Source organism: Ideonella aquatica, assembly GCF_018069755.1.
Lineage (GTDB): Bacteria > Pseudomonadota > Gammaproteobacteria > Burkholderiales > Burkholderiaceae_C > Ideonella > Ideonella aquatica.
The window spans coordinates 1-56,153 of the sequence record NZ_JAGQDE010000026.1 but is presented as its reverse complement, the minus strand read 5'-3'; the positions used below and the strand labels follow the sequence as shown (position 1 = coordinate 56,153).

Below are 56,153 nucleotides of genomic sequence, written 5' to 3'. Positions count from 1 at the left end.
CGCCTGCGGCTCGCTGCGGTCAAACAGTGTCGACCAAGTCAGTTCACGAAGCGCGCCTGCGGCGCGCGCCCCGGGGCGTCTGCGCTCCTCGGCGCCCCCGACAGCGCCGCCATCCCCAGGCCGCTCAGTCCTTGGCTGAATCCACCGTTGGCATACTGCAGCGGTCGAGGCCCACAGCGGCCTACGGCCGCTGTGGGCAGGAAACCGCCGGTCGTCGACTCAGTGCTGCAGGATCTTCGACAGGAAGTCCTTGGCGCGCGGCGAGCGGGCGTCGGGGTTGCCGAAGAACTCGTCGCGCTTGCAGTCCTCGATGATCTTGCCGGCGTCCATGAAGATCACGCGGTGGCTGACTTTCTTGGCAAAGCCCATTTCGTGCGTCACGCACATCATGGTCATGCCTTCGTTGGCCAGTTGCACCATGACGTCCAGCACCTCGCCCACCATCTCGGGGTCCAGGGCCGAGGTGGGCTCGTCGAAGAGCATGACGATCGGGTCCATGCTCAGCGCGCGGGCGATGGCCACGCGCTGCTGCTGACCGCCGGAGAGCTGGCCCGGGAACTTGTCCTTGTGGGCCGACAGACCGACGCGGTCGAGCATCTTCAGGCCGCGGGTCTTGGCCTCGTCGGCCGAGCGGCCCAGCACCTTGATCTGCGCCAGCGTCAGGTTCTCGGTCACCGACAGGTGGGGGAACAGCTCGAAGTGCTGGAACACCATGCCCACCCGGCTGCGCAGCTTGGGCAGGTCGGTCTTCGGGTCGGTGATGCTGGTGCCGTCGACGATGATGTCGCCCTGCTGGATCGGCTCCAGCGCGTTGACGGTCTTGATCAGTGTGGACTTGCCCGAGCCCGACGGGCCGCAGACCACCACCACCTCACCCTTCTGGATGCTGGTGGTGCAGTCGGTCAGCACCTGGAAGCTGCCGTACCACTTGCTCACGTTCTTGATGTCGATCACGGCCGAGCCCTCTCAACGGATGATGGCGATTTTCTTCTGCAGGCGACGCACCAGCATCGACAGCGAGAAGCAGATGATGAAGTACACCACGGCAGCGACCAGGTAGGTCTCGACCGGGCGATTGAAGTTCTTGCCGGCGACCTCGAAGCCCTTGAGCAGGTCGTAGGCGCCGATGGCATACACCAGCGACGTATCCTGGAACAGGATGATGGTCTGCGTCATCAGCACCGGCAGCATGTTGCGGAAGGCCTGCGGCAGCACCACCAGCTGCATCGTCTGGCGGTAGGTCATGCCCACCGCGTAGCCGGCGTAGACCTGGCCCTTGGGCACGCTCTGGATGCCGGCGCGCATGATCTCGGAGTAGTAGGCCGCCTCGAACACCGTGAAGGTGATGATGGCCGACAGCTCGGCGCCCATGGGCTGGCCGATCAGCAGCGGGATCAGCAGGAAGAACCACAGGATCACCATCACCAGCGGCACCGAGCGCAGCAGGTTGACGTAGGCCGAGGCGGGGATCTCCAGCCACTTCTTGCCCGACAGGCGCATCAGCGCCAGCAGCGTGCCCAGCACGATGCCGCCGATCATGGCCACCAGCGTCAGCTGGATCGAGAAGATCAGGCCCTTGGAGACGAAGTTGACCAGGGTGTCCCAGGTCAGGAAGGTGAAGTCCAGATTCATCTCATCGGGCTCCCAACATGCCGGGCACCTGCGACTTGCGCTCGATGACCAGGGCGATGCGGTTGATGGCAAAAGCCGAGATGAAGTACAGGCCGGTGACCGCCAGGTAGATCTCGATGCCGCGCGAGGTTTCCTCCTGCGCCTGCATCGCGAACTGTGTCAGCTCGGCGATGCTCACCGCGAAGGCCACCGACGAGTTCTTGATGATGTTCATGCTCTCGCTGGTCAGCGGCGGGATGACGATGCGAAACGCCCGCGGCAGCAGCACATAGCGGTAGGTCTGCGCCAGCGTCAGCCCCATCGCCAGGCCAGCGTAGCGCTGGCCGCGCGGGATGCTCTCGATGCCGGCCTTGACCTGCTCTGAGACCCGCGCCGAGGTGAAGAAGCCCAGACCCAGCACCACCAGCACGAAGGGCGGCACGTCCTTCAGCGGCGCGATGATCGAGGGCACCACGTGGTACCACAGGAAGATCTGCACCAGCAGCGGAATGTTGCGGAACAGCTCGGTCCAGGCATTGCCGAAGCCCGACAGCCAGCGGCTGGGCGCGGTGCGCAGGATGCCGATCAGCGAGCCCACGACCAGCGCCACCACCAGCGCCAGCAGCGCCACGGACAGCGTCCAGCCCCAGGCCGACAGCAGCCAGTCCAGGTAGGTGATGTCGCCGTTGCTGCCAAAGCAGCGTTCGACCACCTCACCATCGATGGTGTTCTTGCAGAACACCTGCCAATCCCAGGTCGCCACGTCGGGCCTCCTCCTCGGGTCGTTCACAGGGGGCGGGCGGGGTCAGCGCCCCGTGCCCGCCCATCAGGCCGCGATCACTTCTTCGCGTAGGCTTCCATCGGCTTGTCGTTCGGGTTGGCCCAGGCGTCCTTGGTGGCCTGCGACAGCGCCAGGCCGACCGGCACGTTGGCCGGCGGGATCGGCTGCATGAACCACTTGTCGTACATCTTGGCCAGGTCGCCGTTCTTCATCATCGCGATGATGGCGTCGTCCACTGCCTTCTTGAAGGCGGCATCGTCCTTGCGCAGCATGCAGGCGATCGGCTCGACCGACAGCACCTCGCCGACGATCTTGTAGTCCTTCGGGGCCTTGGACTTGCTGATGTTGCCGGCCAGGATCTGGCCATCCATCACGAAGGCGTCGGCACGGCCGCTTTCCAGCAGCAGGAAGCTGTCGGCGTGGTCCTTGCCGAAGACTTCCTTGAACTCGACACCGGTGGCGCGCTCATGCTTGCGCAGCGTCTGCACGCTGGTGGTGCCGGTGGTGGTGGCCACATTCTTGCCGGCCAGCTGGGCGATCGAGGTGATGCCCGAATTGGCCTTGACGGCGATGCGCACTTCCTCGACGTAGGTGGTCACGGCGAAGGACACATCCTTCTGGCGCGCGGTGTTGTTGGTGGTGGAGCCGCACTCCAGATCCACCGTGCCGTTCTGCACCAGCGGGATGCGGTTCTGCGAGGTCACCGGCTGGTACTTGACCGAGATCTCGCTCATGCCCAGCTGGCGACGCAGCGCGGCGACGACGCGCTCGGCCATCTCGGTGTGGAAGCCGACGTACTTGCCGTTGCCCAGCGTGTAGGCCAGCGCGCCGGACGATTCACGCACGCCCAGCGTGATCGAACCGCTGTCCTTGATCTTCTTCAGGGTGTCACTGCTCTGGGCCTGGGCGCCAACCGCGAACACGGTCAGCGCGGCGGCGGCCAGCAGACCACGGCGCAGGGGGGAGGATTGGTAGGACATCACGACTCCATCATCGGGGAGGGTTGAAGAGACCGCTCGCCAGCCCTACAGGGGCTGGTCGCTCGGCCGGCGGAAAAGCTGTTGCAGGGCCTCGGAAGGCGGGAAATCGAGATTCAGGTTGCGCGGCGGAATGGGCCGCTGGAACCAGCGTGTGTAGATCGTCATCGCCTCGCCCGACTGCAGCAGGCGGGTCAGTGCGCGGTCGACCACCGCCTTGAAGGCCGGGTCGCCCAGCCGCATCATGCAGCCATAGGCCTCGTGGGACATCGGCGTGCCGGTGATCACCCAGTCGTCGGGGCGGGCAGCCTTGGCGCGTTCGCCGAAGAGCAGCGCGTCGTCCAGCATCAGCGCATCGACCTGGCCCGATTCGAGCACGCGAAACGCATCGTCGTGGTCGCGCGCGGCCAGCAGTTGCACCTTGCGCCCGGGCTGCTCGCTCCACTGGCGCAGCAGGCGCTCGGAGGTGGTGCCGGCGGTGACCACCACCTTGCGACCCACCAGGTCGGGGAAGTCCTTGATGGATGAGCCACGGCGCACCAGCAGCCGCGTGCCGATGACGAAGAACGAGGTGGAGAAGGCCACCTGACGGCCGCGCTCCGCGGTGTTGGAGGTGGAGCCGCACTCCAGGTCCACCGTGCCGTCCATCACCAGCGGGATGCGGTTCTGCGAGGTCACCGGCACCAGGCGCAGCGTCAGGGCCGGCAGCTTCAGCTCGGTCTTGATCTCGTCGACCACGCGCAGCATCAGCTCGTGCGCATAGCCCACCACCTGGCGCTTGCCGTCGTAGTAGGAGAAGGGCACCGAGGATTCGCGGTGGCCCAGGTTGATCGTTCCGGTCTCGGCGATGCGGCCCAGCGTGCCGCCGCGCAGCGGGGCCGAGGCAGCCCCCGGCGCCGCCCAGGCGCCCATCGGCCCGACCGCCAGGATGGCAGACAGGCCCAGGTACATGGCAACGCGGCGGATCCACATGCCCAGTCTCTTGCAGATGGCGTGCCAGGGCCAGCCACGCAGTGCAAGTGCTTGTCGCACCACAAGAAAGCCGGCCGCGCCCGCAGCTGCGGCGGGGCGGGCGTACGGAAACCCGTGCGCCGCTGCCGCGGCGCCGTACGGATTTCCGTTCGTCAGTCGCTGCCGGCCTGGGCGTTCAGGCCGTACTTGCGCAGCTTGTCGGCCAGCGTGGTCTTGGGCACCTTCAGCGCCTGGGCGCTGCGGCCCAGGTGGCCGCCATGGCGGCGCAGGGCCTCGCGGATCAGGCCGCGCTCGAAGTCTTCCACCGCCTGCGCCAAGGTGGGCCCGTCGGCCGGCGCCCCGGCATCGCCCAGCACGCCGCCGGGCACGCCCAGCACCAGGCTGTCGGCCACGTTGCGCAGCTCGCGCACATTGCCGGGCCAGTCGTGGGCCAGCAGCGCGCGGCGCTGGGCTTCGCCCAACTCGGGCATCGGCAGGCCGTAGCGGCTGGCTGCCAGCAGCAGGAAGTGCTCCAGCAGCAGCGGGATGTCCTCGCGCCGCTCGCGCAGCGGCGGCAGCTCGATCGTCACCACATTGAGCCGGTAGACCAGATCGGCGCGGAAGCTGCCGTCGCGCGAGCGCGCCAGCAGATCGTCCTTGGTGGCCGCAATCACGCGGCAGTCCACCTGCACCCGCTCGTTCGAGCCCAGGCGCTCGATCACCCGGTCCTGCAGCACGCGCAGCAGCTTGACCTGCACCGGCATCGGCATGCTCTCGACCTCATCCAGGAACAGCGTGCCCTTGTGGGCATGCTCGATCTTGCCGATGCGGCGCTTGGCGGCGCCGGTGAACGCGCCGGGCTCGTGGCCGAAGAGTTCGCTGTCGAGCAGGGTGTCGGGCAGGCCGCCGCAGTTCAGCGCTACCAGCGGCCCCTTGGCGCGGCCGGACAGTTCATGCAGCGCCTGCGCCACCAGTTCCTTGCCGGTGCCGGTCTCGCCGCGCACCAGCACGTCCACGTCCGAGCCCGCCACGCGCTCGATCAAGGCGCGCACCGCCCGCATCTGCGGCGAGCGCCCCACCAGCCGCGTGGCGCCACCGGCCTGGCGGGCCAGCGCCTGCTTCAGTGCCGCCACCTCCAGCGTCAGCGCGCGCTTGTCCAGCGCCCGGCGCACCACCTCGACCAGGGTCTCGGGCGAGAAGGGCTTGGGGATGAAGTCGTAGGCACCGCTGCGCATCGCCTCGACCGCCAGGCTGACGTCGCCATGGCCGGTGATCATGATCACCGGCAGCTCGGGCTCCATGTCGCGGCAGGCGCGCACCAGGCTCAGGCCATCGGCGCCGGGCAGGCGCATGTCGGTCACCACCACACCGGCAAAGCCCGGGGCCAGCAGCTTCAGCGCGGCCTCGACCCGGTCCACCGCCTGCACGCGCAGGCCGGCCAGCTGCAGCGCCTGCTGGCAGCCGAGTTGCATGGGCAGGTCGTCCTCGACCAGCAGGATCGTCAATTCAGTCGTCATGGGGTGGCCGGCAGGCGCAGCGTGAAGCAGGCGCCCCCGTCGGGGTGATTGTCGGCGCTGAGCTCGCCACCGGCCTCGCGTGCGATATCGCGCGAGATCGCCAGGCCCAGGCCCAGGCCGACGCCGGCCTCCTTGGTGCTGAAGAAAGGCTCGAACAGATGGGCCAGCACCTCGGCGCTGATGCCAGGCCCGCTGTCGCGCACCCGCAGCAGCACCTGGTCGGCCTCGGTGCTGGCGTCGATCCACAGCCGCCGCACCGTGCTGTCTGTCATCGCATCCAGCGCATTGCCGATCAGGTTGACCAGCACCTGCTCCAGCCGGTTCGGGTCGCACCAGGCCAGCACGGCGCCGGCGGTGGTGCGATCGATCACCTCGACCGCCTCGCGGCGCAGCCGCTGGTCGTACAGGAACAGCGCGTGGCGCACCGCCTGTGCCACGTCGCTGGCCTGCGGCCGCGCCTGCGACTTGCGTGCAAAGCCCTTGAGCGGCTCGATGATCGCGCCCATCTGGTCGGCCAGCCGGGCCATGATGCCCAGGTTGTCGGCGGCCACGCCGTGCTCGCCGCGGCGCATGAACTCCACCGCGTTGGCCGACAGCGTGCGGATCGCCCCCAGTGGCTGCGTCAGCTCGTGGGTGATGCCGGTGGCCAGTTGGCCCAGCGCGGCCATCTTGCCGGCGTGCACCAGCTCATCTTGCGCACGGCGCAGGGTCTGCTCGGCCTGCTGGCGCTCGGCCACCTCGGTGCGCAGGCGCTCGTTGGCCTCGGACAGCGCCTGGGTGCGTGCAGCCACCTGGGTCTCCAGTTCGTGGTGGGCGCGCAGCTTCTGCCGCGTGATGCGCCGACGCTGGCCGTAGACCACGCCCAGCGCCAGCAGCAAGGCGGTGCTGACACCCGCCAGCAGGCCGGCCTGCACCGCGTCCTGACGCACCGGGCGCAGGTCGGTGAACATCAGCAGGCGCCAGTCCATGCCGTCGAGCGTGCGGCCCAGCACCAGCATCTCGCGCGCCAGGCCGCGCTCGCCGTTGCCGCGCAGGCCCTCGGGCAGCACACCCTCGACGATCTGGCTGTCCTCGTCGATGCGCAGGTCCACCTGCAGCGGCAGGCGCTGGATCGGCCGGTCACCGTACAGCCGCGTGGCTTTCACATCGGCCAGGCGCTCGGGCGGCAGCTCGGCCAGCGCGGTGTAGCGCCACTGCGGCTGCGAGGACAGCACCACCACCTGGTTGGAGTCGGCCAGCAGCGCGGGCGCCTCCAGCAGCGCCCAGGCCTGGTCCACCGGACCCAGGCCGATCTTCAGCACTGCCACGCCGATCACCCGGGCACCGTCGTGCACCGGGTGTGACACGTAGTAGCCAGGCGTGGCGTCACGCAGGCCGATCGCGAAATGGCGGCCCACGCGGCCGGCCATCGCCTCCTGGAAATAGGGCCGGAACGACAGATCCTCGCCCAGCAGCGCCGGGTCGCTGGCACCGATCACCCGGCCGGTGGCGTCCAGCACATGGACCGAGGCACTGCCCAGGTGGGCATTCAGGCGGCGCAGGTAGTCGCCCGCCGCCTGCTGGCGCTGGGCATCGCTGGGCTGGCGCAGCAGCGCCAACACCTCGGGGTGCAGTTGCAGCGTGGCGGGCACGTACTCCAGGCGCCGCACCATGCCCTGCACCACGCTGGCGAACAGGTCGAGCTGGTGCTTGGCCTCGCTGCGCAGGGCATCGGTGCCACGGCGTGTGCTGGCCGCATAGCCGGCCCAGGCGGCGGCGCCCACCAGCAGCAGCGCCAGCAGCAGCCCCCCTAGGCCGCGCAGACCCGGCGGTCGGCCCCAGCTCTGGCTCAGCTCATTCCAGCGCGTCACCACGCGCCTTCAGGAAGTGCCACAGCTCCTCGGCCACCGGCTTGGCGTGGCGAGCGCCGCTGGGGCGCTCGCGGTAGATGCGCACCTCCATCGTCAGCTCGTACTCGGCCGGGCCGGCGGCCACCAGGCGGCGCGCGCGCAGCTCCTTGCGCACCGAGCTGGCCGGCAGGAAGGCCAGGCCGTGGCCCTCCAGCGCCATGGCCTTCAGGCCCTCGGCCATGTCGGTCTCGTAGATGGCGTCCAGGTGCAGCGGCGCGGGGGCGAGCTTGATGATCTGCTCGACGATGCGCGCCATGTAGGCGCCCTGCGCATAGCTGAGAAAAGGCACCGGCGCACCAGGCCGGCCGGGCAGGCGGAACAGCGGCTGACCGGCAGCGTCGGCCTTGGCGTAGGGAGCCAGCGTCTCGTGGCCCAGGCTGAGCATTTCGTAGCGGTCGGAGCTCAGCTGCAGCGGCTGGGTGGGGTGGTGGTAGGCGATCAGCAGGTCGCAGCTGCCCTCGGTCAGGCGCATCACCGCGTCGTGCACATTCATCGCCGACAGCCGGCTCTTGATCGCCCCGAAGCGCTGGCGCAGGTCCATCAGCCAGTGCGGGAAGAAGGTGAAGGCCATGGTGTGCGGCACCGCGAACTCCACCATGTCCTGGTCGGCCGCCTGGTGGCTGCGCATCATGCTGCGCGTGGCCTGCAGCGCGCCCAGGATCTCGAGCGCCTGGGCCAAGAAGGTCTCTCCGGCGGGCGTCAGGCGGGTGGGGTAGGACGAGCGGTCGACCAGGTCGATGCCGGCCCAGGCTTCCAGCGCCTGGATGCGACGCGAGAAGGCCGGCTGCGTGACGTGTCGCGCCAGCGCCGAGCGCGAGAAGCTGCGCGTCTCGGCCAGGCTGACGAAGTCCTCAAGCCACTTGGTGTCCATGGGGGTCCTGCGCAGTGTCCTCGGGGCGGCGGTGCTGCAGCGCCCACATCCGAGCATAGCGCCCGCCGGCGGCCAGCAAGGCCTCGTGGGTGCCACGCTCGACGATGTGGCCGGCGTCCATCACCAGGATCTCGTGCGCCTGCACCACGGTGGACAGGCGGTGCGCGATGACCAGCGTGGTCTTGCCCTGCGAGGCGCTCTTCAGCTCGGCCTGGATGGCCCGCTCATTGGCTGAATCCAGCGCCGAGGTGGCCTCGTCGAAGACCAGCACCGGCGGGTTCTTCAGCAGCGTGCGGGCGATGGCCACGCGCTGCTTCTCGCCGCCGCTGAGCTTCAGGCCGCGCTCGCCCACCACGGTGTCGTAGCCCTTGGGCTGGGCGACGATGAAGTCGTGGATATGGGCGGCGCGCGCCGCGGCCTCGATCTCGTCGCGGGTGGCGCCGGTGCGGCCGTAGCCGATGTTGTAGGCCACGGTGTCGTTGAACAGCACCGTGTCCTGCGGCACGATGCCGATGGCGCGGCGCAGGCTGTCCTGGGTGACCTGGCGGATGTCCTGGCCGTCGATCGTGATGCGCCCGCCACTCACGTCGTAGAAGCGGTAGAGCAGGCGCGACAGCGTGCTCTTGCCCGCCCCGCTGGCGCCCACCACCGCCACCGTGCGGCCGGCCGGGATCTCGAAACTCACGCCGTGCAGGATGGGCCGCGCGGGTTCGTAGGCGAAGTGCACGTCCTCGAAGCGCACCGTGACACCGCTGACCTGCAAGGCCACGGCGCCCGGCGCATCGGCCACCTCGCGCTCGCGCGCCAGCAAGGTGAACATCTTGTCGAGGTCGGCCAGGCTCTGCTTGACCTCGCGGTAGAGCACACCCAGGAAGTTCATCGGGATGTAGAGCTGGATCAGCAGCGCGTTGATCAGCACCAGGTCGCCCAGGGTCAGGCGGCCTTCCACCACGCCGCTGGTGGCGCGCCACAGCATGGCCAGCAGCGACACCGCGATGATCGCCTGCTGCCCGGTGTTGAGCATCGACAGCGAGTTCTGCGAGTGGATCTGGGCGCGGCGGTACTCGTCCAGGCCCTGGTCGTAGCGCTGCGCCTCGAAGGCCTCGTTGTTGAAGTACTTGACGGTCTCGTAGTTCAGCAGCGCGTCGATCGCGCGGGTGTGGGCGCGGCTGTCGAGCTCGTTCATGCGGCGGCGGAACTGCGTGCGCCACTCGGTGATGCTGACCGTGAACACCACATAGACCACCAGCGCCGCCACCGTGATGCCGACAAAGCCCATGTCGAACTTGGCACCCAGCAGCAGCAGCGCCAGGCCCAGCTCGACGAGGGTGGGCACGATGGTGTAGAGCGAGTAGCTGACCAGCGACTGCAAGGCCTTGGTGCCGCGCTCGATGTCGCGCGTCAGGCCGCCGGTCTGGCGCTCCAGGTGAAAGCGCAGGCTCAGCGCATGCAGGTGCTGGAACACCTCCAGCGCGATGCGCTTGCTGGCGCCGTGCGTGGCCTTCGCAAAGACCAGCTCGCGCAGTTCGGTGAACACGCTGGTCGACAGCCGCAGCGCCGCATAGGCCACCAGCAGCCCCGCCGGCACCACCAGCAGCGCGCGCGCATCGACCGGTCCGGGCGCCAGGCGGTCCACCAGCTCCTTGAGCAGCAGCGGCACGCCCAGGTTGGCGGCCTTGGCGGCCACCAGAAAGACCAGGGCCGCAGCCACCCGCCAGCGGTAGTCCCACAGGTAGGGCAGCAGGCGCTGGAGCGTGGCCCAGTCGGAGCGGGGGGCGCCGGGGCTGGCGGCGGGTTCAGGCAGGGCGGCGGCGCGACGCATCGTGGAACAATGGCTGGACTTTTCAGAGTGCAGGACCCCCGATGAGCGACAGCCCCGCAGCCGCCAGTGTGCCCCAGCCGCCGCGCACCCAGTTGCCCACCGACCGCGAGCTGGTGATGCGGGTGATGCCGATGCCGGCCGACGCCAACGGCAACGGCGACATCTTCGGCGGCTGGATCATGGCCCAGGTCGACCTGGCCGGCGCCGTGCTGCCGATGCGCATCGCCCGCGGCCGCATCGCCACCGTGGCGGTCAACGAGTTCATCTTCAAGCAGGCGGTGTCGGTGGGCGACCTGCTGAGTTTCTACGGCAAGGTGCTGCGGGTGGGCAACACCTCGGTCACCGTGCACGTGGAGGTGTATGCCGAGCGCAACCCGGCCGATCCGCACATCGTCAAGGTGACCGAGGCCACGCTGACCTATGTGGCGATCGACCGCCAGGGCCAGCCGCGGCCCATTCCCAAGGATCCCAAAGACCCGAAGGACGCCGCGGCCTGATCAGCGCAGCACGGCGGCGCCGGCCTCGGCCAGCGCCTGTGCCCAGGCCGGGTAGCCGCGCGGGCCGGGGTGGAAGCCGTCCTCGGCCACCCAGCCGTCCAGCGGCCCGTCAGGCACCGCGGGCAGCGGCACATGGCGGCGGTCGCTGCGCCCGCGCACGTGGCGCGCCAGCGCGCTGTCCAGCCGCGCGGCGTCGCGCCCCATCACCCAGCGCAGCGGCTGCGGCAGCAACGGGAAACGCCCCATCGGCGGCAGCGCGCTGTGCAGCGTGCAGCGCACGCCGCAGCGGGCCTGGGCCTCGGCATGGATCGCGTCCAGTGTGGCGACGAAACGCTGCGGCCGGGTCTGGCCCACCGCGTCATTCACGCCCAGCGCGGTGACCAGCAGGTCGGCCGGTGCCAGTTCGGCCTCGCGCAGCGCCTGCAAGGCGTCAGCGGCGGTGTGACCGGTGGTGGCCAGCAGGCGCCAGGCCACCGCGCCCCCCAGACGCGCGGCCAGCGCGGCGGCCAGCGGGGCGGCCAGCGCCTGGTCCTGGTGCGTGACACCGACCCCGGCCCCGGAGGAATCGCCCAGCACCAGCAGCCGCCAGCGTGCGGCGCCCTCACCGGCCACGCCGCTGCGCGGGCCGGCGGCCTCGGGCAGGCGCAATGCCTGGCGGCGCACCTGGCGCCCCTGGGCGATCAGCAGCGGGCCCAGGGCCAGCTTGGCCAGCATGCTCAGGAGAACGAGGAGAAGTCCGGCGCGCGCTTCTCGAAGAAGGCCTGGAAGGCCTCGCGCGCCTCGGGGCTGCGCAGGCGCTGGCCGAAGACCTCGCCCTCGGCGGCGATCACCGCCAGCACCTGTTCACGCTGCGGCGCGCGCATCAGCGCCTTGCTCTCGCGCACCGCGGCCGGGGCCAGGTGGCGGAAGCGCTCGGCCACGCGGCGCGCGTGGTGGACCACTTCAGCCGCCGGCAGCACCGCATTGGCGAGGCCGCACTCCACCGCCTCGGCGCCGGTGAAGGGGTCGCCCAGCAGCAGCTTCTCGGCGGCGCGCACATGGCCCATGCGCTGCGACACCAGCAGGCTGGAGGCGAACTCGGGCACCAGACCCAGGCTGACGAAAGGCATGGCCAGCCGGGCCTCGTCGCTGACATAGACGAAGTCGCAGTGCAGCAGCATCGTCGTGCCGATGCCGATTGCGGCGCCGGTCACCGCAGCGACCACCGGCTTGTCACAGTCCAGCAGCGCGCGCATGAAACGGAACACCGGCGAGTCGGGGCCCTGCGGCGGGCGCTGCATGAAGTCTTCCAGGTCATTGCCCGAGGTGAAGATGCCCGGCTGACCGCAGATCAGCACCGCCCGCACCGACGGGTCGGCCTGGGCGGCGCTGAGCGCGTCGGCCATGGCCTGGTACATCGCCTGCGTGAGGGCGTTCTTCTTTTCGGGACGCGCGATCTCGATCGTCGCGATGCCGTCCAGCGTGGCGGTCTTGATGCTCATGGTGTCTCCTCGTCCTGGGTGGAGCCCGGCGTTCAGAGGGCCTCGAAGATGCCCGCCGCGCCCTGCCCGGTGCCCACGCACATCGTGACCATGCCGTAGCGCTGCTGGCGCCGGCGCAGGCCATGGATGGTGGTGGCCGCACGGATGGCGCCAGTGGCACCCAGCGGGTGGCCCAGCGCGATCGCGCCGCCCAGCGGGTTGATCACCGTGGGGTTCAGGCCCAGATCGCGGATCACGGCCAGCGACTGCGCGGCAAAGGCCTCGTTCAGTTCGACCCAGCCCAGGTCCTCGTGCTTCAGGCCGGCGTAGCCCAGCGCCGCCGGGATCGCGGCGATCGGGCCGATGCCCATGATCTCGGGCGGCACGCCGCGGCTGGCGAAGCTGACGAAGCGCGCCAGCGGCGTCAGGCCGAACTGCTTGACCGCCTTTTCAGAGGCCAGGATCAGCGCACCGGCGCCGTCGCTGGTCTGCGAGCTGTTGCCGGCGGTGACGCTGCCCAGGCCGGTGGCCTTGCCCGACGGGTCCTTGGGTGCCGCGAAGACCGGGCGCAGCTTGGCCAGGCCCTCCAGGCTGGTGTCGGGGCGCGGGCCTTCGTCCAGGCTCACGGTGCGGGTCTTCAGCGTGACCTCGCCGGTCTCCAGGTTGGGCATGCGCTCGACCACCTCGACCGGGCAGATCTCGTCGGTGAACTCGCCCGCCTGCTGCGCCGCGATGGCCTTCTGGTGCGAGGCCAGCGCGAAGGCGTCCTGGTCCTCGCGGCTGACCTTCCACTGCTGCGCCACCTTCTCGGCGGTCAGGCCCATGCCGTAGGCGATGCCGACGTTCTCGTCCTTGGCGAACACCGCCGGGTTGAACGAGGGCTTGGTGCCGCCCATCGGCACCAGGCTCATCGACTCGGCGCCGCCAGCGATCATCACATCGGCCTCGCCCACGCGGATGCGATCGGCCGCCATCTGGATCGCCGTCAGGCCCGAGGCGCAGAAGCGGTTGACGGTGACGCCGCCCACGCCATTGGGCAGGCCGGCCAGCGCCACCGCGATGCGGGCCATGTTCATGCCCTGCTCGCCTTCGGGGAAGCTGCAACCGATCACCGCGTCCTCGATGGCGGCCGGATCCAGCGTGGGCACCTGCGCCAGCGCCGAGCGCAGCGCGGCGATCAGCAGATCGTCGGAGCGGGTGTGGCGGAAGTAGCCGCGGCCGGAGCGGCCGATCGGGGTACGGCTGGCGGCGACGATGTAGGCCTCTTGCACTTGCTTGCTCATGTCTTGGTTCCTTGTTCGCGGCCGATCAGTTGCGGACCGGCTTGCCGGTTTGCAGCAGGCCCATCACCCGCTCCTGGGTCTTGGGATGCTCCAGCAGGCTGCAGAAGCGCTGGCGCTCCAGCGTCATCAGGTATTCCTCGCTGACCAGCGTGCCGGCGTCGACGTCGCCGCCGCAGACCACCTCGGCGATCAGGCTGGCGATATGGAAGTCGTGCCCGGTGATGAAGGCGCCATCCCGCATGCCCACCAGCTGGGCCTTGATCGTGGCGATGGCGTTGCGGCCGGCCACCGGGAACAGGCCCTTGGCGGGCGGGCGGTAGCCCGCGGCCCAGGCCGCCTTGGCCTGGTGGATGGCGACGAACAGCAGCTCGTCCTTGTGCGCGACGATGGTGTCGCCGTCCTGCAGGTAGCCCAGCTGGCGCGACTCCAGCGCGCTGGTGCCCACGGTGGCCATGGCCGCGGCCTGGAAGCCGTCCTTCAGGAAGGGCAGCAGGTCGGCACCGGCCGGCGCGCGCTCGGCGGCGCGGCGGGCGATGTAGGTCAGGCCGCCGCCACCGGGCAGCAGGCCCACGCCCACTTCCACCAGGCCGACATAGGTCTCCATGTGCGCCACGCGCTGGTCGCAGGCCAGGCCGATCTCGCAGCCGCCACCCAGCGCAATGCCGCGCATCGCAGCGATCACCGGCACCTGGGCGTAGCGCAGGCGCAGCATGGTGTCCTGCAGCTGCTTCACCACCGGGGCGATGCCCTTGGCGCCGCTCTTCATGAACACCGGCAGCAGCGACTCGAGGTTGGCGCCGGCCGAGAACATCTCATCCGGCGACCAGATCACCAGGCCCTGGTAGCTGGCCTCGGCCAGGTCGGCCGCCTTGGCCAGGCCCTCGATGACGCCGGTGCCGATCAGGTGCATCTTGCAGGTGATGCTGGCGATCAGCACCTCGCCGTCGAGGGTCCACAGGCGCACCTCGTCGTTGCGGAAGACCTCGGTGCCGCTCTTGAGCGGATCGACCGCACCGCTGCCCAGCACGCTCTCGGGGAAGTGCTGGCGGGCATAGACCGGCAGCGCCGAGCGGCCGATGTAGCGGCCTTCGGCGGCGCTCCAGCTGCCCTCGGGCGTGTGCACGCCGGTGCGGCCGTCAAACACCCAGGCGGGCAGCGGCGCGCTGCACAGCGCCTTGCCGGCCTCGATGTCGTCCTTCACCCACTGCGCCACCTGCTGCCAGCCGGCGTCCTGCCACAGCTCGAACGGGCCCTGCTTCATGCCGAAGCCCCAGCGCATCGCGAAATCCACCTCGCGCGCGGTCTGGGCGATGTCGGCCAGGTGCACGGCCACGTAGTGGAAGGAGTCGCGCAGGATGGCCCACAGGAACTGCGCCTGCGGGTTGGTGCTCTCGCGCAGCAGCTTCAGGCGCTCGGCAGCGGGCTTCTTCAGGATGCGGTCGATCAGCGGGTCGGCCTTGGCGCCCGCGGGCACGTACTCGCCCTTGCCCGGGTCCAGGCGCAGGATGTCCTTGCCCACCTTCTTGTAGAAGCCGGCACCGGCCTTCTGGCCCAGCGCGCCCTGGGCGATCAGGCCCGACAGCACCGGCGGCGTGGCGTAGCTGGGGAAGAAGGGGTCGTCGGCCAGGTTGTCCTGCAGCGTCTTGATGACGTGGGCCATCGTGTCCAGGCCCACGACGTCGGCGGTGCGGAAGGTGCCCGAGCTGGCGCGGCCCATCTTCTTGCCGGTCAGGTCGTCGACGACGTCGTAGGTGAGGCCGAACTGCTGCGCCTCGTGGATCGTGGCCAGCATGCCGGCGATGCCCACGCGGTTGGCGATGAAGTTCGGCGTGTCCTTGGCCCGAACCACGCCCTTGCCCAGGGTACTGGTGACAAAGGACTCCAGCTGGTCCAGGTGGCCAGCGTCGGTGGTGGGCGTCGGAATCAGTTCCACCAGCTGCATGTAGCGCGGCGGGTTGAAGAAATGGATGCCGCAAAAGCGCGGCTGGATCTCGGCGGGCAGCGCCTCGGCCAGCTTTCTGATCGACAGGCCCGAGGTGTTCGAGGCCACGATCGCGTGCGACGCCACGTGCGGGGCGATCTTCGTGTAGAGGTCGAGCTTCCAGTCCATGCGCTCGGCGATCGCCTCGATCACCAGATCGCATTCGCCCAGCAGCGCCAGGTGCTCCTCGTAGTTGGCCGGCTGGATGCGCGTGGCCAGGTCGGGGGTGCCCAGCGGCGCGGGCTTGAGCTTCTTCAGGTTCTCGATGGCCTTGAGCGCAATGCCGCTCTTCGGGCCGTCCTTGGCCGGAAGATCAAACAGCACCACCGGCACGCGCACATTGACCAGGTGGGCGGCGATTTGCGCGCCCATCACGCCGGCGCCGAGCACGGCCACCTTGCGAACATTGAATCGACTCACTTGCTGCTCCTTGGAAAACTCGTCCGCCCGAGGCTCACTCGACACGGATCCAGGTCTGGGTTCGGTAGAACGGGCCGATGTAGCCGCGCATCTCCAGCTTCTTGCCGCCGTCGATCGGCTTCAGACGGGTGCGGTAGGTCTTGCCGTTGTTGGGGTCGAGGATCTCGCCGCCTTCCCAGACGCCCTTGTCCTCGCCCTGGCGCAGGTTGCGCAGGATCTGCATGCCGGTCACCGGCTGGCCCTTGCGCTCGTCGGTGCACTGGTCGCACACCGCGTTCTGCTTGGCGGGGTCGAAGATCTTTTCGATCTTGCCGCTGAAGACACCGCCGGACTCGCTGATGCGCACCAGCGACTTCTCGGTCTTGCCGTCGTCATCGATCGTCTTCCACAGCCCGGCCGGCGTGGCCTGGGCAAAGGCGGCGCTGGCGCCGAGCAGGGCGAGGGTGCTGAGGATGCGCTTCATCGGGTGTCTCCTGGGGTGTGGCGGGTCGCCGTCCAGGTGGCGGCGAACTCGGGGGATGGTGCCGTCAGAACAGGGCTTCGTCCATCGCCATCAGCGGCGCCACGCCGGCGCGGGCGGTGCGGATCAGCGTGGCCGTCTCGGGCAGCAGCTTGGCGAAGTAGAAGCGCGCGGTGTGCAGCTTGGCGGCGTAGAACGGGTCACCGCTGCCCTGCTTGTCCAGCGCCAGCTTGGCCATGCGGGCGAAGAAGTAGGCGAAGCTGAGGTGGCCCACCACGCGCAGGTAGTCCACCGCGGCCGAGCCCACCTCATCGGGGTTGGCCATGGCCTTCATGCCGATCTCCATCGTCAGCTTGGTGACCTTGTCGCCCAGGTCGGCCAGCGGGTTGATGAACTCCTGCATGTCCTCGCGCACGCCTTCCTCTTCGACGAACTCGGCGATCTTCTTGCCGAAGGCCTTGAGCTTCTTGCCGTTGTCGCCCAGCACCTTGCGGCCCAGCAGGTCCAGCGACTGGATGGTGTTGGTGCCCTCGTAGATCATGTTGATCCGGGCGTCGCGCACGTACTGCTCCATGCCCCACTCGTGGATGAAGCCGTGGCCGCCGTAGACCTGCATGCAGTGCGAGGTGGCCAGCCAGCCGTTGTCGGTCAGGAAGGCCTTGATGATGGGGGTGAGCAGCGCGGTTTCGTCGGCGGCGGCGCGACGGGCGTCCTCGTCGGGGTGGTTGAGCTCGATGTCGAGCTGCAGCGCGGTGTAGCAGGCCAGCGCGCGGCCGCCTTCGGCAAAGGCGCGGGCGGTCAGCAGCATCTTGCGCACGTCGGGGTGCACGATGATCGGGTCGGCCGGCTTGTCGGTGGCCTTGGGGCCCGACAGCGCGCGCATCTGCAGCCGGTCCTTGGCGTAGGCGACGGCGTTCTGGTAGGCCACCTCGGTCAGGCCCAGCGACTGGTTGCCCACGCCCAGGCGGGCGGCGTTCATCATCACGAACATCGCCTGCAAGCCCTTGTTGGGCTCGCCCACCAGCGTGCCCACCGCGCCGTCCAGGATCATCTGGCAGGTGGCGTTGGCGTGGATGCCCATCTTGTGCTCGAGCGCGCCGCAGTGGATGCCGTTGCGCCCACCGAGGGTGCCGTCGGCAGCCACCAGGAACTTGGGCACCACGAACAGCGAGATGCCCTTGGAGCCGGCCGGTGCGTCCGGAAGGCGGGCCAGCACCAGGTGCACGATGTTGGGCACCATGTCGTGCTCACCGGCGCTGATGAAGATCTTCTGGCCGGTGATGCGGTACGTGCCGTCGGCCTGCGGTTCGGCCTTGGTGCGCAGCAGGCCCAGGTCGGTGCCGCAGTGCGGCTCGGTCAGGCACATGGTGCCGGTCCACTCGCCGCTGACCAGCTTGGGCAGGTACAGCGCCTTCTGCTCGGGCGTGCCGTGGGCGTGCAGGGCCTCATAGGCGCCATGCGACAGGCCCGGGTACATGGTCCAGGCCTGGTTGGCGCTGTTGAGCATCTCGTAGAAGCACTGGTTCACCGTGTGCGGCAGGCCCTGGCCGCCGTACTCGGGGTCGCAGCTGAGCGCCGGCCAGCCGCCTTCGACGTACTGCGCATAGGCCTGCTTGAAGCCCTTGGGCGGCGTCACCTCGTGGGTGGTCTTGTCGAGCGTGCAGCCCTCGGCGTCGCCACTGAGGTTCAGCGGGAACAACACCTCGGCGGCGAACTTGCCGCCCTCTTCCAGCACCGCGTTGATGGTGTCGGCGTCGGTCTCGGCGTGCGGCGGCAGCGCCTTCAGCACCGAGCCGATGTCGAGCAACTCGTGCAGCACGAACTGCATGTCGCGCAGGGGCGGGTTGTACTGGGGCATGGTGTTCTCCTGGGGCGGTCAACGGTCAGCGACGGGGCGCGCTGGTCGGGGGAAAGTCGGCCGGCAGCACGGTGCCATCGGCCAGGTAATCGGTGACGGTGCGCACGAAGCCGCGCCGGGCGCGCTCGAGCGAGCCGGGGGTGCGCAGGAAACGCGCGTCGTGGTGCAGCGCGAGGATCAGGCCGTGCACCTCGAACTGCATCTGGGCCGGGTCGGTGTCGGCACGCAGGTGGCCTTCGTCGATGGCGATGCGGATCGCGCGCTCCATCGCCAGGTGCCAGGCGCGAACCATGCTGGCCAGCGCATCGCGCACCGGTCCGGGCCGGTCGTCGAACTCCACGGCGCCGCTGATGTAGATGCAGCCCGAGTCGATCTCGACCGACACGCGGCGCACCCAGTTGCCGAACAGCGCACCCAGGCGCGGCAGGCCGCGGGCCTCGCGGATCGCCGGGAAGAAGACCTCTTCCTCGAACTTGGTGTGGTACTCGCGGATCACCGAGATCTGCAGTTCCTCGCGCGAGCCGAAGTGGGCGAACACGCCCGACTTGCTCATGCCGGTGACCTCGGCCAGCGCGCCGATCGACAAGCCTTCCAGGCCCACCGACGAGGCCAGGCCCAGCGCGGCCTCCAGGATGGCGGCGCGCGTCTGCTGGCCCTTGTGCAGGCCGCGCGAGGGGCTGCGGCGCGGGGCGGCGGTGGGGGTCGGTTCGGCGGACACGGCGAGGTTTGATACGAACGGTCGTTCTATTTTGCAGATTTCGAACGACCGTGCCAGCTTCAGGGCGTGCATTTTTCTAGGGTCGGCGCCCTAAGCGCGGCCTGATCCGGCCCCATCCAAGGGTTAACCCTGGCGCTTGAGTCCGGATAGCGGCCCGGGCTATGCTCGGCGACGGAAGGAGCGTCAACCGTGCCGGATGTGCTTCAGCTCGATGTCTCAGGGCGCCCGCAGGCCTGGATCAGCCTGCAGGAGGCGGCCACGCTGTACGCCAGCCAGGCGGTAGCCTGGACGCTGGGCAAGTCGTTCCATGTGATGCGCGGCGGGCTCCAGCGCAGCACCGGGCGGCTGTCGCAGATCGAGCTGCACCCGATCATCGCGGTGCGCGGCAGCATCCCCAGCCGGGCCTGGCGCACCGCGCCGGCACTGACCAATCCCAAGCTCTTCTCGCGCGATCGCCACCTGTGCGCCTACTGCGGCCACCATTTCGGTTTCGACGCGCTGACGCGCGAGCACATCCAGCCGGTGTCGCGCGGCGGGCATGACGCCTGGATGAACTGCATCACCGCCTGCCGCGCCTGCAACGGCCGCAAGGGCAGCCGCACGCCCGAGGAGGCACACATGAGCCTGCTCTACGCGCCCTATGTGCCCAGCCTGCATGAGGACATGATCCTGCGCGGGCGGCGCATCCTGGCCGACCAGATGGAGTTCCTGCTGGCCAGCGTGCCGCGCAGCAGCCGGCTGCACGGCTGAGCGCCCAGCCTACTTGCGCACGTTGTCCAGCGACACCGGCGGGTTGTAGCCCAGCTCGCGTGCGATGGCCTCGTAGCGCGAGGCCATCACCGGCTGTTCCTGGCGTCGGTAGTGCAGCGCCAGCTCGTAGGCGGCAATGCCGTTGCCCAGCGCCGACGCGTACTGCAGCCAGCCCTCGTAGCGGGGCAGGCCGGTACCGCCCTTGGCCATCGCACGGCGGCCCATGCGAGCCGCCGCGTCCTTGTCGCCGATGCCGGCGCGGGCGATGTCGCGGCGCTCGTCTTCGGACAGGCTGTCCTGCAGCTGAAAGGCGCTCTTGTAGAGGCGCACATCGCTGCGCTTGAGCAAGCGCGCGGCATTGTCTGAACCGGTGCGGGCCACCTTGGCGGCACCGGCCAGCTTGCTGTCGGGGTGGTCGCGCAGATAGGCGTCGGCCAGTTGCAGCACCTCGGGCGGCCAGGTGGCCTCCTGCAGGCGCTGCCAGTCGGCTTCCTCGTTGCGGCTGGCAAAGCGCGGGCCGCGGGTCTCACGCACCGAGCGCGGCGCCAGGGTCACGCGCGAGCGGCTGTTGTCGGCGATGAACGGGTCCTGGGCCAGCTTGCGGATGGCCTCGACCGGGTGCTTGAGCATGGTCTCGCGCACGTCCTGCTTGACCAGCTGAAACAACTCGCTGAACGAGGTTTCATCGGAAGTGCTGGCCAGCAGCCGCACCAGCGAACCGGTGTAGAAGGTGTTCTGCGTTTCAACCGCCGGCGCGATCGCCGGCCGGCCGGCGCCGGTGGAGAAGGCGATCACACAGCCCGGCGGCGCCTCGACCTGGTTCAGACCGGCGTCCTCGGTGGCCTGCTTGAGCGTGGTGCGGCAGGCATCGACCACCGCGATCACCTGGCCCTGGGGCCGCTCGGGCAGGCGGCCGACGATGTCGGACAGCAGTTGCAGCGAGCCGCGCCGCATCGCATCGGCCTGCAGCGCCGGGCTGAGGCCCGCCGGCAGCAGCAGGTTGGCCGACTCGATCTGCACGCCGTGGCCCGAGAAATAGAACAGCAGCGTGGCGTTGGGCGGTGCGGTCTGGGCCTGGCGGACGAAGTCATCGATCGCCGCGCGCGAGGACGGCAGGTCGCGGTCGAGGGCATCGCTGACCTGGAAGCCGCGGTGTTCCAGTGCGCTCTTCAGATCGCGCAGGTTCTTGGGGATGGGCGGCAGGTCGAAGGGTTCGGGGTACTGGCGGTTGCCCAGCAGCAGCGCCAGGCGCACCTCCGAGCCGTCACCGGCCGACGAGGCAGGAACCGACTGAACCGGCGCACTGGCCGGGGCCGTCGGCTCGGCAGGCGCGGCCGCTGGACGGCGGCCGTAGCCCTGCGCCCAGGCCGGCACGGCCGCACCAGACGCCCAGGCACCGAGCGCGCCACCCAGCTGACGCAAGGCACGGCGGCGGCCGCGCTGACCCGGCTGCTGGCTCATTTGCGCGGCGCCTCCTCGCAGGCCATGCCGGCGCCCGGCGTGCACACCTCGGGCGGCTTGGCGCCCTGGGTGCCGGTGGTCGCCGGGCTGCCCGGGCCCACCTCGGCGATCACGCCCGAGCGCAGGCGCACCGACACGTTCTCGGTGCGGACCGTTTCTTCGAAGCGTTCGCGACGGGCCTCTTCGGACACCGCAGCCACCGAGGACAGCGCGCCGGAAACCTGCGGCGTTTCGGGCAGCAGCTGGTTGTAGATCACCGGGATCTCGTTCTGCTGACCGGCGCCGTCGTGGAACAGGCGGTAGCCGGTGGGATCGGTCAGCACGACCTGCTCGCCCTGCAGGAAGATCGCCGTGCTGCCACGCGCGCCCCCCTTGGGACGAATCGTCAGGAAGCCGGCATTGGGGCCGGTGGTGCGGCCGCCGGTGGCCCGCGTGCCCACCGCCACGCGCAAAGCGCCATCGCCGATGCCGCCAAAGCTCTGGCTGATCGTGTAGGCACCGTCACCCAGGATCATCGTCAGGCTGGGGGCGGAGCGCAGGGTGCCGAGAATCAAGTCGTCATAGGGCAGGCGCGCGGTGATGACCGAACTGCCTTGGGTGGCGAGCTGGTCAGCACGAACCTGCACCAGGTCGCCCTCGATGCCGCTGCCGCCCAGGTGCACGGTGGAGCCGGCAACATTGATGAAGGACTGCACCCCCACGGTGCGCCCGTCAACCGTGGCCTCGCCCGGCAGCCAGGCGGTGCCAAAGCTCGGACCGCTGAGCACCGACAGCGCGCCGTCGAAACGGTTGGCATCGCTGGCCAGCGAGATCGAGCCGCCCTGCGTGGACGCCACATCCAGCGTGGCACCGGTTTGCACGGTGATGGCCGTGCCGCTGTCCTGTTCCACCATCTTCTGCGCGGTGCGCAGCTTGGCGTTGTTCAGCGTGGGCACCAGCGCCGTGTCGTCGCCATAGGTCTCGGACAGGGTGGCGTCGGGCAGGCCGGTGGCGCTCAGCGTGGTGCGGCCGCCCTGCAGCGTCATGTCACCGCTCAGGCGCAGGCTGGCGGCCTCGATGCTGCCACCTTCGGTCAGCGTCACGTTGCCCAGCACCAGGCTCTGGTCGGTGGCCAGTTGCACCTGCCGCGCCTGGATCGACACCGGGTGACTGCCCAGCTCGTTGGCGGCGCTGGTGGCCACCAGGCTGTCGGCGCTCAGGGTCTGGCCACTGCTGCCGTTGAGGACCAGGCCGCCCTGGTAGGTCTGGTCACCCGCGGTGCTGATGTTGCCCGCGGCGGTGACCAGGCCGGCGGCGTTGACGCTGGCCACGGTCTCGCTGCCGCCCAGGACCAGGCTGCCAGGTGCCGACACGACCACGTCGGTGGCATCCGGCAGGCGCTCGGCACCGGCGGTCCTGAGTTGGCCGCCACGCACCAGCGTGTCGCCGGTGTAGCTGTTGGCGGCGCTCGACAGCGTCAGCGTGCCTTGGTTGAGCACCAGCTGACCATTGCCGCTGATGGCGTTGGCGATCGTGAGCGCATCGCTGCGGTTGACCGCCAGCGTGGCCTGGTTGACCACGGCGCCGCTGCCCAGCGTGCCGGTGCTGCCGCCCGCGCCCACCTGCAGCGTGCCTGCACTGATCGTGGTGGTGCCGCTGTAGCTGTTGTTGCCGGACAGCACCTGCGTGCCACTGCCCACCTTGGTCAGGCCGCCATTGCCGCTGATCGCACCGCTGAAGCTGGCGGCGGCGTCGTTGGCGCCGGTGGTCAGCGTGGCGCCGGACAGGGTCACCGCGCCCGCGCCGGTCAGCCCGCCAAGGGTCTCGCCGGATAGCACATTGACGCGGGCGCCGCTGTCGACGGCCAGCGTTCCGGCATCGGCCACGGCGGTACCACCCGCCAGGTTCAGCACACCAGCAGCAGCCCGGATCGTGCCGGGCAGGGTGCTCACGCCATCCAGCGTCAGCGTGCCCGAGCCCGTCTTGACCAGCGAGGCAGCGGCATCGCCAGTGAGTTGGCCAGAGAAGGTGGTGCTGGTCTGGTTGGCGCCCGCCTGCAGTGTGTTGGAGCCCAGCGCGACCGTGCCGGCACCGGCCAGTGAACCAACGGTCGAGCCAGTTTGCAGCGCCAGGGTGGCGCCGCTGTCCACGGTCGCGGCCATGAGGCCCAGCGCCGTCGCGCTGCCCAAGGCCAGCGTGCCCGAGGCCACCTCGATCGCTCCGGTCGAGCTGTTGGTACCCGACACGGTCCAGGTCCCGGTGCCCTGCTTGACCAGCTGGCTGGTGGAACCACCGGTGATCGTGCCGCTGAAGCTGGTGCTGGCGTTGTTGGCACCCACCGTCAAGTCGAAGCTGTCGAGCTGTACGGTACCAGCACCGGACAAGGCACCTGCCGAGGCATTGGCATTGAGATCGAGCGTGGCGCCGTTGGCCACGTCCAGCGTGCCTGCCGGGAGCAGCGCGCTGGCCGAGGCCAGCGTCAGGGTGCCCGCCTGCACGCGGGTGTCGCCTTCGTAGGTCGAGCTGCCCGACAGGGTCAGCGTGCCCGTGCCAAGCTTGCTCAGGCCGCCCCCGGTGCTGCCGCTGCTGTCGATCTGGCCACTGAAGGTGGTGCTGCTGTTGTCGGCGCCCACACTCAAGCGCTGGCCCGCCAGGTCCACCCGGCCCGCGCCAGCCAACGATCCCACCGACTGGTCGGATGCCAGGCGCAGCGTGGCCGGCGCCGCCAGGTTGACGGCACCGACCGGGTTGAGCTGAGCGCCAGCGGTGACGTCCACCAGGCCGGCGTCGATGTTGAACGGACCGTCGAACTGGGTCGACCCGCTGAGTGCCAGCGTGCCGGCACCCAGCTTGCTGAGACTGGCGCTGGCGCTGCCGTCACCCACCACGCCGCCCAGGGTCAGCGTGCTGCCGCTGGCCACCTCGACGCGGCTGTCGGCACTCAGGCTCAGATCGCCCGAGAGGCTGGCATCGCCAGCGCTGGTCAGCAGTCGGCCACCCTGGATCGTGACAGCATTGGCCAGCGTCGCTCCGGCGCGCAGGTCCAGGTTGGCTGACGACGCCACCTGCACGGCGCCGCTGCCCAGGCTCGCTGCAGCACCTTCCGCGGCCAGCAGGCCGTTGTTGATCTCGGTGCCTCCACTGAAGCTCTGCGCCGCCGTCACGGTCACGTCGCCCGCGCCGTTGTGCACCAGCTTGCCCGCACCAGAGACCGTGCCCACGATGGCCACGGTGCTGCCCAGGGACGGTGCCAGTGTCAGCGACTGGCCCACGGTACTGGCCCCCAGCGAGAAGCCATCGGCATCATTGAGGGTGGCGCGCTGGGCGGTGACCCGCACACTGGTCAGCTGGTTGCCGCTGCGCGACAGCGTGATGTCGCCGCCGCTGGTGCTCAGGTTGGCCAGGCCGGTGACCGACAGATCGCCTGTCTGCGACAGGCTGCCGGCCGTGACGTTGAGGTTGCCCTGCACGTCGCTGGCGGCCAGCACCAACTGGTCAGTGCTGATCGACGCGGTGCCCGCGCCCCCGGTGGTGTTCAGCGCCACCGTGTGGTTGCCGAAGCGGTTGCTGGCGCCGGCCAGATTAATGGTCTGGTTGGCGGCATGCGTGGTGAAGCTGTTGCCATCGGCACCAACGGTCACGACACCGGACTGGTCGATGTTGCCGCTGACCGCTTCGACGGTCAGCTTGCCGCCCACGGTGGTGGTGGCCAGCCGCAGCGCATCGGACTTGACGGCCACGTTGGCCCCGCTGCCGACCGTGACAAAGGACACCGCCCGGTTGCCCAACGCATTGGTCTGGGAGGACAGGTTGATCGTGCGACCTGCAGTGTTGGTGGCAAAGCGCGAACCGGCGGCACCCGCAGTGATCACGCCGGTCTGGCTGATGTTGCCGCTGGTGGCGGTGGCGGTGATCTTGCCGCCCACGGTGGTTGTCGCGAACTTCAGGCTGTCGGCGCTGATCGCTGCGTCGCCGCCAGTGCCTGTGGTGTTGAGCGACACGCCGCGCCCGCCCAGGACATTGGCCTGCGTGGACAGGTCGATGTCCTGATTCGCGCCCAAGGTGCTGAACTGAGAACCGTCGGCACCGATGCTGACGGCGCCGGTCTGGGTGATGCTGCCCGTGGTCGCGGTGGCCACGAGCTTGCCGCCCACGGTGCTGGCGGCCAGACGCAGGCTGTCCGAGCGAATCGCCGCGTCACCGGTGGCGCCGCTGGTCGACAGCCCCACGGTGCGGTTGCCAAACGCATTCGACTGCGTCGACAGGTCAATGTCCTGGTTGCTGCCCAGCGTGGTGAACTGCGAACCATCGGCACCTGCAGTGATCGCCCCGGTTTGGGTGATGCTGCCCGTAGTGGCAGTGGCCGTGAGCTTGCCGCCCACCGAACTGGCGGCGAACTTCAGGCTGTCGGAGCGGATGGCCGCGTTGCCACCGGCACCGGTGGTGGCCAGGCGCACGGTCCGCGTGCCGAAGGCATTGGTCTGGGTGGACAGGTCGATGTCGGCGTTGGCGCCCAGGGTGCTGAACTGCGACCCGTCGGCACCCACGCTGAGGACGCCGGTCTGGGTGATGTTGCCGGTGGTGGCCGTGGCGGTGAGCTTGCCGCCCACCGAGCTGGTACCGAGTTCAAGGCTGTTCGAGCGCACCGCCACATCGCCACCGCTGCCGCTGGTGGTGAATCTGACCCCGTTGTTGCCGAACGCATTGGTCTGCGTCGACAGATCGATCGTCTGCCCGCTGGCCTGTGTGGTGAAGGCACTGCCATCGGTGCCTGTGGTGATCACGCCGCTTTGGGTGATGCCCCCAGTGACCGCCGTGGCTGTCAGGTTGCCGCCGATGCTGCTGGTGGCCAGACGCAGGCTGTCCGACTTGATGGCCGCTTGACCGGTCGCGCCCGTCGTCGACAAGCCGACGCTGTGGGTCCCGAAACCATTGGTCTGGGTCGACAGGTCGATGTCCTGGTTGGTGCCCAAGGTGGTGAACTGCGAGCCATCGGCTCCGGTGGTGATCACGCCGGTCTGGGTGATGCCCCCAGTCGTGGCAGTGGCCACCAGCTTGCCGCCCACGGTGCTGGCCGCCAGCCGCACGCTGTTGGAGCGCAGCGCCACATCGCCGCTGCTGCCCAAGGTGCTGAAGCCGACGCTGTGGGTGCCGAAGGCATTGGTTTGGGTCGACAGATCGATCGTCTGGCCCGCGGTCAGGGTGCTGAACAAGGAACCATCCGCGCCGGTGGTGATGACGCCGCTCTGGCTGATGCCGCCGGTGGCGGCCGTCGCGGTGAGCTTGCCGCCGATCGTGGTGGTGGCCAACACCAACTCATCAGCCTTGACCGCCGCATCGCCGGTGGCGCCGGTGGTGTTCAAAGCGACGGTGAAGCCGCCGAAGCTGTTGGTCTGGGTCGACAGGTCGATGTCGGCGTTGGCGCCCAGGGTGCTGAAGCTCGACCCGTTGGCGCCCACCGTGATCACGCCGCTCTGGGTGAGGTTGCCGGTGGTGGCGGTGGCCGACAGTGAGCCCCCCACGCTGCTAGCGGCCAGCTTCAGGCTGTCGGACCTGATCGCGGCGTTGGCACCGCTGCCGTTGGTCGACAGTGCCACGGTGTGGCCGCCAAAGGCGTTGGTCTGGGATGCCAGGTCGATGGTCTGGCCCGCCGCTTGGGTGGTGAAGCTGGAGCCATCGGCGCCGGTGGTGAGGACACCGCTCTGGCTGATGCCTCCCGTCGCGGCCAGCGCGGTGATGCGCCCGCCCACGTTGCTGGCGGCCAGCTTGAGGCCATCGGCGGTGACCGCCACGTCGCCCCCGGTGCCGGTGGTGTTGAAACCGACACTGTGGCTGCCGAACTGGTTGGTCTGGCTGGACAGGTCGATGGTCTGCCCCGCGGTCGAGGTGGTGAACGACGAGCCGTCGGCGCCAGTGGTCAACACGCCGGTCTGGCTGATGCCGCCGGTGGCCGCCGTGGCGGTCAGCTTGCCGCCCACCGAGCTGGTGGCGAACACCAGGCTGTCGGCCCTGATCGCCGCATCGCCAAGCGAACCATTGGTCGACAGCGTGACATCAAAGCCACCGAAGACGTTGGTCTGCGAGGCCAGGTCGATGCTGGCGTCTGCCGCCTGGGTGGTGAAGCTGGAGCCGTCGGCACCCACGGTGACCACCCCCGACTGGGTCATGCCACCGGTGGTGGCCACGGCCAACAGCTTGCCACCCACCGTGCTGGTGGCGAACTTCAGCGCATCCGAGGTGACGGCCACGTCGGCCAACGTGGTGTTGAAGCCCACGCTGTGCGTGCCGAAGGCATTGGTCTGCGTCGACAGGTCGATGGCCTGCCCCGCGGTCGAGGTGGTGAACGACGAGCCGTCGGCGCCGGTGGTGATCACCCCGGTCTGGGTGATGCTGCCGGTGTCCGCCGTGGCAGTCAGCTTGCCGCCGGTCGTGGTGGTGGCGAAGACCAGGGCGTCAGCCTTGATCGCCGCATCACCCGTGGCACCAGTGGTGCTCAGGGCGACGGTGTGGGCGCCAAAGGCGTTGGTCTGGGTTGACAGGTCGATGTCGGCATTGGCACCCTGGGTCGTGAAGCTCGACCCGTCGGCACCCACCGAGATCACACCGCTTTGGGTGATGCCGCCGGTGGTGGCCAGCGCGGTCAGCTTGCCGCCCACCGTCGTGCCGGCGAACTTCAGCGCATCGGACTTGACCGACACGTCGGCGTCCACCGTGCTGAAGCCAACGCTGTGACTGCCGAAGGCGTTGGTCGAGGTGGACAGATCGATCGACTGACCAGCCGCGCTGGCCGTGAACTGCGAGCCGTCGGCCCCGGTGGTGATCGCCCCGGTCTGCCCGATGCCACCGCTGAGCGCGGTGGCCTGCAGCTTGCCGCCAAGGTTCGAGGCGGCCAACACCAGACTGTCGGAGACGATGCTGGCATCGCCCGCCGCACCGGAAGTGTTGATCGACACGGTGTGCGTGCCAAAGCTGTTCCCGGCATCGTTCAGTGCAATGGTCTTGCCACTGCCCGAGGTCGTGAAGCGCGAGCCGTCGGCGCCGACCACGAAGGCCCCCGTCTGGCTGATGTTGCCGCTGTCGCTGACCAGCACAAGGCGGCCAGCCAGCGAGGTCGGCCCGAGCTGGACATCGCCCACGTTGCGCAGCAGCAGGTCGGACATGCCGACAAAGCTGAGGTCGCCGGACGCACCGGCCCCGGTCAGCTGATTGGCCTGGCTGCCCAGGTCGATCGTCTGTCCCGCCGCCACGGTGAAGCTGGAGCCGCTGACGCCAGTGCTGACAGCTCCGGACTGGCTGATGCCACCGGTTTGCGCCGTGGCGTTGATCTTGCCGCCCACCACGCTGGTGCCGAACTTCAGGCTGTCGGACACGATGGTGGCATCACCGGTGGCGCCGCTGGTGTTCAGGGCCACCGAGTGGGTGCCGAAGCTGTTGCCAGCGTTGGACAGATCGATCGTCTGACCCGCCGCCGACGTGGTGAAGCTCGAACCGTCTGCCCCGGTCACCAGCGCGCCGGTCTGGGTGATGCTGCCGGTGTCGCTGGTCAGCACGATGCGACCGCTCACCGTGGTGGCACCGATCTGCACGTCGCCCACGCTGCGCAGCTGCAGGTCGGTCATGCCATTGAAGCTGAGGCTGCCGGCGACATCAGCGCCGGTCAGCTGGTTGGCGGCACTGCCCAGGTTGATGGACTGCCCGGATGACACCGTGAAGCTCGACCCGGCGACCCCGGTGCTGACCGCACCGCTCTGGGTGATGCCGCCCGAGGTGGTGCTGGCCGTGATCTTGCCGCCGATCACGCTGACATCGAGGTTCAGCGCGTCAGATTGCACCGCCACGTCTGCGCCGTTGGCGTTGAAGCCCACGCTGTGCGTGCCGAAGGCATTGACCTGACTGGACAGGTCAATGCCCTGGCCGGCCGCCGACGCCGTGAAGGACGACCCATCGGCACCGGTGGAGATGACCCCAGTCTGGGTGATGCTGCCGCTGGTGGCCGTGGCCGTGAGCTTGCCGCCCACATCCGTGGCGGCAAAGACCAGGGTGTCGGCCTTGATCGCGGCGTCGCCCGTGGCGCCCGTGGTGCTCAGCGCGACGTCAAAGCCGCCAAAACTGTTGGTCTGGCTGGACAGGTCAATGTCCGCGTTGTTGCCCTGGGTGACAAAACTCGAACCATCGGCACCCACGGTCAGCACACCGGTCTGCGTGATGTTGCCGGTGGCAGCGACCGCGGTCAGCTTGCCGCCCACGGTGCTGGCCGCCAGCTTCAGGCTGTCGGACTTGACCGACGCAAAGCCCGCGGCGCCACTGGTGTTGAAGGCCACCGAGTGGGTGCCGAAGGCATTGGTCTGGGTCGACAGGTTGATGGCCTGTCCGGCAGTCAGGGCCGTGAAGCTGCTGCCGTCGGCGCCGGTGGTGATCACACCGCTCTGCGCAATACCGCCGCTGAAGGCCTCCGCCGTCAGCTTGCCGCCGACGTCGCTGGTGTCAAAGCGGATGCTGGTCGACCTCACCGCGGCATCCCCTCCGGTGCCGGTGGTGTTGAACGACACCGTGTTGGTGACGAAATTGTTGGCCTGGGTCGACAGATCGATGTCGGCATTGTTGGCCAGCGTCGTGAAGCTGGAGCCATCAGCACCCAGGATGATGGCGCCAGACTGCGTGATGTCGCCGGTGGTGGCCGTGGCCGTGATCTTGCCGCCGATGCTGCTGGCGGCCAGCTTCAGGCTGTCGGACCTCACCGACACGGCGCCTGCGTCACCGCCGGTGCTGAAGGCCACGGTGTGGGTGCCAAAGGCATTGGTCTGTGTCGACAGGTTGATCGCCTGATCGGCGGTCAGTGCCGTGAAGCTGCTGCCGTCGGCGCCGGTGGTGATCACGCCACTCTGTGCAATGCCGCCGCTGGCGGCGATCGCGGTCAGCTTGCCGCCAACGTTGCTGGTGCCGAAGCGGATACTGGTCGACCGCACGGCCGCATCGCCCCCGCTGCCAGCGGTGTTGAACGACACTGTGTTGGTGACGAAGTTGTTGGCCTGGGTCGACAGGTCGATGTCGGCGTCGTTGGCCAGCGTCGTGAAGCTGGAGCCGTTGGCGCCCAGGATGATGGCACCGGTCTGCGTGATGTTGCCCGTGGTGGCCGTGGCCGTGAGCTTGCCGCCAATGCTGCTGGCGGCCAGCTTCAGTTCGTCGGACCTGATGGCCGCATCGCCCGTGGCACCGCCGGTGCTGAGCGCCACGGTGTGGGCGCCAAACTGGTTGGTCTGGGTCGACAGATCAATGTCGGCATTGGCGGTGAGCGCGGTGAAGCTCGAGCCGTCAGCACCGACCGAGATCACGCCGCTCTGGGTGATGCCACCGGTGGCAGCAGTGGCCGTGAGCTTGCCGCCGACCGTGCTGGCCGCCAGGTTCAGGCTGTCGGACCGGATGGCCGCATCACCCGCCGCACCCGAGGTGTTCAAGGCGACGGTGCGGGTGCCGAACGCATTGGTCTGGGTCGCCAGGTTGATGGCCTGATCGTCGGTACTGGTGGTGAAGACGCTGCCGTTGGCCCCGGTGGTGATGACGCCTGACTGCGTGATGCCGCCCGTCTCGGCAGTGGCCACCAGTTTGCCGCCGATGCCAGAGGTGCCGAACTTGAGACTGTCTGCGGTCAGCGTGGCATCGCCGCCGCTGCTGAGGGTCAGCGTGTTGGATCCGAACAGGTTGCCGCTGCCGTTCAAGCTCAGGCCGGTGCCGGCGGTGGCATTCAGCGCCCCACCCAGCGACACCACCGTGGCATTCTGCTGGGCAATCGACCCCGCCACGCTGTTGAGCGTGAGGGCCCCGCTGGTCACGTTGGACACGGTGATGCCATCCCTGGCCACCATCTGCAGCGCGCCGCCGCCGGTGTCGATGCTGGCGTTGGACGCCATCGTGATGACGCTGGCGCGGTTGCCAGGCGTGCCGGTGCCATTGCCGTCCACGCCTGCCAGGAGGTTGAGGGTCAGTTGCCCAGCGCCCGCGCTGATGCCGCTGTTCGCCTCCAGCACGATGTCCTTCTGCGCGCGCAGCGTCAATGTCGCGCTCTGCCCGGCCGTCAGGGAGGCGTCGACCGTGACACCCGCCTTCACCGTGATGGTGCCACCCTGCGTGTTGGCGCCCTGGCTGCGAGTCGTGAGGGTGATGTTCGCGTTGTTGCTGAGGGCCGCCTCCAGCGCCGCCGCATTCACCACCGCGTTGTCGTCGGTGGTGGAGAAGCTGCCATTGACGTGACTGCTGGGGCTGTTGCTGATCTCCATGTCATTGGGGTCCAACAGCCAACTGCCGCCACGGCCACGCTGGGCGTTCACGTTGACGCTACCGGACGGCAGGTTCAGCACCTCCTTGCCAGAGGTCTCGACCTGGCCGCCATCGCCCCCCTGGGCACCGCCGCGGGCCTCAATGTGCCCGGCAAAATCGGTTCGCTTGTCAGACCAGACCGCCACCTCGCCGCCCTGGCCGGACGCCAGCGCATTGGCGCGGATCACCGCATCCTCGCCCACCACGGTGTGTGAGGAACGCCGCTCACTGCCCTGCCCCAGGAAGTTGCCCCCCACCAGAACCCGCCCGCCACCCGCCTGGCCGGAGGCGTCGATCAGGCTGTGGTCGAACAGGCCCACCTTGTCGCCCAGCACACGCACCTGACCGCCTTGTTCGCCAGCGGCCAGCCCGCGCGCATCGACCTGGCCACGCACAATGGTCTGGCCGGTGCTGCCGCCATCGATCACCACCTGCCCGTCCTTCATGCCCAGCGAGCGCGCCTGCACCACGCCGTTCATGTTGAGCACGGTGTCGGCAAAGCCGGCGCGGGCCTGGGCGCGCATGTCCACCGTGCCGCCGCCCTGGGCCAGCACCTGGCCCAGCACGTCCAGGCGGGCGTCGAGCTTGCTGTTGGCGACATTGAAGAAGATCAGGCCGTCGCCTTCGACATCGACCTGCACCCGCTCCGCCGCCGCCAAGCCCACGCGCTGGCCCTGCAGGCGCCCGCCCACCGACAGCTCGGGCGAGACCAGCGCCAGCGTGCCGCCATGCACGTCGATCACGCCATCGGCCTGCAGCTTGCCGGGCTGGCCGTTGCCCGCCGACAGCAGGTAGCGGCCGGCCATGAAGTCGGCGTCGCTCATGCCCAGTGTGGTGGCCATGAAGCCGCCGGCATCCACGCGCGAGCCCTTGCCGAACACGATGCCGTTGGGGTTGATCAGAAAGACCCGGCCGTTGGCGCTGATCTGGCCCATCAGCGCCGAGGCATCGATGCCCACCACCCGGTTGAGCAGCACCGCGCTGCTGTTGGGCTGCTGGATGCGCAGCCACTCGCCCACGTCCACCGAGAAGCGGTCCCAGTTGACGATCGCCTTCTGGCTGCCTTGCTGCACCAGCAGCTGGCCCGGCGCCACCGGCTTGACGCTCACCTGGCCGGTGATCACCTGCGCGCCCTGCGGCAGCGCCAGTGCGGCGGTGTCCAGGAACATCAGGCAGGCAGCCCAGGCGACCGGGCGCCATCCGGGCAGCGGTGCGCGCGACAGGTTCAGGGCGGAGGCGGAAGTGCGCTTCATGGTGGGAACTCTCGGCAGGTCGGTCTGCAATGCGGTCGGGCGATCAGGGACGCTGGCCCGGGCGGCGTCAGAAGTAGTAGCTGGCCTGGAAGTAGATGCGCGGGTCACGCTCCAGCGTGTCGCCTGTGGCCGTGCCGCGCAGCTTCCAGGCCACGCTCAGGCGCATCGAGTAGGCCTTCTGGCGCGCCCACACCACCGACAGGCCGGCGCCGGCATAGCGCGCATCGTTGCGGTAGTTCGCTGCGCGGGGAATCTGGCTCGGGTCGTGGCGCAGCTGCACATAGGCGGCATCACCGAAGGCGGAGAACACCAGCTCACGCGCCCAGCGGTCGAACAGCGATTCAGGCGGCAGCCAGCGCAGCTCGCCGGAGATGACCAGGCCGCTGTCGCCAGTGCCCTCGCCGGGCGCGAAGGCACGCACGCCGTCCGGGCCACCGATGCGGAACTGCTCGGTGGTGTCCAGGTTGTGCAGCGCGTACTGGCCGTGCACCGAGCCGTAGACCATCAGGCGCTCCAAGGGCAGCGCCTGCAGCCGGGTGTAGGCCAGGTTGATCTTGGCAAAGCGCGCCGCGCTGTCCAGGCCCTGCGGCCGGCCATCCGGGAAGCGCAGCGTGCCCAGGCTCGTCGAGGCCTGGAAGGTGTTCACACCGCCGCCGAGCACGGCGTCGCGGAAGTCGCCGGTGATGCCCAGACCCAGCACGTCGGCCTGCTTGACGGTGGAGGCCCCCGCGGCGGAGTCGTCGTACTGCTTGTGGTCCAGCGAGCCCAGCGCAAAGAGGTTGATGTTGCGCGAGCGCAGCCACGGGTACAGCGCGAAGGCATTGGCCGTGATGCCCGTGCCCTCCAGGCCCAGCGGGAACTCGACCTCGCTGAGCTGGTAGCGCAACCCCGACACCGAGGCGCCCACCTTCAGGCCGTTGCCAAACAGCGGCGTGTTGTAGCCCAGCAGCACGAACTGCATGCCCCCGTTGACCGAGCCCAGGCCGGACAGCGTGATGCCATCGCCGCGGCCGAAGGGACTGTCATAGGACAGCATGGCCCCCAACCGCTCGCGGCCGATGAAGCGCGAGCCGTTGGCATCGACATCGACCTTGCCGTTCCACTGCGGGTCGGCCTTGGGCGTGAACTCGAGGATGGCGGTGCCGGGCTGGCTGCCCTCCTTCACCTCGGCGCGCAGGTTGATGCCGCGCAAGTCGCCGATCAGGAAGACCGCGCGCTCCACCGCCTGCACCGTCAGCACGTCGCCGGTGCGCAGCTGGTCAAGGTAGGACTGGATGATGTCGCAACGCACCGGCAGCGGCTTCGACTCGTCACAGTTCAGCACGTAGCGGTCGAGCTTGCCGACCAGCACGCCGATCGTGATCACACCGTCCTTGGGCGCCTGCTCGGGGATGTAGGCGTAGCCCAGGTAATAGCCCAGGTCGCGCTGCAGGTAGCGGGTGATGTCGCTGGCGGCGTTGACCAGGTCCTCGTAGCTGCGTCCCTTGCCCACGTAAGGCGCGGTGATCGTGGCCAGCGCCTGACGCAGGGGCTCGGGGGCGTCGTCGGCCACGCGGTAGGCGTTGACGTCGATGGTCAGGTTGTCGTCGCGCTTGCCCAGCTCGCGCTGGACCGGGGCGACGGCACCGTCAACCAGCACCGGCGTGCCGGGGCGGGGCAGCCGGGCGTCCTCGCCGAGGGACGAGGGGCTTGGCACCGACGGCGGCGTGGGGACGAAGCCGCCATCGGCCGGGCGCGGGGCCTCCTGCGCCTGGGCGGCGGTGCCCAGGGCCAGAGCCAGCAGGGTGGCCGTCATCACGGGACGGAGCAATCGCCGCCGGGGCCAGGGGGCGCCGCTGTGCTGGGCGTTCATCGTCGGGTTCTCCTCGTCATTCAGATCGTTTGTGCTGGCACGCGCGGCAGACGCCGCCGCGGGCCGGAAACCAAGCTCATGCCCAGGCCTCGAACAGGGTCTGTGCGTCGGGCAGGCCCTGGACCAGCTGATACGCCCCGTCGGTCAAGCCGCCACGCTGCCACAGCGAGCGACCCGCGCGATGTTCGGCGAAGAGGCGCCGCCCCGCCACCCCCATGGATGCTAGAGCGTCCACCGGAAAAATGACGCGATCTTGCGCCAGATCCAGATCGGGCACCGCCACCGGCGCCCGCCGCTGCGGGTCGGCGTCGAGCACCGATTCCAGTTGCTCGATGGTCCAGTCGTCGTGCAGGGCGTCGGCCGCCACCTGTTCCAGGTGTTCCAGCCACAGCCCGAGCGACTCGCCCGCCGTCGACGCCAGCGGCCAGCGCGACAGTGGCGCCAGCAGGGTCAGGGGAAAGTAGCGGCCGACGCTGTCCACCGACGGGATCAGCACCCCCGCCCAGGCATGCTGGCCCAGCTTGCCCGGGGCCACGCCGGGGGCCAGCACGAAGCGCCAGGACGGCGCCGCCAGGAACTGGGCCTGCCAGTGGTCGGCATGGCGCTCGCGCAGGCCGGCCAGACCTTGCGACAACCAGCTGTCCCACCAATCGATGACATCCTGCGGCAGGCGCCGTGACACAAAGTCACCGACCGTTGGCAATTTGCCAAACCATCCCGGCGCGATGAGGGTCTCGAACATGGTGGATGCGGCTGGGCGAAGGGTCAACGCGCCGTTGCGGCCGGATCAGCGGCCACCACAGGCTGGGGGGGTCTGGGGCCAGGCCCGCCGCACACAATGCGCGATGCTGCACGCCGAGCCCACCGAGGCCCGGATTCTTCCTTGATTTCGCCCTCCGCCACGGCCTGCCGTCCCCCTATGGTCAACCCTGATCGCATGCTAACCAGCGCTAATGCGCGTGCCCACATCGGCGTGATAGATTGGCGAGACGCCATGGATGCACGCCACATGCCCGTCGTGATTGCCACAACAACCGGTCCGCACCACCCGGACACCCGGAGGACGGCTGGATGAGTGAGTCTGCTGCGCCCAAGCACCCGTCGGTGGCCGGCATCGACCGCCAGGTCGACGCCTGGCTTGAGCCGCTCGGTGACCCGCCCTGTGGCGAGAACATGGAGTACGAGCTCGACTTCCTGGAGTTCTCGCAAGCCGCTGAAGGCAAGCCCGAGACCCAGTTCTCCGCCGCCGAGCCCCCCGTCTGGAGCGATGTCGAGTCGCGCGCCGTGGCGCTGATGGAGCGCACGCGCGACCTGCGCATCGTCGTGCCCTGGATCCGCTCCCAGCTCTATGAACACGGCCTGCCGGCCCTGGCCCCGGGCGTGCGCCTGCTGCACGGCCTGATGGACCGGTTCTGGGACCGGCTCCATCCCGAGCTGGACCCGGACGACGGCGACCCCTTCGCCCGCATCACCGCGGTCAGCTCGCTGGCCCAGTTCAATGGCCTGCTGGGCGACACCCGCGAATGCCCGCTGCTGGTCGACCGCCGGCTGGCTGGCCTGCGCGTGCGCGATGTTGAACTGGCCCTGGACCGCCTGGCCCCCAAGCCCGACGAAGAGCCGCCCTCGCTGGCCCATGTGCGCGGCGTGCTGACCGATCCCGACCTGGCCGAGCCTGGCGCACAGCTGCGCAGCGCGGTGGTCGACGCGCTGGAGCAACTCAAGGAGCTGCAGCGCTTGATGCAGGACCGGTTCGGTTTCGAGCGCACGGTCGATCTCAAGCCGATCCGCGGCATGCTCGACGCCGTGCAGGGCCTGCTGCCCGAGTCCTTTGACGACAGCGGCGCTGGCAGCCCCGAGGACACCGGCGACAACAGCAGCAGCGGTGACGCCGGCGCCGAAGCCCCGCGCACGCGCCGTGGCGGCGGCGGCGCCTGGAGCGTGGAGTCGCGCGAGGATGCGCTCAAGGCCATCGGCCTGGTCTGCAGCTACCTTGAGCGCCACGAGCCCACCAACCCGGCCCAGCTGCTGCTGCGTCGCGCCGAGCGGCTGATCGACAAGAACTTCCTCCAGCTGGTCCGCGATCTCGCGCCCGATGCGATCAACGAAGTTGCTCGAATCATGGGGGTTGATCCCGATAGCATCACGTCCGACCATTGACGGTTCCGGCGGGCCAGCCGCCCACCGCAGAGGCCGCCCGGCACCGACTGTCACTCTCTCGCCCTGACCCTGACACCACTCTCTCTCAACCCGGAGCCAACACATGGGAAGCAGCCAGAAATTCATCGCCCGCAACCGGGCGCCTCGGGTCCAGATCGAATACGACGTCGAGCTCTACGGCGCCCAGAAAAAGATTCAGCTGCCCTTCGTGATGGGCGTGATGGCCGACCTGGCCGGCAAGCCCGAGGACCCGCTGCCGCCGGTGGCCGACCGCAAGTTCCTCGAGTTCGACGTCGACAACTTCGACACCCGCATGAAGGCCATGAAGCCGCGCGCGGCCTTCACCGTGCCCAACACCCTGACCGGTGAAGGCAACCTGTCGGTCGACCTCACCTTTGAGAGCATGGACGACTTCTCGCCGGCCGCGATCGCCGCCAAGACCGAAGGCCTGAAGCAGCTCCTCGAGGCCCGTGCGCAGTTGTCCAACCTGGTCACCTACATGGACGGCAAGGGCGGCGCCGAAGAGCTCATCGGCAAGGTCCTCAACGACCCGGCGCTGCTGCAATCGCTGAGCAGCAACCCCAAGCCCGAAGGCGACGCCTGAGCGTCTGACCCCGACCCCCTTCGAACACCCAGAACCCGGAGCAACCGATGGCCGATCCCCTGCAGCAAGGCACAGCGTCCTTTGCCGGCGTGACGATGGAAGGCAGCGATTTCGCGTCGCTGCTCAGCAAGGAATTCAAGCCCAAGTCCGACGAGGCCCGCTCGGCCGTCGAGAACGCGGTGCAGACACTGGCCCAGCAGGCGTTGACCAACGCCAAGCTGATCAGCAACGACACCGTCGCCACGATCGAGTCGATGATCGCCGCGATCGACCGCAAGCTGTCCGAGCAGATCAACCTGATCCTGCACCACCCCGACCTGCAGAAGCTGGAGTCGGCCTGGCGCGGCCTGCACTACATGGTCAACAACACCGAGACCGATGAGCAGCTGAAGATCCGGGTGATGTCGATCTCCAAGCAGGAGCTGGGCAAGACCCTCAAGCGCTACAAGGGCACGGCCTGGGACCAGTCGCCGCTGTTCAAGAAGCTCTATGACGAGGAATACGGCCAGTTCGGCGGCGAGCCCTTCGGCGCCATCGTCGGCGACTACCACTTCGACCACTCGCCGCCCGACGTCGAGCTGCTGGGCGAAATGTCCAAGATCGCTGCGGCCGCCCACGCGCCCTTCATCACCGGTGCCGCGCCGACCGTGATGCAGATGGATTCGTGGCAGGAGCTGGCCAACCCGCGCGACCTGACCAAGATCTTCACCACGCCCGAGTACGCCGCCTGGCGTTCGCTGCGCGAGTCCGACGACGCGCGCTACCTGTCGCTGTGCATGCCGCGCTTCCTCGGCCGCCTGCCCTACGGCTCGAAGACCAGCCCGGTCGATGCCTTCAACTTCGAGGAAGACACGGTCGGTGCCGAGCACGACAAGTACGCGTGGTGCAACGCCGCCTACGCGATGGCCACCAACATCAACCGCTCGTTCAAGCTCTACGGCTGGTGCTCGCGCATCCGCGGCGTCGAGTCGGGCGGTGCGGTCGAGAACCTGCCGGCGCACACCTTCCCCACCGACGACGGCGGTGTGGACATGAAGTGCCCCACCGAGATCGCCATCTCGGACCGGCGCGAGGCCGAGCTGTCCAAGAACGGCTTCCTGGCGATGATCCACCGCAAGAACTCGGACTTCGCCGCGTTCATCGGCGGCCAGTCGCTGCAAAAGCCTGCCGAGTACGATGATCCGGACGCCACCGCCAACGCCGCGTTGGCCGCCCGCCTGCCCTATCTGTTCGCCTGCAACCGCTTCGCGCACTACCTGAAGTGCATGGTGCGCGACAAGGTCGGTTCGTTCCGCTCGCGCGAGAACATGGAGCGCTGGCTCAACGACTGGATCGGCAACTATGTCGACGGCGATCCGACCAATTCCAGCGAGACCACCAAGGCCGAAAGGCCGCTGGCTGCTGCAGAGGTCGTTGTCGAGGAGGTGGAAGGAGCGCCTGGCTACTACCAGTCGAAGTTCTTCCTGAAGCCTCATTACCAACTCGAAGGCCTGACCGTATCGCTACGGTTGGTTTCCAAGCTGCCTTCCGAGAAGTCCGGCGGTTGATAACCGCCTTTTGCTAACTCAACCGCGGAGAAACACCAAATGCCGGGTAATACCTTCATCAAGTTTTCGGGAGTCAAGAAGGGCGAGTCCTACCAGGAATCCAACCCTGGTTCGGAAGGCTGGATCGAAATCGGCGACTGGAGCTGGGACATCGAGGCCGAAACCAGCTTCCTGAAGGGCGGCGGCGCCAGCGTCGGCAAGCCGACGCCGGGCAACCTGTCGTTCAGCCACTACTACGACCTGGCTTCGCCGGTGATCATGGGCCGCATCGTCGCCGGCACGGCCTTCGACGAAGTGGTCATCGAGAGTCTGAAGCAGACCGGCACCACCAAGCCGGAAGTCTTCATGAAACTCATCATGACCAACGCCTTCATCACCAAGGTGTCCTCCAAGGGCGGTGAAGACGGCACCGTCAACCAGGACGTGGAAATGGTCTTCAAGAAGATCCGCGTCGAGTACAAGCCGCAGGACAACCAGGGCGGCAAGCTGGGTACCGCCGTGCCGTTCGAGTGGGATATCGCCTCGATGAAGCTCATCGCGGGTGTGTCCTGAGCCTTCGGGCTGTTCGGGCGGGGCTGCTGGCAGCCCCGCCTTGTCTTCTCTAACCTGAGCCCCGCCCTGCAGTGAGTGACTCACTCATCTACCTGGAAATCACCTTCGAGAAGGCCAACGTTCTCAAGGGTGAGTCGACCGTCTCCGGCTTCAAGAAGCAGATCGAGCTCGAGAGCTTCAAGTGGGGCATGGCGGTCGAGGAGGTGCGTGACGAGGGTTCGCAGCGTGGCAGCTCGGGCGTCAAGTTCGAAACGCTGGATCTGGTCGGCTTCTTCGATTTCTCGACCACCGGCATGCTCACCGCGCTCAGGGAGCGCGACAAGATCGTCACCGCCAACCTCAGCGTCATCCACGCCGTACAGCCCAAGGACCGCCCCAAGGAGCTGCTGATCATCAAGATCAGCGACGGCTACGTCGAGGACCTGCAGATCGACATCAGCAGTGGCAAGGTCACCCAGGCCAAGGTCAACCTGAAGCTGTCCTACAAGGAGATCGACGTGAAGTACTTCCCGGCCACGCGCAGCCGCGACGACCGGGGCGGCAGCGTCAGCTTCAACGGCCAGGTGCGCACGCCGGCAGGCTGATCAGCGCCCGCATCGACATCGAGCGTTCAACATGTCCAATTCATCCGTATTCATGCGCCTCACCAAGCAGGGTGGCGGCGCCGTGGACGGCGAGTGCGAGGTGGACGGCTACGAGGACTGGATCGAGCTTGACGACTGGAGCTGGGGCGTGGCCTTCCAGCAGCAGGAGGACGACGGCAAGGACCAGGCCGTCCCGACCAAGTTCTCGTTCAACAAGGCCCCTGACCGCTCGTCGACGGTCCTGATGAGCCACCTCAATACCAGCAAGCCCTTTGCCAAGGCGGACATCCGCCTGGTGGACTGGAAGCACAGCCGCTTCGAGTTGCGCGCCGAACTGACCAACCTGCGCATGGTGAGCCTGACCTTCTCGGGTCAGCTGGCCGATGCCTCAGCCGATCTGGACGAGCACTGGGAGTGCGACTTCAACGCGGTCACCTTCAGCCACTTCATGAGCAACGACAAGGGCCAGAAGGTGCCCAGGACCACGTCCTTCACCCGGCCGCCGAACGCGTCGCTGAAACCGCCGCGCAAGGCCAAGCCCAAGAAGGACGAGGACGACGAACAGGACGACGGCAAGGACAAGGCCGGCAAGTCGGACACTGGCAAGCACAGTGGCCAGAAGAAGACCTGAGGCCCTCGTCCAGGTCATTCACGGACCGCACCGACCATGACACTGAGCAAGTACCAAGACCTCAGCTCCCTGGGGTCGCACATGCACGCTGGCTTCCAGTTCCAGTTCGACTGCAGCCATTGCCACAAGACCTGGCGCAGCCCGTTCCGTCCCTACCGTCTGGGCCAGTTTTCCAGCCTCCTCAACCGCTTCAGCTTCTTCTTCGGCCCCTCGTCGATGGCCAACCGGGCCGGCAGCGGCCTGTCCGACGCGCGCCTGGATTCGGCCCGTGCGGGCGCGCTCAGCGATGCGATGCGCGAAGCCGAAACCATGTTCACCACCTGCCCGACCTGCCATCAGGTGGTGTGCGAGAGCTGCTTCAGCCGCGAGGCCGGCTGCTGCTCGAAGTGCGTCGGCGAATCCACCCGCCGTCCGACGGCCGGCGGCGACGATCAGCCGTCCGCGGGCGCCGGTGTGTACTGCCCCAACTGCCAGACGCCCAGCGACGGCGGCCGCTTCTGTGCTGAATGCGGCTATGACCTGGCCAGCACGCACAAGAGCTGCCCGGCCTGCGGCGTCATGACCTCGCGCTCGGCGCGCTTTTGCACCGACTGCGGCCACGCCTTCTGAGCGCCCACCCGGCGACCCCACCATGAACGACGCCCTCTCCACTGCCGAGATCGCCCTGCGCGCCGGTGACCCCCAGTCCGCCCTCGCCGCGCTGACGCAGGCTGTGCGCGCCAAGCCGGCCGACGCCCGCCTGCGGGTCTTTCTGGCCCAGTTGTTGTGCGTGTTGGGCCAGTGGGAACGCGCCCACACGCAGCTCAATGTGCTGGCCGACATGGACAGCGAGGCCGGCCCGATGCGCGAGATGGTCGGCCACGCGCTGCGCTGCGAGAAGCTGCGCGACGCGGTGTTTGCCGGCCGCCGCTCGCCCATGGTCTTCGGCCAGCCTGATCAATGGCTGGCGCTGCTGATCGAGTCGATGCTGCAGGCCGGCGCCGGCGACCTGGCGCAATCGCATGCGCTGGCGGCGCGCGCCTTCGACGAGGCCCCGGCCACGGCCGGCACCATCGACGGCCTGGCCTTCGCCTGGATCGCCGATGCCGACTCACGCCTGGGCCCGGTCATCGAAGCCGCGATCAACGGCAAGTATTACTGGGTGCCGTTCTCGCGCCTGGCCTCGGTGCGCTTTGAGGCCCCCACCGACCTGCGCGACCAGGTCTGGCTGCCCGCGCGCATGACGTTCAGCAATGGCGGCGAAGTCGTGGCCATGGTTCCGGTGCGCTACCCGGGCAGCGAGAAGAGCAGCGACGGCCAGATCCTGATGGCCCGCAAGACCGAATGGCGCGAAGGCGGCCCCGACCGCTGGTTCGGCCTGGGCCAGCGCGTGCTGGTCACCGACCAGGGCGAGCACGACCTGCTGTCCATCCGCCACATCGAGCTCCAGCCGGCCGCCGGCGAGGACGCTGCGAATGGCTGAACTGGCCTCGCGTGACCGGCTCCAGCCTTCCCTGCTCGACCGGCTGATCGACGCGGATCCCCGGCTGCAGAACGAGCCGGCCACCGCCCGCGTGCTGACCCGCCAGCAGCTGCGCCAGGCCGTGCTGCGTGACCTGAGCTGGCTGTTCAACGCCACCCGGCCCGAGCCCGAGCTGCGCTCGGAGCGCCAGGCCGAGCACCAGCTGTGGCGCCAGCACGAGCTCGCACGCCGCTCGGTGCTGAACTTCGGCATGCCGGCCTTCTCGGGACAGACGCTGTCGTCGGTGGACATCCCGCTGATCCGCCGCTCGGTGGCTGAGTGCATCAAGACCTTCGAGCCGCGCATCGATCCGGCCACGCTTGAGGTCGACGTCAAGGTCGACCACGAGAACCACCACAACACCATGCAGATGACGATCCGCGGCTTCATGTGGAACCAGCCGGTGCCGCTGGAGCTGCTGCTCGCCGCCGACGTCGATTTCGAGACCGGCAACACCCGCCTGCGCGACATGCGCGCCTGACCCCTGCTCGACTCGGCACGATGGACGCCCGGCTGCTGCGCTACTACAACCAGGAACTGCGCTACCTCTACGAGGTCGGCGCGGAGTTCGCTGCCGAGTTCCCGAAGATCGCCTCGCGCCTGGGCATGGAGTCGATGGAGGTCACCGACCCCTATGTCGAGCGCCTGCTCGAAGGCTGCGCCTTCCTGGCCGCGCGCGTGCAATTGCGCCAGGACAGCGAGTTCCCGCGCTTCTCGCACCGCCTGCTGGAGCTGCTGTACCCCAACTTCCTGGCACCGATCCCGTCGATGCTGGTGGCCCAGGTCCACCCGGCGCCCGACGCCAACCTGCTCAAGGCCCCGCTGCTGCCGCGCGACCTGCCGCTGCACGCGCCGCCGCTGGCCAACACCAGCACCCGCTGCGAATACCGCACCGCCAGCCCGCTGCGGCTCACGCCGCTGAGCACGGTGCAGGCCGAGTACCTGCTGAACCTGGCCGACCTGAACATCTCGGCGCTGGGCCTGCCCGAGCGCCCGCGCGCCGGCATCCGGGTGCGGCTGCAGCTGCCCCAGGGCATGCGCCTGTCCCAGCTGGATCTGGACACCCTGCGCTTCTATGTGGGCGGTCCCACCGAAGTGGCCATGCGGGTGCACGAGCTGGTCATGGGCAGCACCTTGGGGGTGCTGGTTGGCGCCCCCGGCCAGCCGGAGACCCGCCAGCTGCTGGAGCCGGCAGCCGTGCAGCCGGTGGGCTACGGCGACGACGAGGCCATGCTGCCCGTCACGCTGCGCGGCTTTGGCGGCGTGCGCCTGCTGCAGGAGCACTTCACCTTCCCGGAGCGCTTCCTGTTCATCGACATCCAGGGCCTGCGCCCGGCGCTGCAGCGCCTGAACGGATCGGTGCTGGAGCTGACGCTGCTGCTCAACCGGCCTGGCGCCGGCCTGGAAGGCGTGGTCGACGCCAACCACTTCATGCTGCACTGCGTGCCGGCGGTGAACCTGTTCACCAAACGGCTGGACCGCATCCAGGTGAACGACGGCCAGTACGAATTCCATGTCGTGCCCGACCGCACCGCGCCGATGGACTACGAGGTCTACGACCTGCTGGCGCTCACCGGCTACGACGACAAGGGCGAGGAGCGGCGCTTCATGCCGATGTTCGCGCCCGACCACCGCTCGCCCACCGGGCAGCCGGCCTACTACTCGGCCTGGCGCGAACCCCGCCTGCCCTCGGAGGCGGCGCGTCGCGAGGGTCCGCGTTCGGGCTACATCGGCTCCGAGGTCTTTGTCTCGCTGGTCGACCCCGAGGAGGCGCCCTACGCCGGTGACCTGCGCCAGGTGGCGCTGCAGGCCCGCTGCACCAACCGCGACCTGCCGATCTTCATCCCCATGGCCGGTGGCCAGGCCGAGTTTCAGCTCGATGCGCCGGTGCCGCTGAGCGCGGTGCGCGTGGTCAACGGCCCGTCGCGCCCGCAGACCGCGCTGCGCGAAGGCGGCGTGGCCTGGCGGCTGCTGAACCTGCTGTCGCTGAACTACCTGTCACTGCTGGACACCGAGGGCGGCGAGGCCGCGGCCGCGCTGCGCGACCTGCTGAGCCGCTTCCCGATGGCGGGTGATCCGGCACAGCGCCGGCAGATCGAGTCGCTGCAGGGTGTGCGCACGCGGCCGGTGGTGCGGCGCCACCCCGTGCGCGGCCCGATCGCCTTCGGCCGCGGCGTCGAGGTCGAGCTGACGGTGGACGAACTCGGCCACGAGGGCGGCAGCGCCTACCTCTTCGGCGCCGCGCTGCACCACTACCTGGCGCGCCACGCCTCGCTCAACAGCTTCGTCGAGACCTCGCTGGTCTCGCTGTCACGCGGCCCCATCGCGCGCTGGAAGCCGGTCCTCGGCCAGCGCCCCGTGCTGTGAGCCCGCGATGACCGGCCTGCCCCCTGCCCTGACCGCACGCGACCGGCCGGCACGCGACCTCGAGGCCGAACGCGCCGCGCTGTGGCGCGACCTGGCCGAGCGCCCCGGCCACCAGGACTTCTTCCTGACGCTGCGCCGCATCGAGGCGCTGCACCCCGAGCTGCCGCGCCTGGGCGAAGCCATGCGCCCCAGCGACGAGCCACTGCGCGTGGGCCAACCGCCCGAGCTGAGCTTCGCGCCCGCCAACGTCACCGGCGTCGTCCAGACCCCGCGCGGCCGGCGCTGGCTGATGCAACGCGCCTTCGGCCTGACCGGCCCCAACGGCGCGCTGCCCATCCACCTCACCGAGTTCGCCCGCGAGCGCTCGCACCAGCACGGCGACCAGGCGCTGGCACGCTTCCTGGATCACCTCACCCACCGCTTTGCGCTGCTGTTCTACCGCGCCTGGGCGCGCGCCCAGCCCACCGTGGGTTTCGACCACCTGGGCGACAGCCGCTACGCGCGCTGGATCGGCTCGCTGTTCGGCATCGGCAACGAGACCCTGCTGCAGCGCGATGCCGCCGGGGACATGCCCAAGCTGCTGTTCGCCGGCCGCCTGGCGCGCGCCACGCGCGACGCCGACGGCCTGCTGAACTGGCTGCGCGCCGAGTTCGATGTGCCGGTGCGGGTAGAGCAGTGGTGCGGCCACTGGATGGCGCTGGGCCGCGACGAGCGCAGCCGGCTGTCCCGACGCCATGGCCAGCCGCTGGGCGGTGGCGCGGTGCTGGGCGGCAGCGTCTGGGACGTGCAGCACAAGTTCCGCATCGTCATCGGCCCGCTTGACCTGCCGCGCTACCACGACTTCCTGCCCGGCGGCCGCGACCTGGCGCGCCTGCACGCCATGGTGCGCCAATGGGTGGGCCTGGAGTTCGACTGGGACCTGCGCCTGGTGCTGCGGCGCCAGCAGGTGCCGCGCACCCGCCTGGGCCAGCGCAACACACCGCTGGGCCGCGCCAGTTGGCTGGGCCCCTACCGCCGGCCCGGCGATGCCGGCGACCTGTTGCTTGACGCCGAGCGCATCCTGCGCATCCGGCGCCCCGCTTCCGCCAGCGCGGCCTCCCGCGCCCACCCCACACCGACCCCCGACACCCCTGAAGGAACACCATGAGCGAGATCAGCCGAGTCGCCCTGTTCGGAAAACTCAACCCCCTGGCCTACAAGGCCGTCGAGGGGGCCACGGTGTTCTGCAAGATGCGCGGCAACCCCTATGTGGAGCTGGTGCACTGGCTGGCGCAGCTGGTGCAGACCGCCGACACCGACCTCGAGGCGCTGATGCGCCACTACCAGCTGGATGCCTCGGTGCTGGCGCGTGACATCACCACCGCGCTCGACCGCCTGCCGCGCGGCTCCACCGCCATCTCCGACTTCTCCGAGCACATCGAGAACGCCATCGAGCGCGGCTGGGTCTACGGCACGCTGATGTTCGGCGAGAACCAGGTGCGCACCGGCCACCTGCTGATCGGTCTGCTCAAGACCAACAGCCTGCGCAACGCGTTGCTGGGCATCTCGCGCCAGTTCGAGAAGATCAAGCCCGACGACCTGGTCGAGCAGTTCCCCAAGCTGTGCAGCGGCACCGCCGAGGCGCGCCTGGGCGCGCAAGATGGCAGCAGCATGAGCAGTGCCCAGCCGGGCGAGTCCGAGGGCGCGATCGCCCCCGCCGCGATGGGCAAGCAGGAGGCGCTGAAGAAGTTCACGGTGGACCTCACCGAGCGCGCCCGCGAGGGCAAGATCGACCCGGTCACCGGCCGCGATGAAGAAATCCGCCAGATCGTCGACATCCTGATGCGCCGCCGCCAGAACAACCCCATCCTGACCGGCGAAGCCGGCGTGGGCAAGACCGCGGTGGTCGAGGGCTTTGCCCAGCGCCTGGCGCGCGGCGATGTGCCGCCGCAGCTGCAGGGCGTGTCGCTGCTGTCGCTGGACCTGGGCCTGCTGCAGGCCGGCGCCAGCATGAAGGGCGAGTTCGAGCAGCGCCTGCGCCAGGTCATCGACGAGGTCCAGGCCAGCCCCAAGCCGATCATCCTGTTCATCGACGAGGTCCACACGCTGGTGGGTGCCGGTGGTGCCGCCGGCACCGGCGACGCGGCCAACCTGCTCAAGCCGGCGCTGGCGCGCGGCAACCTGCGCACCATCGGCGCCACCACCTGGGCCGAGTACAAGAAGTACATCGAGAAGGACCCGGCGCTGACCCGCCGCTTCCAGGTGGTGCAGGTGCCCGAGCCCGACGAGCACAAGGCCATCCTGATGCTACGCGGCGTGGCCAGCGTGCTGGAGAAGCACCACCGCGTGCAGCTGCTTGATGAGGCCATCGAGGCCGCGGTCAAGCTCTCGCACCGTTACATCCCGGCGCGCCAACTGCCCGACAAGGCGGTCAGCCTGCTCGACACCGCCTGCGCCCGCGTGGCCGTCAGCCAGCACGCCATTCCGGCGGAGGTGGAAGACAGCCGCCGCCGCATCGAGGCGCTGGAGATTGAGCAGGGCATCATCGCCCGCGAGGCAGCCGCTGGCGTCGACACCGGCGAGCGCGGCCCCGAGGTCGAGGCCAAGCTGGCCGCCGAGCGCGCCCGTCTGGCCACGCTGGAAGAGCGCTGGCAGGCCGAGAAGGCCATCGTCGAGCGCGTGCTGGCGCTGCGCGCCAAGCTGCGCGGCGACGGCGAGCCGGTCGACCAGGCCGTGCCCGCGGGCGACGCCGACCGCGGCGCGCTGATCGACGAGCTGCGCAAGGAGCAGGCCGCGCTGGCCGAGCTGCAGGGCGATGCGCCGCTGATCATGCCCTCCACCGACGCCCAGGCCGTGGCCAGCGTGGTGGCCGACTGGACCGGCATCCCGGTGGGCCGCATGGTCAAGAACGAGCTGGAAGCCATCCTGCGCCTGGGCGAAACGCTGGGCCAGCGCGTCATCGGCCAGCAGCACGGCCTGGACATGATCGCCAAGCGCATCCAGACCTCGCGCGCGCGGCTGGACAACCCGAACAAGCCGATCGGCGTGTTCATGCTGTGCGGCACCTCGGGCGTAGGCAAGACCGAGACCGCACTGGCGCTGGCCGAGTCGCTCTACGGTGGCGAGCAGAACGTCATCACGATCAACATGAGCGAGTTCCAGGAGGCGCACACCGTCTCCACCCTCAAGGGCGCGCCTCCGGGCTATGTGGGCTATGGCGAGGGTGGCATCCTGACCGAGGCGGTGCGCCGCCGGCCCTACAGCGTGGTGCTGCTCGACGAGGTGGAAAAGGCCCACTCCGACGTGCACGAGCTGTTCTTCCAGGTCTTCGACAAGGGCCGCATGGAAGACGGCGAGGGCCGCATGATCGACTTCAAGAACACGATCATCCTGCTCACGTCCAACGTCGGCTCCGAGCTCATCATGAACATGTGCAAGGACCCCGAGCTGCTGCCCGACCCCGACTCGCTGGCCGAGGCGCTGCAGGAGCCGCTGATGAAGGTCTTCCCGCCCGCGCTGCTGGGCCGGATCGTGACCATTCCCTACTACCCGCTGTCGAGCGAGATGCTGGCCAAGATCATCCGCCTGCAGCTGGGCCGCATCAAGAAGCGCGTGGAAGAGAACCACCGCATCCCGTTCGAGTTCGATGACGCCGCGGTCTCGCTGATCGTCAGCCGCTGCAACAACGCCGAGGCCGGCGGTCGCATCATCGACGCCATCCTCACCAACACCGTGCTGCCCAAGATCTCGATCGAGTACCTGGGCCGCATGGCGCGTGGCGAGGAACTCAAGGTGATCCGCCTGGGTGCCGCCGACAGCGAGTTCACCTACACCTTCGACTGATGAGGTCGGGCGGCCGCGTGCCGCCGGCCCGGGGAGCCATCGATGGCCAAGCTGGATGCAGAGTTCAATTGCGTCAAGGGTAACGACGCCCTGCTGTTCCGTCGCCTGCAGGCGGTGGAGGAGCTCGGCCGCCTGCCGCAGTACCGCCTGGAACTGTTGCGCACGCGCACCGAGACACCGATCAAGGCCGACGAGCTGCTGGGCACCCGCGCCACCGTCAAGCTGCTGCTGCCCGGTGGTGACTACCGCTACGTCAATGGCTTCGTCACCCGCTTCGAGCGTGGCGGCGCGATGGGCCGCTACGACCGCTATTTCCTCGACCTCAACGTCTGGTTCTGGTACCTGCAGCTGGGATCCGACTGCCGCATCTTCCAGAACAAGACGGTGGTCGAGATCCTGACCAAGGTCTTCGAGGACTACACCAACCAGTCGGTGCAGAACAAGCTGACGGCCAGCTACCAGCCGCGCGAGTTCTGCGTCCAGTACAACGAGAGCGACCACGATTTCGTCACCCGACTGATGGAGCAGGAGGGCATCTACCACTACTTCACGCATGAGGACGGCCAGCACAAGCTGGTGCTGTGCGACGACGCCTCCGGCCACACCGACATCCCCGGCGGCAGCCTGGCCTGGTCCAGCGCCCAGACCGACAACCAGCTGCGCGACGACATCGTCACCGACTGGCGCCTGGTCAAGCAGGTGGGCTCGCTGAAATACGCCCATGACGACCACGACTTCGAGGTGCCATCCACGCCGCTGGCCACCTTCAAGACGCGCACCACGGGCTTCCCCAACCCGGGTGACCTGGAGGTTCGCCAATGGCCTGGCGCCTACTACGACCTCAAGCGGGCCGCCACGGGAGCGGACCACAAGAAAATCGGTGAGCGCTTCGCCAAGGGCAAGGTCGACAGCTACGACTCGCAGCAGATCGTGGCCTCGGCCGACACGCGCTTCAGGGCCATGGCCGCGGGCAAGACCTTCAAGCTCAAGGACCACAGCAGCGACGACGGCGACTACCTGGTGACCCGCCTGGTCTTCACCGCCGAGTTCGGCGAGTACGAGTCCAACGTCAAGAGCGTCAGCCGCGGCTACCAGGCCCGCTTCGACGCCGTTCCCAAGAGCGTGCGCTTTCAACCCCAGCCCAGCGTGGCCTGGCCGCGCATCCACGGGCCGCAGACCGCCGTGGTGGTGGGCGGCTCGGGCGACGAGATCGCCACCGACAAGCATGGCCGGGTCAAGCTGAAGTTCCGCTGGGACCGCGTCAGTCCGAGCGACCTGACCGCCTCGTGCTGGGTGCGCGTCAGTTACCCCTGGGCCAGCAAGAACTTCGGCATGATCGCCATCCCGCGGGTGGGCGACGAGGTGGTGGTCGAGTTCCTCGACGGCGACCCCGATCGCCCGCTGGTGACCGGCCGCGTCTACAACGCCGAGCGCATGCCGCCCTACGAGCTGCCGACGCAGAAGACCGTCACCGGCATCCGCAGCCGCTCCACCAAGGAAGGCGGCGAGGACAACTTCAACGAACTGCGCTTCGACGACCTCAAGGGCTCCGAGTACGTCTGGTTCCAGGCCGAGAAGGACTACCACCAGCTGGTCAAGAACGACGCCAAGATCACCGTCAAGAACGACCGCTGGGACAAGGTCGAGAAGAACGTGGCGCAGCAGATCGGCGAGAACCTCACGGTGGATGTGGGCAAGAAAGCCACGCTCTCGATCAAGGAAGACGTGCACGCCAAGCTGGGCGCCGACTTCAACCTCAAGATCGAGGGCGCGCTCAACACCGGTGTCACCGACGCGGTGGCGGTGAAGGGCGACCAGGCGATCTCGATCACCTCCGGCCAGGGCATGGACATCAATGTCGGCCAGGCCTTCAACGCCACCGCCACCTCCAGCATCCACATCAAGGGCATGGGCGTGGTGATCGATGGCGGCTCCACGCTGAGCATCAAGGCGGGCGGGTCTTTCATTTCGGTCGGCCCGGACGGTGTGACGATCCAGGGCACGATGGTCAAGATCAACAGCGGCGGCTCGGCCGGCAACGCCAACAGCGCCGCCCAGGCCAGCCCGGCCGACCCCACCGCACCCGAGCTGCCCGACCCGGACGAGGATCCGCTGGCCTCGGGCAACTGAGCCGGGGCCTGTTGAACGCCGATGTCCGCCGCCGATTCACCCCTTGCCATCGCCCCCGCGCAGTTCAAGGCCCAGCTCTGGGCCGATGAGCGCCTGCAGGTGCATGCGGTGCTGCTGGGCCGCTGCCTGAGCGGCCTGCCGGCACGCCTGGCCGCGGCACAGCAGGACGGCGAGATCGACGATTTCGATTGCCTGCTGCCCGGCGCCCTGCCGCCGCCCGTGCAGCAGGGCGCGCCGTACCTGGTGCGGCTGCGGCGTGACAGCCCCTTCACCGACGCGCTGCTCTTTGCCGCCGACAGGCCCAGCGACTGGGGCGTTCTGGTGCTGGCCGGCGTGCGCCTGATCGTGCTGCGCAACCACTTGCGCAGCCTGTTGCAGGCGCGCCTGCCCGATGGCCAAACGGTCCCGCTGGACACGCTGAGCCCGGACATGCTGCGCATCGTGCTGGACCACGCGGACAACGCCCAGCGCGCGGCGATCAACGGCCCGGTGGGCGCCTGGGTCCTGCCCGGCACCAGCCACTGGTCACTGGCGCGCATCACCGGCGGCCACCTGGAATGGCGGCCCGTGCGCACAGGGGCCGATGCATGACGCTGGTGCTCAACCTGGAGCAGGCCACGCGCCTGCAGGCCCTGCAGGCCGAGCGCGACCGGCGCCAGCTGGGGCAGGCCCTGGTGGCAGCATTCCCCGCGCTGGCCGCGCGCGCTGGCGAGCGCCTGGGCGCCCTGGTGGCACTGGGCGAGCAGCGGGCCGCCGCCCATGGCCTGAGGCATGCGCTGGCGGTGGCCCGCTACCTGGCCTGCTGGGTGGTGCTGGGCACCGAGTTCGAAACCCGCGGCGGCCACACCTGGGCCCTGGACCTGCTGGCCGACGCCCGCCGCAGCGAAGGCGCCAAGGCCTTCCAGCTGGTGCGCCGCTGCCGCGAGGAGCTGCAGCGCCTGCTGGCCGCCGGTGGCCCGGCCGCCGCCGAGCTGCCCAAGCTGGCCGAGTTCGACCTGGCCGTGGCCCAGCTCGATGACGCGCTGCGGCAGCTGGGCGTGATGGGCTCCTTGCAGCGCGGCGCCCGGCTGGTGCTGGGCCAGCCCTGCGACATCGACGCGATCGAGCTGCGCGAACACGACGCGCCCGCCCGCCCGCCCTACCGCTTCGAGCGCGGCCAGTGGTCGCGTGCCAGCGACCATGCCGCGCCCGCAGCACCGCTGGTGGTCACCGCCACCGACCCGTCGGCCTGGCCGGCGCGCGTGTCGCTGCTGGGGCAGGACCCCAGCGGACACCCGGCCCGCCTGCGCCTGCGCCTGCGCGCCGGCCACTGCTGCGATCCGGCCGTCCACCCCTGCGTGGTGCAGTTCACCGACACCGGTTTGCTGGCGTGGCGCGGCCCGCAAACGGCCGAACTGGTGCTGTCCCAGCCAGCGCCCCTGCCTGACGCCCCCGCGCCGCGGGCCCCGCAGCCGCCGCTGGCCTGGTCGGGTGGCGCGCGCTTCGGCCGCCTGCAGCTGTCTTCCTGCGGCCTGCGCGAGCACGGCGACGCCGTGGGCGAGCTGAACACCGACTGGAGTGTCTACCCCGCGGCACAGCACTGGATGCTGTGGCGGCGCGAGGCCGCGCCCGAGCGCCAGTGGAGCACCGACACCGCGCCGCCGCCGCCGGTGACACGCGCAGCCTGCATCGTCGAGCGTGACGGCCAGCGGCTTGATGCCGCCGCCTGGCAGGCCGGCCTGCAGGCCCTGGATGCACAGCTGGAGCAGGGCCTGGAGCGCTTGTTCACCGCCTGGTGCCGCGAGGCCGGCTTCGAGCAGCCCCAGATGGCCGCGGAGCCCGCCGTGCTGAGCGGTGACGCCGGCCTGGCCTGGGGTTGGCAGGCCGCGGCCGAGGGCCTGGCCGGCACGCCGCAGCACCGTGTGGCGGGCCAGCTGGACCTGGTCGCGGCGCGCCTGTCGCTGCGCCTGTCGGGCCAGCTCGCGCTGAGCGGCAGCCTGAGCCAATGGCGTCTGCACTGCGCCGGCCAGGTGCCGCTGCGCGCCCAGTGGGACACCTCGGGTGGCAGCCCGCTGCCGCCGCCCGAGGCCCAGGTGGCCATCCGCCTGCCGTTGGTCTTGCAGGTCGACGTGGCCGCCACCGACGGCGCCTGCATGGTCGACGCCAGCCTGGTAGCGGGCGCGGTGGTCGGCCAGTGTGGTGTGCGCCCGCGCCCCGACGGCATGGGCTGGCAATGGTTCGCACGCCTGGCCGTGGAGCCGGTGCAGGCGCTGTGCCGCATCAGTGATCCGCTGCTGGGCCAGCTGCAATGGCGCCGCCCGCTGCTGCCTGCGATGACCCTGGTCGACTGGAGCCTCGGATGATCGAGCGTCTGCTGGTGCTCAAGCTCGACGCCGTCGACTGCGAGGCCGAGGCCTGGCTCAACGGCATTCCGATCGCTCGCGCCCACCCGGGGCGCCCGCGCGTGCTGCTGCCGGTCCACGAGTACACGATGACCGGCGACAACCAGCTCGCGCTGATGGTCTGGCCCTATGCCGCGACCATGCCGCCCGACAAGGCGCCGCCGCAGCAGCGTGTCACCGCCACCGGCCGCTCCTCGGCCCACCTGCGCCTGCTGCTGCCGCGCACCGGCAAGCTGGCCGACGAGGGCCATGCGCGCACGCTGGGCCAGATCGACTGGGCGCCCGACGCCGGCCAGGCGCACGTGGCGCCGCTGCCGCTGGACCAGACGCTGAACCTGCCGATCAATTTTCCGCGCTGGCGCTGGATCGATGCCCCCGCGATCGACGACAGCCCTGCGCTGCATGCGCTGGTGGCCGAGCAGACCGCAGCCTGGGCGCGCCAGCTCAGCGAGGGGCAGCCCGAGGCCTTTCTGGCCGCGGTGCGCCTGCGCGTCGAGGAGATCGCCGCCGCCTACCAGCGCGACGCCCGCACAGAACTCGACCGCCTGCGCAGCCACCTGATCGAGCTGGCCGAAGCGCGCCGCCTGGACTGGCTGCCCTTCGAGCCCGAGGGCCTGGTGCTGCGCCGTGTGGCGCGCGGCCGGCTGTTCGAGTGCCTGCGCAGCGATGGCACGCCCTGGCTGCAGACCAAGGCCGACGCCGACGGCCGGCAACTCGCCTGGCCGCTGCGCCTGACAGCCGTGGAGGGCCGCCTGTATGTGCTGCGCTGAGCGCCGGCCCGGTGCCGGGCCTCAGTCCAGCATGCCCAGCGCGCAGCCCGCGCCACAGGCCCCGGGCGGCGACAACAGCAGCGGCTGCATCGACACCATCGACAGCAGCATCGTCATCGGTCCGAGCTGGCCCGGTGACAGCCCGGTCAGCGCCGCTGACAGCGCGGGCAGATCCGGCAGGTCGGGCTCGGGCAGTTCGGGCATCGGCGGCAGCGCTGGCAGGCTGGGCACCTCCAGCGCCGCCAGGGCCGGCAGCGGCAGCGAGGACAGCGCTGCGCTGAGCGCCGGCATCGAGGCCGGCGACAGCGGATTGACGCCCAGCTGGAACTGCACCATGGCCTGCAGCGACACCAGGCCCGCCAGCGTGCCCAGCGCCGGCAAGGCCACCGTGGGCAGCGGCGGCAGCGCCGCCAGCACCGGCACCACCGCCTGCAGCACCGGCAGCGCCGGCAAGCCGCCCGCAGCCACCGACAGCGAGGCCAGCGCCGAGGCCAGCGGCGAGGTGGCCGCGACCGTGGGGGTTGGCGGTCGGGTGAGCACCGACTGCAAGGACGGAATCGAGCCGCTGGCGCCCAGGCTGATGCCCATTCCCGACAGCGCCGTCATCAGCGCGGCCAGGGATCCCAGCGGGGCCATCGCCGACAGCGTGGCCTGCAGTGCCGGCAAGGATGGCAGCGAGGCCGCGGCCACACTGAACGAGGCTGACAAGCGGGCCAGCGGAAGTTGCAGCGCCAGCGGGTCCAGCATCAGGTTCGGCATCGGCAGTGTTGAGGGCAGGCTGGCCAGCAACTGGGCCACCGACGAGATCGTCGCGGTCATCGACGGTGCCGCCGGCAGGGCCATGCTGGGCAGTGTCGGCGCCGAGGCCGCGAAGGACAGCAGGGCCGACGGCAGGCTGGGAATCGGCAGCGTCGCCAGCGGGACCGAACAGGCCGCCGTCGCGAAGGATGACAGCGCTTTGGAGCAGAAGCAGGGCATGGGCAGGGGCCTCGATGACTGGGCGGCGCAGCGCCGCCCGTGCCGACGCCGCGATGTTAGGGCAAGGCCGCCGCGCACAGCAGCCGCGATGCCCCGCCACCCCCGTATTCGACGCTGCCGCTTAGCGCTGGTCGACGGTATGCTCGATCCCGCCGCCATGCCGGTCGGCACCGGCCTCGCTGCACCCGCCTCCCGGCTCACCAAGGACCTTTCGCCGTGATCACGCTGACCGTCATCTCGTTCAACGGTGCGCCGCCCGCCAGCAGCCTGAGTGCCGCGTTCGACGAGCTCGGCGGCACCATCGGGCGCGCCGACACCAACCAGTTCGTGCTGCCCGACCCGGACCGCACGATCTCTCGCGTGCACGCCCAGGTGGTGTATCGCAACGGCAGCTTCGGCGTCATCGACAAGGGCAGCAATGCCATCCTGGTCAACGGCAAGGCGCTGGGCAATGGCCGCGAAGCACCGGTCAAGGACGGCGACTGGCTGCAGATCGGGGGCTACCAGATCGAGATCCGCATCGGTGCCAGCGCCAGCGGGGCCCGGGCCAATGATCCCTTCGCCGACCTGCTGGGGCCGGCCTCGGCAGCGCCCGCCAAGGGCGGGCTGCCGGCCAGCTTCGATCCGCTGGCGCTGACGCCACCGGCGCCGCCCTCGTCGCTCAGCCAGGACCCCTTCGCGGCCTTTGCACCGGCCGCGGGCCCCGCGGCGGCACCCGCCGCTGCCGGTGGCATCCCCGACGACTGGGACCCGTTCGCCGCGCCCGCACCCAAGCCCGGCGGCGCCCCGGACCTGGGCCGCGCCTTGGGCGGCGGCTTCGGCCTGGACGCGGTGGGCGGAGCCCCCGCGCCGCTGATCCCCGACCTGCCCACCAGCTCAGCCGCCAGCGGCGGTGATTCGCTGGACAGCCTGTTCGGCCTGAAACCCGGTGCGGTGGGTGATCCGCTGGGCGCCTCGGCCTTGAACGCCGCTGCGGTGCAGCCCAACATGGCGGCCTCCGCCGATCCGCTGGCCTCGCTGAAGGCCGTGCCGCGCGCCACTGCGGCGACGCTGCCGGACGACTTCTCCGACCTCAACCGGCCCTTCCTGCCGCCGGGCGGTTTTGCGCCGCCCGCCGCGGCACCCAGTCCGCAGCCGCCCTCACCCGTGCCCGCACCGGCCGCTGCCGCGCCGCCCGAGCGGCCCGCCGGCGCCGTGATGTCCTGGGACGAGGCCGGCACCGAGGGACGCACGGTGATCCGTGCCCGCGCGCCCACCGCGCCGCGGCCGGCCGCTGGCCCGGCACCCGCGAGCGCCCCGCTGCCACCGGTGTCGCCGGCACTGCCGGACAACGACCCGCTGGCGGCTTTCGGACTGGACACCCCGCCCGCGCCGGTCGCCCCAGCGGCCCCGGTCGCGCCGCCGCTCGGTGCGGCCGGGGCCGC

Annotated in this window: 41 protein-coding genes; 20 read left to right on the top strand and 21 right to left on the bottom strand. The window is 69.4% G+C overall.

Annotation, left to right across the window (positions count from 1 at the left end; all coding sequences use genetic code 11):
- Positions 1-219 precede the first annotated feature (219 nt).
- From KAK06_RS20450 to KAK06_RS20410, 9 genes are all read right to left on the bottom strand, one after another.
- On the bottom strand, positions 220-954 hold the full coding sequence (locus tag KAK06_RS20450) for an amino acid ABC transporter ATP-binding protein (protein ID WP_210804023.1): 735 nt from the start codon (positions 952-954) through the stop codon (positions 220-222).
- A 12-nt stretch (positions 955-966) separates the two neighbouring features.
- Positions 967-1,632, bottom strand: a complete 666-nt coding sequence (locus KAK06_RS20445) for an amino acid ABC transporter permease (RefSeq protein ID WP_210804022.1) — start codon at positions 1,630-1,632, stop codon at positions 967-969.
- Position 1,633: 1 nt separating this feature from the next.
- The gene (locus tag KAK06_RS20440; RefSeq protein ID WP_210804021.1) at positions 1,634-2,374 is read right to left on the bottom strand and encodes an amino acid ABC transporter permease; all 741 of its coding nucleotides are present in this window, start codon (positions 2,372-2,374) and stop codon (positions 1,634-1,636) included.
- Between the two features lie 74 nt (positions 2,375-2,448).
- Positions 2,449-3,351: a transporter substrate-binding domain-containing protein gene (locus tag KAK06_RS20435; RefSeq protein ID WP_210804024.1), complete on the bottom strand. Its 903-nt coding sequence runs from the start codon at positions 3,349-3,351 to the stop codon at positions 2,449-2,451.
- Between the two features lie 66 nt (positions 3,352-3,417).
- Positions 3,418-4,341, bottom strand: a complete 924-nt coding sequence (locus KAK06_RS20430; protein ID WP_210804020.1) for a transporter substrate-binding domain-containing protein — start codon at positions 4,339-4,341, stop codon at positions 3,418-3,420.
- 152 nt (positions 4,342-4,493) lie between these two features.
- Positions 4,494-5,837: a sigma-54-dependent transcriptional regulator gene (locus KAK06_RS20425; RefSeq protein WP_210804019.1), complete on the bottom strand. Its 1,344-nt coding sequence runs from the start codon at positions 5,835-5,837 to the stop codon at positions 4,494-4,496.
- Positions 5,834-7,687, bottom strand: a complete 1,854-nt coding sequence (locus tag KAK06_RS24600; protein WP_210804018.1) for a sensor histidine kinase — start codon at positions 7,685-7,687, stop codon at positions 5,834-5,836. Before KAK06_RS24600 ends, KAK06_RS20425 begins: the two co-directional genes overlap by 4 nt.
- Entirely contained in the window at positions 7,671-8,597 is a 927-nt protein-coding gene (locus KAK06_RS20415) for a LysR substrate-binding domain-containing protein (protein ID WP_210804017.1), read from the bottom strand. Before KAK06_RS20415 ends, KAK06_RS24600 begins: the two co-directional genes overlap by 17 nt.
- Complete coding sequence (locus KAK06_RS20410; RefSeq protein WP_210804016.1) at positions 8,578-10,419, bottom strand: ABCB family ABC transporter ATP-binding protein/permease; 1,842 nt, start codon at positions 10,417-10,419, stop codon at positions 8,578-8,580. The genes KAK06_RS20415 and KAK06_RS20410 overlap by 20 nt, the downstream gene beginning before the upstream one ends.
- Positions 10,420-10,460: 41 nt before the next feature.
- Between KAK06_RS20410 and KAK06_RS20405 the strand changes: the two genes are divergently transcribed.
- Positions 10,461-10,916, top strand: a complete 456-nt coding sequence (locus KAK06_RS20405; protein ID WP_210804015.1) for an acyl-CoA thioesterase — start codon at positions 10,461-10,463, stop codon at positions 10,914-10,916.
- Here KAK06_RS20405 and KAK06_RS20400 read toward each other — a convergent pair whose 3' ends face one another.
- The 7 genes from KAK06_RS20400 to KAK06_RS20370 form a co-directional block, all read right to left on the bottom strand.
- A complete protein-coding gene (locus KAK06_RS20400; protein WP_210804014.1) occupies positions 10,917-11,630 on the bottom strand; it encodes an SGNH/GDSL hydrolase family protein in 714 nt (237 codons plus the stop codon).
- Between the two features lie 2 nt (positions 11,631-11,632).
- On the bottom strand, positions 11,633-12,397 hold the full coding sequence (locus KAK06_RS20395; RefSeq protein ID WP_210804013.1) for an enoyl-CoA hydratase: 765 nt from the start codon (positions 12,395-12,397) through the stop codon (positions 11,633-11,635).
- Between the two features lie 32 nt (positions 12,398-12,429).
- Positions 12,430-13,659, bottom strand: coding sequence for an acetyl-CoA C-acyltransferase (locus KAK06_RS20390; protein ID WP_210804012.1), 1,230 nt, complete (start codon positions 13,657-13,659; stop codon positions 12,430-12,432).
- A 25-nt stretch (positions 13,660-13,684) separates the two neighbouring features.
- A complete protein-coding gene (locus KAK06_RS20385) occupies positions 13,685-16,060 on the bottom strand; it encodes a 3-hydroxyacyl-CoA dehydrogenase/enoyl-CoA hydratase family protein (protein WP_210804011.1) in 2,376 nt (791 codons plus the stop codon).
- Between the two features lie 34 nt (positions 16,061-16,094).
- A complete protein-coding gene (locus KAK06_RS20380; protein ID WP_210804010.1) occupies positions 16,095-16,523 on the bottom strand; it encodes a DUF2147 domain-containing protein in 429 nt (142 codons plus the stop codon).
- A gap of 64 nt (positions 16,524-16,587) precedes the next feature.
- Positions 16,588-18,378, bottom strand: coding sequence for an acyl-CoA dehydrogenase C-terminal domain-containing protein (locus tag KAK06_RS20375; RefSeq protein ID WP_210804009.1), 1,791 nt, complete (start codon positions 18,376-18,378; stop codon positions 16,588-16,590).
- Between the two features lie 25 nt (positions 18,379-18,403).
- Complete coding sequence (locus KAK06_RS20370; RefSeq protein ID WP_310741130.1) at positions 18,404-19,096, bottom strand: TetR/AcrR family transcriptional regulator; 693 nt, start codon at positions 19,094-19,096, stop codon at positions 18,404-18,406.
- A 189-nt stretch (positions 19,097-19,285) separates the two neighbouring features.
- Between KAK06_RS20370 and KAK06_RS20365 the strand changes: the two genes are divergently transcribed.
- Positions 19,286-19,846, top strand: a complete 561-nt coding sequence (locus tag KAK06_RS20365) for an HNH endonuclease (RefSeq protein WP_210804007.1) — start codon at positions 19,286-19,288, stop codon at positions 19,844-19,846.
- Positions 19,847-19,855: 9 nt separating this feature from the next.
- Here the strand turns inward: KAK06_RS20365 and KAK06_RS20360 are convergent, their stop codons facing one another.
- The 4 genes from KAK06_RS20360 to tagF form a co-directional block, all read right to left on the bottom strand.
- Positions 19,856-21,307, bottom strand: coding sequence for a caspase family protein (locus tag KAK06_RS20360; RefSeq protein ID WP_210804006.1), 1,452 nt, complete (start codon positions 21,305-21,307; stop codon positions 19,856-19,858).
- Positions 21,304-32,853 carry a beta strand repeat-containing protein gene (locus KAK06_RS20355; RefSeq protein WP_210804005.1) on the bottom strand — a complete coding sequence of 3,850 codons (11,550 nt, stop codon included), beginning with the start codon at positions 32,851-32,853 and terminating at the stop codon, positions 21,304-21,306. Before KAK06_RS20355 ends, KAK06_RS20360 begins: the two co-directional genes overlap by 4 nt.
- 67 nt (positions 32,854-32,920) lie before the next feature.
- Entirely contained in the window at positions 32,921-34,648 is a 1,728-nt protein-coding gene (locus KAK06_RS20350; protein WP_210804004.1) for a ShlB/FhaC/HecB family hemolysin secretion/activation protein, read from the bottom strand.
- Positions 34,649-34,781: 133 nt separating this feature from the next.
- The gene (tagF, locus tag KAK06_RS20345; protein WP_210804003.1) at positions 34,782-35,447 is read right to left on the bottom strand and encodes a type VI secretion system-associated protein TagF; all 666 of its coding nucleotides are present in this window, start codon (positions 35,445-35,447) and stop codon (positions 34,782-34,784) included.
- A 329-nt stretch (positions 35,448-35,776) separates the two neighbouring features.
- Here tagF and tssA point away from each other — a divergent pair, with 329 nt between their 5' ends.
- From tssA to KAK06_RS20265, 16 genes are all read left to right on the top strand, one after another.
- Positions 35,777-36,862, top strand: coding sequence for a type VI secretion system protein TssA (gene tssA / locus KAK06_RS20340; RefSeq protein WP_210804002.1), 1,086 nt, complete (start codon positions 35,777-35,779; stop codon positions 36,860-36,862).
- A 103-nt stretch (positions 36,863-36,965) separates the two neighbouring features.
- Complete coding sequence (gene tssB, locus KAK06_RS20335; protein WP_210804001.1) at positions 36,966-37,466, top strand: type VI secretion system contractile sheath small subunit; 501 nt, start codon at positions 36,966-36,968, stop codon at positions 37,464-37,466.
- Between the two features lie 47 nt (positions 37,467-37,513).
- Positions 37,514-39,013, top strand: a complete 1,500-nt coding sequence (tssC, locus tag KAK06_RS20330) for a type VI secretion system contractile sheath large subunit (RefSeq protein ID WP_210804000.1) — start codon at positions 37,514-37,516, stop codon at positions 39,011-39,013.
- Positions 39,014-39,052: 39 nt separating this feature from the next.
- Positions 39,053-39,565 carry an Hcp family type VI secretion system effector gene (locus KAK06_RS20325; protein ID WP_210803999.1) on the top strand — a complete coding sequence of 171 codons (513 nt, stop codon included), beginning with the start codon at positions 39,053-39,055 and terminating at the stop codon, positions 39,563-39,565.
- Between the two features lie 71 nt (positions 39,566-39,636).
- Complete coding sequence (locus KAK06_RS20320) at positions 39,637-40,149, top strand: type VI secretion system tube protein Hcp (RefSeq protein WP_210803998.1); 513 nt, start codon at positions 39,637-39,639, stop codon at positions 40,147-40,149.
- 52 nt (positions 40,150-40,201) lie between these two features.
- A complete protein-coding gene (locus KAK06_RS20315; protein ID WP_210803997.1) occupies positions 40,202-40,780 on the top strand; it encodes a type VI secretion system tube protein Hcp in 579 nt (192 codons plus the stop codon).
- 81 nt (positions 40,781-40,861) lie between these two features.
- Complete coding sequence (locus KAK06_RS20310; protein ID WP_210803996.1) at positions 40,862-41,389, top strand: double zinc ribbon domain-containing protein; 528 nt, start codon at positions 40,862-40,864, stop codon at positions 41,387-41,389.
- Between the two features lie 22 nt (positions 41,390-41,411).
- Complete coding sequence (locus tag KAK06_RS20305) at positions 41,412-42,242, top strand: type VI secretion system accessory protein TagJ (protein ID WP_210803995.1); 831 nt, start codon at positions 41,412-41,414, stop codon at positions 42,240-42,242.
- Entirely contained in the window at positions 42,235-42,762 is a 528-nt protein-coding gene (tssE, locus tag KAK06_RS20300) for a type VI secretion system baseplate subunit TssE (protein ID WP_210803994.1), read from the top strand. Before KAK06_RS20305 ends, tssE begins: the two co-directional genes overlap by 8 nt.
- Before the next feature lie 20 nt (positions 42,763-42,782).
- On the top strand, positions 42,783-44,648 hold the full coding sequence (gene tssF / locus KAK06_RS20295) for a type VI secretion system baseplate subunit TssF (protein WP_210803993.1): 1,866 nt from the start codon (positions 42,783-42,785) through the stop codon (positions 44,646-44,648).
- 7 nt (positions 44,649-44,655) lie between these two features.
- Positions 44,656-45,795 (top strand): type VI secretion system baseplate subunit TssG, encoded by a 1,140-nt coding sequence (gene tssG / locus KAK06_RS20290; RefSeq protein ID WP_210803992.1) that lies wholly within the window; start codon positions 44,656-44,658, stop codon positions 45,793-45,795.
- Positions 45,792-48,470 (top strand): type VI secretion system ATPase TssH, encoded by a 2,679-nt coding sequence (gene tssH, locus KAK06_RS20285; RefSeq protein WP_210803991.1) that lies wholly within the window; start codon positions 45,792-45,794, stop codon positions 48,468-48,470. Before tssG ends, tssH begins: the two co-directional genes overlap by 4 nt.
- Before the next feature lie 42 nt (positions 48,471-48,512).
- Entirely contained in the window at positions 48,513-50,600 is a 2,088-nt protein-coding gene (locus KAK06_RS20280) for a type VI secretion system Vgr family protein (protein ID WP_210803990.1), read from the top strand.
- Between the two features lie 21 nt (positions 50,601-50,621).
- Positions 50,622-51,191 carry a DUF4123 domain-containing protein gene (locus tag KAK06_RS20275; RefSeq protein ID WP_210803989.1) on the top strand — a complete coding sequence of 190 codons (570 nt, stop codon included), beginning with the start codon at positions 50,622-50,624 and terminating at the stop codon, positions 51,189-51,191.
- On the top strand, positions 51,188-52,942 hold the full coding sequence (locus KAK06_RS20270; RefSeq protein ID WP_210803988.1) for a hypothetical protein: 1,755 nt from the start codon (positions 51,188-51,190) through the stop codon (positions 52,940-52,942). The genes KAK06_RS20275 and KAK06_RS20270 overlap by 4 nt, the downstream gene beginning before the upstream one ends.
- On the top strand, positions 52,939-53,751 hold the full coding sequence (locus tag KAK06_RS20265; RefSeq protein WP_210803987.1) for a hypothetical protein: 813 nt from the start codon (positions 52,939-52,941) through the stop codon (positions 53,749-53,751). Before KAK06_RS20270 ends, KAK06_RS20265 begins: the two co-directional genes overlap by 4 nt.
- 21 nt (positions 53,752-53,772) lie before the next feature.
- On the opposite strand, the gene KAK06_RS20260 is transcribed toward KAK06_RS20265, so the two are convergent.
- Entirely contained in the window at positions 53,773-54,594 is an 822-nt protein-coding gene (locus KAK06_RS20260; protein ID WP_210803986.1) for a hypothetical protein, read from the bottom strand.
- Between KAK06_RS20260 and KAK06_RS20255 the strand changes: the two genes are divergently transcribed.
- Together KAK06_RS20255 and KAK06_RS20250 are read left to right on the top strand one after the other, a co-directional pair.
- A complete protein-coding gene (locus tag KAK06_RS20255) occupies positions 54,593-54,949 on the top strand; it encodes a hypothetical protein (protein WP_210803985.1) in 357 nt (118 codons plus the stop codon). The genes KAK06_RS20260 and KAK06_RS20255 overlap by 2 nt on opposite strands.
- Positions 54,946-56,153: FHA domain-containing protein (locus tag KAK06_RS20250; protein WP_210803984.1), on the top strand; the 1,208-nt coding region annotated here is incomplete at its 3' end. The genes KAK06_RS20255 and KAK06_RS20250, both read left to right, overlap by 4 nt.

Excerpts from the sequence above, each read along its gene's own strand:
- KAK06_RS20410 (WP_210804016.1), bottom strand. The coding sequence starts at position 10,419 with ATGCGTCGCGCCGCCGCCCTGCCTGAACCCGCCGCCAGCCCCGGCGCC.
- KAK06_RS20280 (WP_210803990.1), top strand. The coding sequence starts at position 48,513 with ATGGCCAAGCTGGATGCAGAGTTCAATTGCGTCAAGGGTAACGACGCC.
- KAK06_RS20355 (WP_210804005.1), bottom strand. The coding sequence starts at position 32,853 with ATGAAGCGCACTTCCGCCTCCGCCCTGAACCTGTCGCGCGCACCGCTG.
- KAK06_RS20395 (WP_210804013.1), bottom strand. The coding sequence starts at position 12,397 with ATGAGCATCAAGACCGCCACGCTGGACGGCATCGCGACGATCGAGATC.
- tssF (WP_210803993.1), top strand. The coding sequence starts at position 42,783 with ATGGACGCCCGGCTGCTGCGCTACTACAACCAGGAACTGCGCTACCTC.
- KAK06_RS20430 (WP_210804020.1), bottom strand. The coding sequence starts at position 4,341 with ATGTGGATCCGCCGCGTTGCCATGTACCTGGGCCTGTCTGCCATCCTG.
- KAK06_RS20425 (WP_210804019.1), bottom strand. The coding sequence starts at position 5,837 with ATGACGACTGAATTGACGATCCTGCTGGTCGAGGACGACCTGCCCATG.
- KAK06_RS20310 (WP_210803996.1), top strand. The coding sequence starts at position 40,862 with ATGCACGCTGGCTTCCAGTTCCAGTTCGACTGCAGCCATTGCCACAAG.
- KAK06_RS20390 (WP_210804012.1), bottom strand. The coding sequence starts at position 13,659 with ATGAGCAAGCAAGTGCAAGAGGCCTACATCGTCGCCGCCAGCCGTACC.
- KAK06_RS20255 (WP_210803985.1), top strand. The coding sequence starts at position 54,593 with ATGCTGGGCAGTGTCGGCGCCGAGGCCGCGAAGGACAGCAGGGCCGAC.
- KAK06_RS20270 (WP_210803988.1), top strand. The coding sequence starts at position 51,188 with ATGACGCTGGTGCTCAACCTGGAGCAGGCCACGCGCCTGCAGGCCCTG.
- tagF (WP_210804003.1), bottom strand. The coding sequence starts at position 35,447 with ATGTTCGAGACCCTCATCGCGCCGGGATGGTTTGGCAAATTGCCAACG.
- tssB (WP_210804001.1), top strand. The coding sequence starts at position 36,966 with ATGGGAAGCAGCCAGAAATTCATCGCCCGCAACCGGGCGCCTCGGGTC.
- KAK06_RS20260 (WP_210803986.1), bottom strand. The coding sequence starts at position 54,594 with ATGGCCCTGCCGGCGGCACCGTCGATGACCGCGACGATCTCGTCGGTG.
- tssC (WP_210804000.1), top strand. The coding sequence starts at position 37,514 with ATGGCCGATCCCCTGCAGCAAGGCACAGCGTCCTTTGCCGGCGTGACG.
- KAK06_RS20445 (WP_210804022.1), bottom strand. The coding sequence starts at position 1,632 with ATGAATCTGGACTTCACCTTCCTGACCTGGGACACCCTGGTCAACTTC.
- tssE (WP_210803994.1), top strand. The coding sequence starts at position 42,235 with ATGGCTGAACTGGCCTCGCGTGACCGGCTCCAGCCTTCCCTGCTCGAC.
- KAK06_RS20275 (WP_210803989.1), top strand. The coding sequence starts at position 50,622 with ATGTCCGCCGCCGATTCACCCCTTGCCATCGCCCCCGCGCAGTTCAAG.
- tssH (WP_210803991.1), top strand. The coding sequence starts at position 45,792 with ATGAGCGAGATCAGCCGAGTCGCCCTGTTCGGAAAACTCAACCCCCTG.
- KAK06_RS20325 (WP_210803999.1), top strand. The coding sequence starts at position 39,053 with ATGCCGGGTAATACCTTCATCAAGTTTTCGGGAGTCAAGAAGGGCGAG.
- KAK06_RS20315 (WP_210803997.1), top strand. The coding sequence starts at position 40,202 with ATGCGCCTCACCAAGCAGGGTGGCGGCGCCGTGGACGGCGAGTGCGAG.
- KAK06_RS20265 (WP_210803987.1), top strand. The coding sequence starts at position 52,939 with ATGATCGAGCGTCTGCTGGTGCTCAAGCTCGACGCCGTCGACTGCGAG.
- tssG (WP_210803992.1), top strand. The coding sequence starts at position 44,656 with ATGACCGGCCTGCCCCCTGCCCTGACCGCACGCGACCGGCCGGCACGC.
- tssA (WP_210804002.1), top strand. The coding sequence starts at position 35,777 with ATGAGTGAGTCTGCTGCGCCCAAGCACCCGTCGGTGGCCGGCATCGAC.
- KAK06_RS20305 (WP_210803995.1), top strand. The coding sequence starts at position 41,412 with ATGAACGACGCCCTCTCCACTGCCGAGATCGCCCTGCGCGCCGGTGAC.
- KAK06_RS20400 (WP_210804014.1), bottom strand. The coding sequence starts at position 11,630 with ATGCTGGCCAAGCTGGCCCTGGGCCCGCTGCTGATCGCCCAGGGGCGC.
- KAK06_RS20375 (WP_210804009.1), bottom strand. The coding sequence starts at position 18,378 with ATGCCCCAGTACAACCCGCCCCTGCGCGACATGCAGTTCGTGCTGCAC.
- KAK06_RS20350 (WP_210804004.1), bottom strand. The coding sequence starts at position 34,648 with ATGACGGCCACCCTGCTGGCTCTGGCCCTGGGCACCGCCGCCCAGGCG.
- KAK06_RS20360 (WP_210804006.1), bottom strand. The coding sequence starts at position 21,307 with ATGAGCCAGCAGCCGGGTCAGCGCGGCCGCCGCCGTGCCTTGCGTCAG.
- KAK06_RS20405 (WP_210804015.1), top strand. The coding sequence starts at position 10,461 with ATGAGCGACAGCCCCGCAGCCGCCAGTGTGCCCCAGCCGCCGCGCACC.
- KAK06_RS20415 (WP_210804017.1), bottom strand. The coding sequence starts at position 8,597 with ATGGACACCAAGTGGCTTGAGGACTTCGTCAGCCTGGCCGAGACGCGC.
- KAK06_RS20380 (WP_210804010.1), bottom strand. The coding sequence starts at position 16,523 with ATGAAGCGCATCCTCAGCACCCTCGCCCTGCTCGGCGCCAGCGCCGCC.